This is a genomic window from Terrabacter sp. C0L_2 (genome assembly GCF_036352015.1).
Taxonomy (GTDB): Bacteria; Actinomycetota; Actinomycetes; order Actinomycetales; family Dermatophilaceae; genus Terrabacter; species Terrabacter tumescens.
The window spans coordinates 566,136-621,812 of the sequence record NZ_CP143557.1 but is presented as its reverse complement, the minus strand read 5'-3'; the positions used below and the strand labels follow the sequence as shown (position 1 = coordinate 621,812).

General features: G+C 72.6%; 58 protein-coding genes (2 of these 58 running past the window's edge). 33 read left to right on the top strand and 25 right to left on the bottom strand.

Going from position 1 to position 55,677, the window contains the following annotated elements; all coding sequences use genetic code 11:
• The 4 genes from U5C87_RS02925 to U5C87_RS02910 all read left to right on the top strand — a co-directional run.
• Positions 1-275, top strand: the 3' portion of a protein-coding gene (locus U5C87_RS02925; protein ID WP_330475147.1) for a ThuA domain-containing protein. It extends 898 nt beyond the left edge of the window; the window shows 275 of its 1,173 coding nt (coding positions 899-1,173); its start codon lies off the left edge, out of view; it ends in the stop codon at positions 273-275.
• A gap of 114 nt (positions 276-389) precedes the next feature.
• Positions 390-761: a VOC family protein gene (locus U5C87_RS02920; RefSeq protein ID WP_330475146.1), complete on the top strand. Its 372-nt coding sequence runs from the start codon at positions 390-392 to the stop codon at positions 759-761.
• 116 nt (positions 762-877) lie between these two features.
• The gene (locus U5C87_RS02915; protein ID WP_330475145.1) at positions 878-1,258 is read left to right on the top strand and encodes a YciI family protein; all 381 of its coding nucleotides are present in this window, start codon (positions 878-880) and stop codon (positions 1,256-1,258) included.
• A gap of 3 nt (positions 1,259-1,261) precedes the next feature.
• Positions 1,262-2,497: an RNA polymerase sigma factor gene (locus tag U5C87_RS02910; RefSeq protein ID WP_330475144.1), complete on the top strand. Its 1,236-nt coding sequence runs from the start codon at positions 1,262-1,264 to the stop codon at positions 2,495-2,497.
• A gap of 36 nt (positions 2,498-2,533) precedes the next feature.
• Here U5C87_RS02910 and U5C87_RS02905 read toward each other — a convergent pair whose 3' ends face one another.
• A complete protein-coding gene (locus tag U5C87_RS02905; protein WP_330475143.1) occupies positions 2,534-2,893 on the bottom strand; it encodes a hypothetical protein in 360 nt (119 codons plus the stop codon).
• A gap of 12 nt (positions 2,894-2,905) precedes the next feature.
• Positions 2,906-3,511 (bottom strand): hypothetical protein, encoded by a 606-nt coding sequence (locus U5C87_RS02900; protein ID WP_330475142.1) that lies wholly within the window; start codon positions 3,509-3,511, stop codon positions 2,906-2,908.
• A 203-nt stretch (positions 3,512-3,714) separates the two neighbouring features.
• On the opposite strand from U5C87_RS02900, the gene U5C87_RS02895 reads away from it, so the two are divergent.
• The gene (locus tag U5C87_RS02895; protein ID WP_330475141.1) at positions 3,715-4,674 is read left to right on the top strand and encodes an alpha/beta fold hydrolase; all 960 of its coding nucleotides are present in this window, start codon (positions 3,715-3,717) and stop codon (positions 4,672-4,674) included.
• A 1-nt stretch (position 4,675) separates the two neighbouring features.
• Here U5C87_RS02895 and U5C87_RS02890 read toward each other — a convergent pair whose 3' ends face one another.
• Positions 4,676-5,200, bottom strand: coding sequence for a flavodoxin family protein (locus tag U5C87_RS02890; RefSeq protein ID WP_330475140.1), 525 nt, complete (start codon positions 5,198-5,200; stop codon positions 4,676-4,678).
• A 154-nt stretch (positions 5,201-5,354) separates the two neighbouring features.
• Between U5C87_RS02890 and U5C87_RS02885 the strand changes: the two genes are divergently transcribed.
• Positions 5,355-5,975: a class I SAM-dependent methyltransferase gene (locus U5C87_RS02885; RefSeq protein ID WP_330475139.1), complete on the top strand. Its 621-nt coding sequence runs from the start codon at positions 5,355-5,357 to the stop codon at positions 5,973-5,975.
• On the opposite strand, the gene U5C87_RS02880 is transcribed toward U5C87_RS02885, so the two are convergent.
• Together U5C87_RS02880 and U5C87_RS02875 are read right to left on the bottom strand one after the other, a co-directional pair.
• The gene (locus U5C87_RS02880; RefSeq protein WP_330475138.1) at positions 5,972-6,193 is read right to left on the bottom strand and encodes a sigma factor-like helix-turn-helix DNA-binding protein; all 222 of its coding nucleotides are present in this window, start codon (positions 6,191-6,193) and stop codon (positions 5,972-5,974) included. The genes U5C87_RS02885 and U5C87_RS02880 overlap by 4 nt on opposite strands.
• A gap of 61 nt (positions 6,194-6,254) precedes the next feature.
• Entirely contained in the window at positions 6,255-7,091 is an 837-nt protein-coding gene (locus U5C87_RS02875; RefSeq protein ID WP_330475137.1) for an isocitrate lyase/PEP mutase family protein, read from the bottom strand.
• Between the two features lie 141 nt (positions 7,092-7,232).
• On the opposite strand from U5C87_RS02875, the gene U5C87_RS02870 reads away from it, so the two are divergent.
• The 4 genes from U5C87_RS02870 (at position 7,233) to U5C87_RS02855 (ending at position 8,926) form a co-directional block, all read left to right on the top strand.
• Entirely contained in the window at positions 7,233-7,631 is a 399-nt protein-coding gene (locus tag U5C87_RS02870; RefSeq protein ID WP_330475136.1) for a VOC family protein, read from the top strand.
• 33 nt (positions 7,632-7,664) lie between these two features.
• A complete protein-coding gene (locus tag U5C87_RS02865) occupies positions 7,665-8,000 on the top strand; it encodes a YnfA family protein (protein ID WP_330475135.1) in 336 nt (111 codons plus the stop codon).
• 91 nt (positions 8,001-8,091) lie between these two features.
• Complete coding sequence (locus tag U5C87_RS02860) at positions 8,092-8,352, top strand: metal-sensitive transcriptional regulator (protein WP_030201220.1); 261 nt, start codon at positions 8,092-8,094, stop codon at positions 8,350-8,352.
• Positions 8,353-8,440: 88 nt separating this feature from the next.
• Complete coding sequence (locus U5C87_RS02855) at positions 8,441-8,926, top strand: hemerythrin domain-containing protein (protein WP_330475134.1); 486 nt, start codon at positions 8,441-8,443, stop codon at positions 8,924-8,926.
• A 22-nt stretch (positions 8,927-8,948) separates the two neighbouring features.
• Here the strand turns inward: U5C87_RS02855 and U5C87_RS02850 are convergent, their stop codons facing one another.
• Genes U5C87_RS02850 through U5C87_RS02840 form a run of 3 tightly spaced genes read right to left on the bottom strand, consistent with a single transcriptional unit; the run spans position 8,949 to position 12,352 of the window.
• Complete coding sequence (locus U5C87_RS02850; protein WP_330475133.1) at positions 8,949-10,232, bottom strand: cyclopropane-fatty-acyl-phospholipid synthase family protein; 1,284 nt, start codon at positions 10,230-10,232, stop codon at positions 8,949-8,951.
• On the bottom strand, positions 10,229-11,680 hold the full coding sequence (locus U5C87_RS02845; RefSeq protein WP_330475132.1) for an FAD-binding oxidoreductase: 1,452 nt from the start codon (positions 11,678-11,680) through the stop codon (positions 10,229-10,231). The genes U5C87_RS02850 and U5C87_RS02845 overlap by 4 nt, the downstream gene beginning before the upstream one ends.
• Positions 11,681-11,716: 36 nt before the next feature.
• Positions 11,717-12,352 (bottom strand): LysE family translocator, encoded by a 636-nt coding sequence (locus tag U5C87_RS02840; protein ID WP_330475131.1) that lies wholly within the window; start codon positions 12,350-12,352, stop codon positions 11,717-11,719.
• Between the two features lie 72 nt (positions 12,353-12,424).
• On the opposite strand from U5C87_RS02840, the gene U5C87_RS02835 reads away from it, so the two are divergent.
• Entirely contained in the window at positions 12,425-12,967 is a 543-nt protein-coding gene (locus U5C87_RS02835) for a DinB family protein (RefSeq protein WP_330475130.1), read from the top strand.
• On the opposite strand, the gene U5C87_RS02830 is transcribed toward U5C87_RS02835, so the two are convergent.
• The 3 genes from U5C87_RS02830 to U5C87_RS02820 form a co-directional block, all read right to left on the bottom strand.
• Positions 12,954-14,234 (bottom strand): DUF6596 domain-containing protein, encoded by a 1,281-nt coding sequence (locus U5C87_RS02830; protein WP_330475129.1) that lies wholly within the window; start codon positions 14,232-14,234, stop codon positions 12,954-12,956. The two genes, U5C87_RS02835 and U5C87_RS02830, sit on opposite strands and share 14 nt — an antisense overlap.
• Positions 14,235-14,684, bottom strand: a complete 450-nt coding sequence (locus U5C87_RS02825) for a YciI family protein (protein WP_330475128.1) — start codon at positions 14,682-14,684, stop codon at positions 14,235-14,237.
• A gap of 119 nt (positions 14,685-14,803) precedes the next feature.
• Entirely contained in the window at positions 14,804-15,865 is a 1,062-nt protein-coding gene (locus tag U5C87_RS02820; RefSeq protein WP_330475127.1) for a GTP pyrophosphokinase, read from the bottom strand.
• Between the two features lie 95 nt (positions 15,866-15,960).
• Here U5C87_RS02820 and U5C87_RS02815 point away from each other — a divergent pair, with 95 nt between their 5' ends.
• Entirely contained in the window at positions 15,961-16,494 is a 534-nt protein-coding gene (locus tag U5C87_RS02815) for a GNAT family N-acetyltransferase (protein WP_330475126.1), read from the top strand.
• Positions 16,495-16,521: 27 nt separating this feature from the next.
• Here U5C87_RS02815 and U5C87_RS02810 read toward each other — a convergent pair whose 3' ends face one another.
• Both U5C87_RS02810 and U5C87_RS02805 read right to left on the bottom strand, forming a co-directional pair.
• Positions 16,522-18,474, bottom strand: a complete 1,953-nt coding sequence (locus U5C87_RS02810; RefSeq protein WP_330475125.1) for an amino acid transporter — start codon at positions 18,472-18,474, stop codon at positions 16,522-16,524.
• 74 nt (positions 18,475-18,548) lie between these two features.
• Complete coding sequence (locus U5C87_RS02805) at positions 18,549-19,835, bottom strand: APC family permease (protein ID WP_330475124.1); 1,287 nt, start codon at positions 19,833-19,835, stop codon at positions 18,549-18,551.
• Positions 19,836-19,915: 80 nt separating this feature from the next.
• Here U5C87_RS02805 and pdxR point away from each other — a divergent pair, with 80 nt between their 5' ends.
• Positions 19,916-21,379: a MocR-like pyridoxine biosynthesis transcription factor PdxR gene (gene pdxR / locus U5C87_RS02800; protein ID WP_330475123.1), complete on the top strand. Its 1,464-nt coding sequence runs from the start codon at positions 19,916-19,918 to the stop codon at positions 21,377-21,379.
• Here pdxR and U5C87_RS02795 read toward each other — a convergent pair.
• Positions 21,342-22,535: an MFS transporter gene (locus U5C87_RS02795; RefSeq protein ID WP_330475122.1), complete on the bottom strand. Its 1,194-nt coding sequence runs from the start codon at positions 22,533-22,535 to the stop codon at positions 21,342-21,344. The genes pdxR and U5C87_RS02795 overlap by 38 nt on opposite strands.
• A 92-nt stretch (positions 22,536-22,627) precedes the next feature.
• On the opposite strand from U5C87_RS02795, the gene U5C87_RS02790 reads away from it, so the two are divergent.
• Entirely contained in the window at positions 22,628-23,611 is a 984-nt protein-coding gene (locus tag U5C87_RS02790) for a DUF389 domain-containing protein (RefSeq protein ID WP_330475121.1), read from the top strand.
• 49 nt (positions 23,612-23,660) lie between these two features.
• On the opposite strand, the gene U5C87_RS02785 is transcribed toward U5C87_RS02790, so the two are convergent.
• From U5C87_RS02785 to U5C87_RS02775, 3 genes are all read right to left on the bottom strand, one after another.
• Positions 23,661-24,302, bottom strand: a complete 642-nt coding sequence (locus U5C87_RS02785) for a hypothetical protein (RefSeq protein ID WP_330475120.1) — start codon at positions 24,300-24,302, stop codon at positions 23,661-23,663.
• An 85-nt stretch (positions 24,303-24,387) separates the two neighbouring features.
• Entirely contained in the window at positions 24,388-25,155 is a 768-nt protein-coding gene (locus tag U5C87_RS02780; protein WP_330475119.1) for a pentapeptide repeat-containing protein, read from the bottom strand.
• On the bottom strand, positions 25,152-25,547 hold the full coding sequence (locus U5C87_RS02775) for a DUF2237 family protein (RefSeq protein ID WP_330475118.1): 396 nt from the start codon (positions 25,545-25,547) through the stop codon (positions 25,152-25,154). The genes U5C87_RS02780 and U5C87_RS02775 overlap by 4 nt, the downstream gene beginning before the upstream one ends.
• An 82-nt stretch (positions 25,548-25,629) precedes the next feature.
• On the opposite strand from U5C87_RS02775, the gene U5C87_RS02770 reads away from it, so the two are divergent.
• The 7 genes from U5C87_RS02770 to U5C87_RS02740 all read left to right on the top strand — a co-directional run bounded on the left by U5C87_RS02770 (position 25,630) and on the right by U5C87_RS02740 (position 32,803).
• Positions 25,630-26,079: a hypothetical protein gene (locus tag U5C87_RS02770; RefSeq protein ID WP_330475117.1), complete on the top strand. Its 450-nt coding sequence runs from the start codon at positions 25,630-25,632 to the stop codon at positions 26,077-26,079.
• Between the two features lie 54 nt (positions 26,080-26,133).
• Complete coding sequence (locus tag U5C87_RS02765) at positions 26,134-26,544, top strand: TIGR03618 family F420-dependent PPOX class oxidoreductase (RefSeq protein ID WP_330475116.1); 411 nt, start codon at positions 26,134-26,136, stop codon at positions 26,542-26,544.
• Positions 26,541-28,712, top strand: coding sequence for a penicillin acylase family protein (locus U5C87_RS02760; RefSeq protein ID WP_330475115.1), 2,172 nt, complete (start codon positions 26,541-26,543; stop codon positions 28,710-28,712). The genes U5C87_RS02765 and U5C87_RS02760 overlap by 4 nt, the downstream gene beginning before the upstream one ends.
• Positions 28,713-28,916: 204 nt before the next feature.
• The gene (locus U5C87_RS02755; RefSeq protein WP_330475114.1) at positions 28,917-30,254 is read left to right on the top strand and encodes a hypothetical protein; all 1,338 of its coding nucleotides are present in this window, start codon (positions 28,917-28,919) and stop codon (positions 30,252-30,254) included.
• A gap of 60 nt (positions 30,255-30,314) precedes the next feature.
• A complete protein-coding gene (locus U5C87_RS02750; RefSeq protein ID WP_330475113.1) occupies positions 30,315-30,827 on the top strand; it encodes a hypothetical protein in 513 nt (170 codons plus the stop codon).
• A gap of 72 nt (positions 30,828-30,899) precedes the next feature.
• A complete protein-coding gene (locus U5C87_RS02745; RefSeq protein WP_330475112.1) occupies positions 30,900-31,982 on the top strand; it encodes a DNA polymerase IV in 1,083 nt (360 codons plus the stop codon).
• Positions 31,983-32,029: 47 nt separating this feature from the next.
• On the top strand, positions 32,030-32,803 hold the full coding sequence (locus U5C87_RS02740; protein WP_330475111.1) for a phosphatase PAP2 family protein: 774 nt from the start codon (positions 32,030-32,032) through the stop codon (positions 32,801-32,803).
• 53 nt (positions 32,804-32,856) lie between these two features.
• On the opposite strand, the gene U5C87_RS02735 is transcribed toward U5C87_RS02740, so the two are convergent.
• A complete protein-coding gene (locus U5C87_RS02735) occupies positions 32,857-33,309 on the bottom strand; it encodes a MarR family winged helix-turn-helix transcriptional regulator (RefSeq protein ID WP_330475110.1) in 453 nt (150 codons plus the stop codon).
• Between the two features lie 144 nt (positions 33,310-33,453).
• Between U5C87_RS02735 and U5C87_RS02730 the strand changes: the two genes are divergently transcribed.
• Positions 33,454-34,719, top strand: a complete 1,266-nt coding sequence (locus tag U5C87_RS02730) for an MFS transporter (RefSeq protein ID WP_330475109.1) — start codon at positions 33,454-33,456, stop codon at positions 34,717-34,719.
• Between the two features lie 72 nt (positions 34,720-34,791).
• Here the strand turns inward: U5C87_RS02730 and U5C87_RS02725 are convergent, their stop codons facing one another.
• Positions 34,792-36,438, bottom strand: a complete 1,647-nt coding sequence (locus tag U5C87_RS02725; protein WP_330475108.1) for an FAD-binding dehydrogenase — start codon at positions 36,436-36,438, stop codon at positions 34,792-34,794.
• A 119-nt stretch (positions 36,439-36,557) separates the two neighbouring features.
• On the opposite strand from U5C87_RS02725, the gene U5C87_RS02720 reads away from it, so the two are divergent.
• Positions 36,558-37,394: an alpha/beta fold hydrolase gene (locus U5C87_RS02720; protein ID WP_330475107.1), complete on the top strand. Its 837-nt coding sequence runs from the start codon at positions 36,558-36,560 to the stop codon at positions 37,392-37,394.
• A 39-nt stretch (positions 37,395-37,433) separates the two neighbouring features.
• Here U5C87_RS02720 and U5C87_RS02715 read toward each other — a convergent pair whose 3' ends face one another.
• Positions 37,434-37,982 carry a DinB family protein gene (locus U5C87_RS02715; RefSeq protein ID WP_330475106.1) on the bottom strand — a complete coding sequence of 183 codons (549 nt, stop codon included), beginning with the start codon at positions 37,980-37,982 and terminating at the stop codon, positions 37,434-37,436.
• A 128-nt stretch (positions 37,983-38,110) separates the two neighbouring features.
• On the opposite strand from U5C87_RS02715, the gene U5C87_RS02710 reads away from it, so the two are divergent.
• The 5 genes from U5C87_RS02710 (at position 38,111) to U5C87_RS02690 (ending at position 42,402) form a co-directional block, all read left to right on the top strand.
• Positions 38,111-38,719 (top strand): ATP-dependent Clp protease proteolytic subunit, encoded by a 609-nt coding sequence (locus U5C87_RS02710; protein ID WP_030201300.1) that lies wholly within the window; start codon positions 38,111-38,113, stop codon positions 38,717-38,719.
• Complete coding sequence (locus tag U5C87_RS02705) at positions 38,716-39,330, top strand: ClpP family protease (RefSeq protein WP_330475105.1); 615 nt, start codon at positions 38,716-38,718, stop codon at positions 39,328-39,330. The genes U5C87_RS02710 and U5C87_RS02705 overlap by 4 nt, the downstream gene beginning before the upstream one ends.
• A 259-nt stretch (positions 39,331-39,589) precedes the next feature.
• Positions 39,590-40,339, top strand: a complete 750-nt coding sequence (locus U5C87_RS02700) for a D-Ala-D-Ala carboxypeptidase family metallohydrolase (RefSeq protein WP_330475104.1) — start codon at positions 39,590-39,592, stop codon at positions 40,337-40,339.
• A 2-nt stretch (positions 40,340-40,341) separates the two neighbouring features.
• The gene (locus tag U5C87_RS02695) at positions 40,342-41,436 is read left to right on the top strand and encodes a peptidoglycan recognition protein family protein (protein ID WP_330475103.1); all 1,095 of its coding nucleotides are present in this window, start codon (positions 40,342-40,344) and stop codon (positions 41,434-41,436) included.
• A gap of 12 nt (positions 41,437-41,448) precedes the next feature.
• Positions 41,449-42,402, top strand: a complete 954-nt coding sequence (locus U5C87_RS02690) for a phage tail tip lysozyme (RefSeq protein ID WP_330475102.1) — start codon at positions 41,449-41,451, stop codon at positions 42,400-42,402.
• A gap of 49 nt (positions 42,403-42,451) precedes the next feature.
• On the opposite strand, the gene U5C87_RS02685 is transcribed toward U5C87_RS02690, so the two are convergent.
• The gene (locus U5C87_RS02685; protein WP_330475101.1) at positions 42,452-42,838 is read right to left on the bottom strand and encodes a helix-turn-helix domain-containing protein; all 387 of its coding nucleotides are present in this window, start codon (positions 42,836-42,838) and stop codon (positions 42,452-42,454) included.
• A 242-nt stretch (positions 42,839-43,080) separates the two neighbouring features.
• Between U5C87_RS02685 and U5C87_RS02680 the strand changes: the two genes are divergently transcribed.
• Positions 43,081-44,121, top strand: a complete 1,041-nt coding sequence (locus U5C87_RS02680; protein ID WP_330475100.1) for an ATP-binding cassette domain-containing protein — start codon at positions 43,081-43,083, stop codon at positions 44,119-44,121.
• The gene (locus U5C87_RS02675; protein ID WP_330475099.1) at positions 44,118-44,978 is read left to right on the top strand and encodes an ABC transporter permease; all 861 of its coding nucleotides are present in this window, start codon (positions 44,118-44,120) and stop codon (positions 44,976-44,978) included. Before U5C87_RS02680 ends, U5C87_RS02675 begins: the two co-directional genes overlap by 4 nt.
• A gap of 21 nt (positions 44,979-44,999) precedes the next feature.
• On the opposite strand, the gene U5C87_RS02670 is transcribed toward U5C87_RS02675, so the two are convergent.
• Both U5C87_RS02670 and U5C87_RS02665 read right to left on the bottom strand, forming a co-directional pair.
• The gene (locus tag U5C87_RS02670) at positions 45,000-46,046 is read right to left on the bottom strand and encodes a class I mannose-6-phosphate isomerase (protein WP_330475098.1); all 1,047 of its coding nucleotides are present in this window, start codon (positions 46,044-46,046) and stop codon (positions 45,000-45,002) included.
• 39 nt (positions 46,047-46,085) lie between these two features.
• The gene (locus U5C87_RS02665) at positions 46,086-47,117 is read right to left on the bottom strand and encodes a LacI family DNA-binding transcriptional regulator (protein WP_330475097.1); all 1,032 of its coding nucleotides are present in this window, start codon (positions 47,115-47,117) and stop codon (positions 46,086-46,088) included.
• A 226-nt stretch (positions 47,118-47,343) separates the two neighbouring features.
• Between U5C87_RS02665 and U5C87_RS02660 the strand changes: the two genes are divergently transcribed.
• Positions 47,344-52,464, top strand: coding sequence for a GH92 family glycosyl hydrolase (locus U5C87_RS02660; RefSeq protein ID WP_330475096.1), 5,121 nt, complete (start codon positions 47,344-47,346; stop codon positions 52,462-52,464).
• Positions 52,465-52,559: 95 nt separating this feature from the next.
• Here U5C87_RS02660 and U5C87_RS02655 read toward each other — a convergent pair whose 3' ends face one another.
• A complete protein-coding gene (locus U5C87_RS02655) occupies positions 52,560-52,970 on the bottom strand; it encodes a DUF3224 domain-containing protein (RefSeq protein ID WP_330475095.1) in 411 nt (136 codons plus the stop codon).
• 139 nt (positions 52,971-53,109) lie between these two features.
• On the opposite strand from U5C87_RS02655, the gene U5C87_RS02650 reads away from it, so the two are divergent.
• Positions 53,110-53,952, top strand: a complete 843-nt coding sequence (locus U5C87_RS02650; protein ID WP_330475094.1) for a DUF4118 domain-containing protein — start codon at positions 53,110-53,112, stop codon at positions 53,950-53,952.
• Between the two features lie 74 nt (positions 53,953-54,026).
• Here the strand turns inward: U5C87_RS02650 and U5C87_RS02645 are convergent, their stop codons facing one another.
• Complete coding sequence (locus tag U5C87_RS02645; RefSeq protein ID WP_330475093.1) at positions 54,027-54,824, bottom strand: deoxyribonuclease IV; 798 nt, start codon at positions 54,822-54,824, stop codon at positions 54,027-54,029.
• 80 nt (positions 54,825-54,904) lie between these two features.
• Here U5C87_RS02645 and U5C87_RS02640 point away from each other — a divergent pair, with 80 nt between their 5' ends.
• Positions 54,905-55,677, top strand: partial view of an MFS transporter gene (locus U5C87_RS02640; RefSeq protein ID WP_330475092.1) — the 5' end (the start) only. 775 nt of this gene lie beyond the right edge of the window; the window shows 773 of its 1,548 coding nt (coding positions 1-773); it begins with the start codon at positions 54,905-54,907; its stop codon lies off the right edge, out of view.

Below are 55,677 nucleotides of genomic sequence, written 5' to 3'. Positions count from 1 at the left end.
GTGGCGGCGGCGACTGCGTGACGTTCTCGGAGGTCTCGGGACTGCTGGGGGCGGCCGACGACGGCTCGGTCCGGACCCGGACGCTCGTGGCCCAGGTCGAGGAGCGGCTCGCGTCCGCCGAGGCCGCGGCCGACGCCGGCGACCGCGACGCGGCGCTGCGCGCGCTGCAGACGGCGCGCGGCAAGGCCAACGGACTCGTCGACGGGCACGAGGTCTCGTCCAAGATCGCGGACCTCATCGAGTGGCAGACGGGCTTGCGCTCGGCCGGGATGTGACGGACCGCCTGTGACAACCGGGCCGGGGGGCGTGGTCGCGCCGCTGCGACCACGCCCCCGGCGCGCACCGGCGATGTCTCGACGGGCCTCTGGCCCCGGGCTAGCGTGCCGTGCATGGGACTCGTCCAGATCGCCCAGCACGCCGACGACCTCGGCCGGGCCACCGCGTTCTACCGTGACCTGCTCGGCGCCGAGCCGCTCGCGACCTACGACCCACCGGGCCTCGTCTTCTTCGACCTCGGCGGCGTCCGGCTGCTGCTCGAGCGGGGCGCGCCGAGCGCCCTGCACTACCTCGGGGTCGACGACCTCGACGCCACCGTCGAGCGGCTGCGCGCTGCCGGCGTCGAGGTGCGCAGCGAGCCGCACGTCATCTTCGGGCACGACGACGACACCCTCGGGCCGGCCGGCACCGACGAGTGGATGGCCTTCGTCGTCGACTCCGAGGGCAACCTCGTCGGGCTCGTCGAGCAGCGTCCCCGCAGCTAGCCGAAGAGACGTCGACCGGGCTGTCGATCCGGCGGGTCGGCGTTCGTGTAGACGGTGAAGGGCGCACGCAGGGTGTGCCCCGACCAGCCGGTGACCGCCGGCAGGAGGATTCCACCATGAAGACCTACCTCATCAGCCTGTTCTCGCCCGACGGCCCGCCACCCGCAGAGGTCGACCTCGGCCGCGTCATGGCCGACCTCGAGGTCGTCAACGACGAGATCCGCGCCGCCGGCAGCTGGGTGTTCGCCGGGGGCCTCGGCGACCAGGCCAGTGCGACGACGATCCGCAGGAGCGACCCCGTCGCCGACGCCGTGCTCACCGACGGGCCGTTCATCGAGGCCAAGGAGCACCTGGGCGGGCTCACCGTCGTGCGGTCCGACGACTACGACGTCGTGCTCGGCTGGGCCGAACGGATCGCCGGGGCCACCGGCCTGCCGGTCGAGGTGCGGCCCTTCGTCGACCAGGACGACCCGGGCCAGGTCCCGACCGACCACTGACCGATGACCGTCACGAGCGCGGACATCGCGCGCGTCTTCCGGGCCGAGCACGGGCGCGCGGTGTCCGTGCTCATCCGGGCGCTCGGCGACATCGACCTCGCCGAGGACGCCGTGCAGGACGCGTTCACCGTGGCCGTCGAGCGCTGGCCCCGGGACGGTATGCCGCCCAGCCCGGCCGGCTGGATCATCACGACCGCTCGCCGCCGGGCCATCGACCGCTTGCGGCGCGAGTCCACCCGGGAGGCGCGGCAGGCGGAGTCGGTGGCGCTGCACGCGGCCGACCCCGTGGAGCCCGCCGACGGCCAGGCCGAGGAGGGACCCGTGAAGGACGAACGACTGCGGCTCGTCTTCACCTGTTGCCACCCCGCGCTCTCCGGGGAGGCGCAGGTGGCACTGACGCTGCGGCTGCTTGGCGGCCTCACCACCACCGAGATCGCCCACGCCCACCTCGTGCCGGAGCCGACGATGGCGCAGCGGATCGTGCGTGCCAAGAGCAAGATCCGCACGGCCGGCATCCCCTACCGGGTGCCGCGCGACGAGGACCTCCCGGGCCGTCTGGCGTCGGTGCTCGCGGTGCTCTACCTCGTGTTCACCGAAGGTCACACGGCCTCCGTCGGTGACGACCTCGACCGCCCCGACCTCGCGGCCGAGGCGATCCGGCTCGCCCGTCAGCTCGTCGAGCTCATGCCCGACGAGCCCGAGGCCGTGGGGCTGCTGGCCCTCATGCTGCTCACCGAGGCCCGTCGCCCTGCCCGCACCGACGAGGCCGGCGACCTCGTCCTCCTCGCCGACCAGGACCGGTCGCTCTGGGACCCCGCCCTCCTCGACGAGGGGCACGCCCTCGTGCGGGCATGCCTGCGCCGCAACGCTCCCGGGCCCTACCAGCTACAGGCCGCGATCAACGCCGTGCACACCGACGCCCCCGACGCGGCGCGCACGGACTGGTCCCAGCTCGTCGCGCTCTACGACCAGCTGCTGCGCCTCGCGCCGACCGACGTCGTGCGGCTCAACCGGGCCGTCGCCGTGGCCGAGCTCGACGGGCCCGACGCGGCACTGAGCCTGCTCGACGGACTCGACCTCACGGCATACGCCCCCTTCCACGTGGTGCGGGCGGAGCTGCTCGAACGGCTGGGACGGCGGGCCGAGTCGACCACCGCGTGGGAGCGTGCAGTGCAGCTCAGCGACAACGCGACCCAGGCCCGCCACCTGCGCGCCCGCGCGGCGGCCGCCGTTGAGTGACAGCAGGATCCGGTCCCAGCGACCTGACCTCGGCGCTCAACCGAAGCGGATCGCCTTGCCACGCAAGGACTGCATGCGCTCCTGGGCGGCGCCCTCGCGCGGGGTGAGCGGTTCGCCGTTGGCGTCGTTGCCGATGAGCCACACCAGGCCCCGGTGCGATCGGTCGTCGGCCGGGGAGTGCTCGTCCCGGACGAGGGCCACGGCGTAGAGACCCGAGTCCCCGACCTCGTGCTGCGCCCACTGGGCCACCTCGAGGAGGTCCGCGTCGTGGACGTCGTAGGTCCACGTCGTCCACGAGCCCTCGGGGAGCTCACCGCCTCTGAAGAGGTAGACCCGGTAGACGGGCTCGTTGTCCTCCCACGAGCTGTCCCGCTCGTCGACCTCGTGCACGCGCACGGTGCACGCCACCTAGGCGGCAGGCAGCGGGAACACGTCGGTGATGCGGCACGCGCCGCCGCCACCGGTGATCGGCGGCGTCGAGCGACTGCCGCTGCAGATCGTGACCGGCCGGGCGCGGCCGCCCACGGGCGAGCAGTCGCAGCGGTACCGGACGTAGGTCACGCAGACCTCGCCGTTGGCGCTCGTGCCGCTGGCCGCGCCGTCGGTGTAGAGCAGGACGCGCTGGGTGCCCGCGCTGCCGGCCGTGCACCACTGGTGGTTGGACGGGGCTCCACCGCACGACGAGCACGAGCACGCGCCGCTCTTGACCGACACGGCGAAGTGGGGCTCGGGGGTCCCGTTCACGGTCACCCCGGTGATCACCGTGACGGTGTCCTCCGAACCGCCGGGGCTGCTCACGGCGATCTCGAAGACGTAGCCCTTGTAGTTGTCCGACGAGCCGCCGGGCAGCTTGCAGGCGGAGCCGGTGAAGGTCAGCGCCTCGGTGGACGCGGCGACGGCGGGGGCCGGGGCAGCGACGATCACGGCGGGCATGGCCCAGGCGGCGCCCCGCACCACGGTGCGACGGCTGGGCTCGTGCCCTTCGTGCCTCTCGCGGGCATCGCTGTGGGTCATGCGTCCTCCGAGGATTGGGGCCAGAGTGGCCAGAGTCAGGCGATGAGCGCTATGACCCTTGTGGGTGGTCTGCGCGTTTTGTAGCACCTTTCCCGGTCGCCCGAGAGGCAAACGCCGAAGGTCGAGTGGCGCGTCCGACCCCGCACCGACGGCCCGTGACGTCGCGTGAGGAGTTCCCAGGTGACCGGCGGTAACCTTCGGTCATGACGACGCTGCCGTCCACGGCGCCCCTCGACCTCGCCTCACCCTGGGGCGGTGCCAGCCGCACCATCGACCTCGACGGGCCGCTCCACTGGGTCGACTTCGGCGGTCCGGAGGCTCCCGCCGACGGTCCCGAGCCGCCGCCCGTCGTGCTCGTCCACGGCCTCGGTGGGTCGCACCTCAACTGGGTGGGCATCGCCCCGGCGCTCGCCGAACGGCGCCGGGTGGTCGCGCTCGACCTGCCCGGCTTCGGGCTCACGCCGGCGCTGGGACGCGACACGAGCGTCAACCACAACGCCGCGCTGCTGAGCCGCTTCGCGCACGCGGTCCTCGGCCGGCCGGTCGTGCTCGTCGGCAACTCGATGGGCGGCATGGTGAGCCTGCTGCTCGCCGACCGCCGCCCCGAGCAGGTCGTCGGGCTGGGGCTCGTCGACCCCGCGCTCCCCAACCCGGGCGCGCGTCCCGACCCCCAGGTCGCCGCGACCTTCGCGATGTATGCCGTCCCGCGCGTCGGCGAGATGGTGCTGACCCGCTACAACACCCGATTCAGCGACCGACAGCGCGTGCTCGGCACGGTCGCGCTGTGCTTCGCCGACCCGTCGCGCGCCGACGACGCCGTCGTCGAGGCCGGGGTCGAGCTCGCCGCCTGGCGGCGGTCGCTGCCGGACCCCGAGGGCGAGTTCCTCGGCGCGGCCCGTTCGTTGCTGCGCGTGCTGCGCGGGCGCCGCGAGTACGACCGGATCATGCGGGAGCTCAAGGCGCCCGTCCTGCTCATCCACGGCACCCGGGACCGTCTCGTGCCGATCTCGGCCGCCCGACGGGCTGCGCGGCTCAACCCCGGGTGGGCCACGGCCTACCTCGACGGGATGGGCCACACGCCTCAGCTCGAGGCGCCCGAGGACGTGCTCGGCCACCTCGAGCCCTGGCTGGACTCGCTGGACTCGTCCGGCCCGCTGGGCTGAGTCAGCCGACGCCGTGCGAGACGCGGGTGGCGAGCGTCGTGCCCCACTCCCTCGCGCGGTCGAGCTCGCCTGGCTCGAGCGGGCCGGGCGTGCCGTGCACCCAGAAGGTCTCGCCGCGCTCGGCCCGGTCGAAGCCGCGGTGCCGCAGGGCCTTGGCGGCGGCGCTCGCGGCCGAGCCCGGGAGCATCTTGACGTGGATCCTCGTGTCGAAGGTGACGACCGGCAGGCCGGTCCGAGGGGTCACGACGTCGATCCACTCGCGGATGCCGTCGCGTGGCGCGGCGGCGCCCTGCGTCGCGGCATCCTGACGCGTCTGCGGGCGGGTCATGCTGAAGGCGTGCGTGGGGCCCCCGACGAGCAGCAGGTCGACGTCGTCACCGATGACCGTGGGTGCGTCGGCGACGTGGACGAGGCGGACATCCCCGGCATCCGGCGCTCTGCCCTCGCGCAGCCCCTCGGCGATGGCCGAGGCGATCTCGTGGGTGTTGCCGAACAGGGACTCGTGGACGATGAGGACGTTCATCATGCGTACCTTTCCGCCATCCACGCTACGCCCGGCCCGGACAACGGTGGCTGGATCGTGACGCACGAGACGGACCATGGCACAGTCGAATTCAGGACAATGGGACCCGAGCCGTCGCGGAACCGCGGACGAGCAGCCGAGGACGAGGAGAGCCACCGTGGACGCGAGCGACTGGGACGAGAGGTATGCCGCGAGCGACCTCGTGTGGTCGGTCGAGCCGAACCGCTTCGTCGCCGAGATCATCGGACCGCTGACGCCGGGTCACGCCATCGACCTCGCTGCGGGCGAGGGGCGCAACGCGATCTGGATGGTCGAGCAGGGGTGGACGGTCGTGGCGGCGGACTACTCGCCCGTGGCCGTCGAGCGCATGCACTCGCTGGCGGCCGACCGGCTCGGTGACGACTCGGGCCACCTGACGGCGCTCGTCGCTGACGCGACGCAGGAGGCTCCCGGCGGCCACGCGGCCTACGACCTCGCGCTGCTCTGCTACCTCCAGCTCCCGACGGACGAGTGGCGGCAGGCGCTCCGGTCCGCGGTCGAGGCGGTGCGGCCCGGCGGCCGCGTCGTCGTCGTCGGCCACGCGGGGCGCAACCTCGCGGACGGGTGGGGCGGGCCGAGCGATCGCGCGGTGCTCTACGACCCCGAGGAGGTGCTCGAGCGCGCCGACGGGCTGCCCGTCACCGTCGAGCAGTCCGGCATCCGCGAGCGTCCTGTCGACACCGACGAGGGCCCGCGCGTCGCGCTCGACACCGTCGTGGTGCTGCGCCGGGAGGGTTAGCGCCGGCCGTACTTCTTGTGCACGGCCTGCCGGCTGACCCCGAGCTGCTCGGCGATCTCGGCCCAGGCGAGTCCCTGGAGGCGGGCCCGTCGCACGACGGCGGCCTCGGTGCGGTCCGCTGATCGCCGCAGCTCGCGCGCCGCGGCGAGGGCGGCACGCGGGTCGTCGTCGCCCGTGGCCCGAGCCAGCGTGAGCATGTCGTCGACCTCCTTGGTCACCTGCCGCACCTCTCGATGATGTCAACTCCTGTTGACACGGTATGCCGGGTGGTGGCGTTCGTCAACCGTGGTTGACGAACGGGTCGGTGGCGAAGCGTCGCTGCACCTCGGCGTAGCGCAGCGCGCCGTCGAGGAAGCCGAGCGTGCCCGACTCGAGCAGCTCGTGGCCGGCACGCTCGACGAGGGCGAGTGCCGCGCGGGCGATGCTGCCGCCCAGGCTGACCCGCGTGACACCGAGCGAGAAGAGCGTCCGGGCGTCGACGAGGTTGGACAGCCCGGCCACGATGTTGAGCGGGCCCGGGACGGCCTCGGCCAGGCGCCGGATGGTGTCCTCCTCGACGACCCCGGGCACGAAGACGCAGTCGGCGCCCGCCTCGAGGTAGCGCACCGCCCGGTCGACCGTCTCGGCGAACGGGTCGCCGCCGGCGGCCGCGAAGTACGTGTCGGTGCGGGCGTTGAGCACGAAGCCGCCCCTCGGCGCCGCGGCGCGGGCGGCGGCCAGGCGCTCGACGGCGACGTCGACCGGGAACAGCCCCTCGGGCCCCACGTCCTCGAGGTTGCACCCGACCGCACCGACCTCCGCCGCCAGCCCCACGGTGCGACCGACCTCGTCGGCGGTGTGGCCGTAGCCGGCCTCCAGATCGGCGGTGACGGGCACCCCGACGGCCGCCACGATGCGGCCGACCTGCTCGAGCATGGTGTCGCGGTCGAGGCCCTCGCCGTCCGGGATCCCGAACGACCAGGCGATGCCGGCGCTCGTCGTGGCGATCGCCGGGAAGCCGACCTGCTCGAGGATCCGGGCCGACCCCGCGTCCCAGGCGTTCGGCAGCACGAAGCCGGGCCCCGCATGCAGTGCGAGGAGCGCAGCCGCCTTGTCCGTCAACGGATCTCCGGTCATGAGTGGTCTCCGATCGCTCGCGTGCACCTCCGGACCCCGACGGCGGGCGTCGGTCCCGATGACACCATCGCACGCCGAACCGGCCGGCCGCAGCGGGTCAAAGCAGTGGCCCGCGCCGCCACGGGTCAGGAAGATGTCGGCATGACACTCGCGCTCTCGCACACGACCGTCAACGCCCTCGACGCCCATGCCCAGTCCGTCTGGTGGGCCGATCTGCTCGGCTACCACGAGGACCCGGCCGACCCCAACGAGCCCGGGCACGAGGAGTGCATGATCTTCTCGCCCGACGAGTCCCACCGGCTGCTCTTCATCGAGGTCGAGGACGCCAAGCAGGTGCGCAACCGGGTCCACCTCGACCTGCGACCCACCGACCGCCCGCGCGACGAGGAGGTCGCCCGCGTCGAGGCTCTCGGCGCCACCGTGGTGCAGGACTGCCGCACCGAGGACGGTCGTGGGTGGGTCGTCATGGGCGACCCCGAGGGCAACGAGTTCTGCATCCTGCGCAGCGACGACGAGCGGCGCGCGGCCGGCGACCTCTGAGGTCCGGGCCGGCGGCGGTGCGACGATGAGCGCGTGACCGTCACCCGCTCGATCCTGCTCTTCGTGCTCGCCGCAGTCGCCGAGATCGGCGGGGCCTGGCTCATCTGGCAGGGGGTGCGCGAGCACCGCGGCTGGCTCTGGGTCGGCGCCGGGGTCGTCGCCCTCGGGCTCTACGGCTTCGTCGCGACGCTCCAGCCCGACGCGAGCTTCGGTCGCATCCTCGCCGCCTACGGTGGCGTCTTCGTCGCCGGATCGCTCGTCTGGGGGATGGTGGCCGACGGCTTCCGGCCCGACCGCTGGGACGTCGCCGGCGCCGCCGTGTGCCTCGTCGGGGTCGCGCTCATCATGTACGCGCCGCGCTCGGGCTGAGCGGGCGCGCCCGACGTTCGTGACGGCATACGACATCGGATACGGCAGGGGGTATCATGGAGCGTTCCGGTAACGACCCCAGGAGGATGCCGTGGAGCTCGACCTCGACGAGATGCAGTCCGTCATCCGTCGCCTCAACCGCGCCCGCGGCCAGATCGGCGGCATTGTCAAGATGATCGAGGAGGGTCGCGACTGCAAGGACATCGTCACCCAGCTCGCCGCCGTCTCCAAGGCCCTCGACCGGGCCGGCTTCGCCGTCATCGCCACGGGCCTGCGTGAGTGCATCACCAACCCCGAGGGCGAGACCATGGACGTGGCCCAGATGGAGAAGCTCTTCCTCTCCCTGGCCTGAGCCGGAGTCTCTCGAGCGAGACCGGAGGGCCCCAGGTCTGGACGAACCGCCCACCCGGGGGCGACCATGGAGGGCACGGAGGTCCGCCATGAACGTCGAGCCAGAGGTCATCCAGGTCGACAGTGGGGCCGACCTCGCCCTCCACCTCGACCGGGTCCGTCGACACCGGTCGGAGCTGCGCGAATCCGTCGCCGCCGTGGACCTCGCCCTCGAGGCGCCCATCGCGCGCGGAGGGATGTGGCGCGAGCGCGTGCGCGCCGCCCTGGCCGAGCTCGCCCACGACTTCGACGACCACGTCGCGCTGACCGAGAGCCCGGGCGGCATCTACGACCGCGCCCGGCACACGGCGCCCCGGCTCTCGGGCCGCGTCGACCGCCTGCTCGGGGAGCACCGCGACCTCCGCGAGGCGATCCACGGCTACCTCGCCGTCCTCGAGCACGGCGGCACGGTGGCCGACCTCCCGGTCTTCCGCGAGGAGCTCACCGTGCTCGTGGGCCGGCTCGTGCGACACCGGCAGAAGGGTGGCGACCTCGTCTACGAGGCCTACGACGTCGACCTCGGCGGGCAGGGCTGACCTACCACCTCAGCAGCCCGCCTCAGCCGTCGGCGGGCTCGAACCGCGGTCGCAGCGCGAAGCCCGACACCCCCTCCGTGCTCGTCCGTGACGCGAGGACCTGGTGCAGCTGGATCTCGTTGCGCTCGAAGCCCAGTCGCGACCCGGCGAGGTAGAGCCCCCACACCCGGGCCGTGCCGAGGCCGGCGAGCTCGACGCAGTCGTCCCAGTGCTTCGCGAGGTTGGAGTTCCACGCCGCGCACGTGCGGGCGTAGTGCTCGCGGAGGTTCTCGTGGTGGCGCACCTCGAAGCCCTCGTCCTCCATGACGCGCACGATGTCGCCGCTGCCGGTCAGCTCGCCGTCGGGGAAGACGTAGCGGTTGATGAAGCCGCGCGGCGGCAGGCCGGCGTGCTTGTTGTCGGGCCGGGTGATGCAGTGGTTGAGCAGGCGGCCCTCGTCGCGCAGCCGCTCGCGCAGGAAGCGGAAGTAGGCCGGGTAGTTGCCGACGCCGATGTGTTCCGTCAGCCCGATCGAGCTGATCGCGTCGAAGCCGCGCTCGGTGACGTCGCGGTAGTCGCCGTGCCGCACCTCGGCGCGGTCGCCGATCCCGTCGGCCTCGATCGCGGCCTGGGCCCACGAGGCCTGCTCGCGCGAGAGCGTGACGCCGAGGGCCGTGACGCCGTAGTGCTTGACGGCGTGACGCACCATGCCGCCCCACCCGCAGCCGACGTCGAGCAGCCGCATGCCGGGCCGGAGCCCGAGCTTCTTCGCGACCAGGTCGTACTTGTAGGCCTGCGCCTCCTCGAGCGAGGCCTCGTCGGTCGGGAAGCAGGCGCACGTGTAGGTCATCGACGGGCCGAGGACGAGCTCGTAGAAGGCGTTGGACACGTCGTAGTGGTGGCTGATCGCGGCGGCGTCACGGGCCTTGCCGTGGCGCAGGCCCTGGGCCATCCGTCGCAGCTGTCCCGGTGTCTCCTCGGGCGGCAGCGCCGGCGGGTGCGGCGGGTGGTGGGCCAGGAAGCGGGCCAGCTCAACGGCGTCGTGACCGGTGGGCCGGTGCGGCGTCAGTCCGTCGCCGATGACGCGCAGCACCTCGTAGGGGTCGGCCTCGTCGATCCCGTCGATGACGAGGTCGCCGAGCAGGTAGGCGCGGGCCAGCCCGAGGTCCCCGGGCGCCGTGAGGATGTGGTTGAGCGCGTCGGGGTTGGTCAGGCGCAGCACGAGCCCGTCGGGGCTCCCGCCCTCCGAGCCGTCCCACGCGACGATCCGCACCGGGGCGTCGGAGCCGAACACGCGGTCGAATGCCTGTCCTACGGTCAATGTCATCGAGCCTGCACCGCCTTCTCGTAGAGCGTCGGGAACCGTCCCCTCGGGTCGTACCTGTGTTTGACGGGGCCGTATGCCGTGCCGCCGTAGAGCGCGGCGAAGGTGGCCTCGTCGTAGTACGCGTCGGAGTAGAGCGACTTGTGGCCGCCGAGCCGGGTCACCTCGGCCTCGATGCGGCGGTTGACGTCGCCGTCGCGCGCACCGTGCTCGATGGCGACGGTCGACCAGAACCCGACGTTGACGTAGCGCTCGTCGCGCCGCATCGGGTAGAGCGGCCACGGCGTCTCGTCATGCGGTGCGCCGGGGGTCGGGCGCAGCTGGATCGGGCACAGCCAGACCGGCTCGATGGGGACCTCGCGCAGGAACCAGTCGACGAACTCGGCCGTGCGGTCGAGGGGGATCTCGACGTCCTGGACGACGCGCTCGCGCTCGGGCAGGCCTCGGAGCCGGTCGATCCGGCTCATGACCCGGTGCCGGTTCTCGAAGGCGACGATCTTCCAGTAGACGTCGCTGCGCAGCAGGTGGCTGGGCCACAGGCGGCGCACCGTCGGGTTCTGCGCGCCGAACGCGCGGCTGCACCAGAACCAGTCGGTGTCCCAGCGCCACAGGTAGTCGTGGGCCGTCAGCACGTCGGTGCGGCGCTGCTGGATCGAGCGGTAGAAGACGTGCTCGCCGGTGTAGTCGCTAGGCCGCGCCTGTCCCTCGAGGTGGTCGCTCCAGCGGCCGAGGCTGAGGTAGGCCTCGGTCGGACCGAAGACGACGCCGTCGACGAAGTCGACGCGGTCGCCGTCCCAGGAGAGGGAGCCCATGATCGCGCCGACGGCGTCGGCGAGGGCCGTGACGGAGTCGAAGCGCACGTGGCGCAGCGCGACGTAGGGCCGGGCCGGCTCGAGCTCGATGACGAGGTCGAGCGCGTAGCCGAGCGAGCCGTAGGAGTTGGGGAAGGTCCGGAAGAGGTCGGCGTGCTCACCGTCGGGGGTCGCCGTCACGACGGACCCGTCACCGGTGAGGATGCGCATCTGGAGCACCGACTCGTGCGGCAGCCCGTTGCGGAACGACGACGCCTCGATGCCGAGCCCGGTCACGGCGCCGCCGATCGTGATGGTCCGCAGCTGCGGCACGACGAGGGGGACGTAGCCGTGCGGCAGCAGCTCGTCGACGAGCTGCTCGTACGTGGTCAGCCCTCCGACGAGCGCCGTCGCCGGGCGGCCGTCGAGGCTGGGCCGCACCTCGACGACGCCGCGGAACGCCGAGAGGTCGAGTCCGGGGGAGTCGTGGGCGGTCCGGTCGCGGAAGAGGTTGGAGGTGCGCTTGGCCAGGCGGACGGGCTGGTCGGGCGGCAGGGCGGCATACGCCGTCCTCACCTGCTCGAGCGCACGCTCGTGGTCGCGGACCCGCTGGTGGGCGTCGGGTCGATCCGCAGGAGACATGACCTGAGGGGTTGCCACCTTCGCAGTCAAACAGATCTCCCTGAGAAGTGGGGACTACTCGCTCGCGAGCATCGCGGCGCCGAGACCGACCATCATGACGCCGCCCGTCGCGCCGAGCTTGTCGAGACGGGCGGGCTTGCGCGCGAACCACTCCCGGGCCCGCGCGGCGAGCAGCGCCCACATGCTGTCGCTGCAGACCGCCATGGCGCCGAAGACCGAGCCGAGCACCGCCATCTGCACGCCGACGTGCCCGGCGGCGGGGTTGGTGAACTGCGGGAGGAAGGCGACGAAGAAGATGATCGTCTTGGGGTTGGTCAGGCCCACGACGGTGCCGATGCGCAGGGCGTGGCCGCGCTTGGCCGACACCTGCGCCTCCTGCTTCTCCAGGGCCTCGCGCCCCTCGCGCCGGTGGCGGATCGCCTGGATGCCGAGCCAGATGACGTAGGCGGCGCCCGCGACCTTGATGACGGTGTAGGCGGTGACGCTCGCGGCGACGACGGCGCCGAGGCCGACGGCGACGAGCAGCGCCTGGGCCGTGACGCCGATGGCGTTGCCGACGACGGACAGCAGCGCCTCGCGGCGCCCGACGGTCAGCGCGCGCCCGATGGTGAAGAGCAGGCTCGGGCCCGGGACCTGGATGAAGAGGATCGACGCGACGAGGAACGCGACCCATTGGCTCGATGACGGCACCGGACCAGTGTGCTCGCGTCGGGCAGATATCGGCAGGCGGTTTTCGAGGCTCGGACACTAGCGTCGGTCGCCATGACGACCTCACCGCAGACCGCACGCACCGACCCGCCCCTGACGGCCGACGAGGCCACGACCCTCGTCGCCTTCCTCGACTACCACCGCGACACCCTGCGGATGAAGACCGAGGGCCTCACCGCCGAGCAGCTCGCCCAGCCGCTCCCGCCCTCGACGCTCACCCTGGGAGCCCTGCTCAAGCACGTGGCCCTCAACGAGGCGAGCTGGTTCGGCGAGGTGCTGCACGGCCGTCCGATGCCCGAGCCGTGGGCCGGCGCCGACTGGGACGCGGACCGCGACTGGGAGATGACCTCGGCGCGCGACGACAGCCCCGAGGAGCTGCGCCGGCTCATGGACACCTCGGTCGAGCAGGCCCGGCGCGACATCGACGCGGCGCTCGCCGAGGGTGGGCTCGACTTCCTCTCGGTGAAGCTGAGCCGCAAGGAGGACCAGCAGTTCTCGCTGCGCTGGATCCTGCTGCACATGATCGAGGAGTACGCCCGGCACAACGGCCACGCAGACTTCCTGCGCGAGGCCGTCGACGGCGTCACGGGGGAGTGAGACCCGCCCGTCGCAGGCAGAAGCGCCGCAGCGGTTCGGCGGCCATCACCTCGGCGAGGTCGCGGTAGCGCGCGGCGGCCTGCTCCCGCCGTCCCGTGCGCCACTCGAGGTCGGCGAGCGCGAGGCTCGCGTCACGGCTGGCGTATGCCGGAGCGTCCCTCTCGAGCAGCGCGAGCTCGCGCTCCACGTCGTCCAGGGCATCCGAACCCGCGATAAGGAGGAACTGGGCCGTGGCGACGAGCCCCGCGACGCGGACCGACGGTGAGGGCCAGCGGTCCTCGAGCGCCCCGTAGAGCGCGACGATGCGGGGCCAGTCGGTGCGCTCGAACGAGCCTGCGCTGGAGTGCAGCCCGGCGATCGCGGCCTCGATGGCGAAGCGGCCGTCACCCCGGGCCGCGAGGGTCGCGTCGTCGAGGCCGGCCCGGATGAGGTCACGGTCCCACCGGGACCGGTCCACCTCGTCGAGGGCGAGGCCGGTGCCGGTGTCGTCGACGCGTCCGGGACGTCGGGCCAGGCCGAGGCGGATGACGGCGCGCAGGCCCCGCACCTCGGTGTCGTCGGGGTGGGCCGCCACGAGGGCATCGGCGATGGACAGCGCTTGGCGTCCGGTGTCGGCCAGGGCATCGGCGGGCTCGAGCACGGTGCGGTGCGCGACCGTGAACATGCCTGCCACACAGGCGATCACGACAGGCAGGCGGCGCTCGCGCTCGACGGCCTCGGGCACGTGGAACGATCCGCGCGCCTCGGCCAGCGCACGCTTCGCGCGGGTGAGCCGAGCCGCGGCGGCCGTCTCCTGTACGCCGAGGTGGCCGGCGATCTCGGGGATCGTCAGGCCGCACACGACACGCAGGGTCAGGACCATGCGGGACGCGGGCGAGATGGCCTCGTCGCACGCGACGAAGAGCAGGGCGAGGCGGTCGTCGAGCCCGTCGAGCCCGTCGAGTCCGTCGGGCCCGTGCGAGGGCAGGTCGGTGTCCATGGCGGCGTGCTCCGCCTCGGGGCGGGTGAGCGCACCGGCGATGTCCGGGGCCAGCCGACGCTCGACGCTGCGCCGGCGGGCGTCGTCGAGCCAGGCGCGCTTGGCCACCGAGGTGCACCACGCGGCATACGACTCGATTGCACGCCCGCCGGAGCGCTCGTGGGAGGCGGCCCGCGCGACGGCCTCGGCGGCATACTCCTCCGCGTCGTCGAGGCTCCCGGTGAAGGAGGCGAGGGCGCGCACGATGCGCGGCCACGCCTCCTCGAACTCACCCGTCCCGAGCGGCACTCACATTCCTGTCGGGAAGACCTTGCGCCACTCGATGTGGCCGCCCGTCGGCACGAGCGCGGCGACCCGGCGGGCCGTGTCCTCGTCGTCGGTCTCGACGAGGTAGAAGCCGGTGATGACCTCGGAGGTGTCGGTGAACGGCCCGTCGGTGTAGACGGCGTCCTCGACGAGCCGGCCCTTGGCGCCCGGCGTGACCGTGCCGCCGTGCCGCGAGCTCTGCAGGGCGGCGCCCCCGACGACGCGGGCGCCGAGGTCCACGACGGCCTGCTGGAAGGCCTTGTGCTCGGGGAACGAGGCGTCCATGTCGGCGTTGATGTCGGGGTTCGTGTCGGCGGCGGCCCCGGGTGCGGCGGGGTCGCGCCCCTCCGGGCTCGCGTCGGTGCGGCCTCCGAGGTAGGCGTCGGAGTCCCAGTCGCCCTCGTGGATCAGGTAGACGTACGTGTCGGCCATGGCCGGCTCCTTCTCGTTCGGGTGCGCAGCCGTGCGAGCTGCGCAGGTGGCGACCCTCGCCACATCATCCTGACGAACTCGGCCGTCCCGGATCGACACGATCGCGGAAGTTTCTCCGGTCAGCTCGAGGCGAGGCGCTCGAGGCGGGCCTCGAGCGAGGCACGCCGGTGGGCGTTGCCCTCGAGGTCGAGGTAGCGCGTGCCGAAGGTCGCGAGCAGGGCGTCGTCGAGGCGGCGGACCGCTCCGGGAGGGTACTTGTAGCCCATCCGCTCGATGAGGTCCGCGCTGTCGACCGGCTCGATGACCTCGGCGAGGGCCTCGACCGAGGTGATGCCGAGCTCGAGCAGCAGCCCCGAGACCCACGTGTAGTGGTCGGTGCGGGCCCAGCCGGCGCCGGCGTACTTCGAGGCCAGGAACTTGGCGAGGTCCGGCGAGCTGATCCGCTGGTCCTGCTCGTCCGGGCCGGGGGCCGCAGCAGGCAGGGCCATCTGGAGCCGGTCGCGGATCGCCGAGAACTCCCGGTCGGCGAGCTCGATGAGTCCGGCGGCGAGGGTGAAGCGGCGGTCGAGCTCGTGCGCGTGCTCCTCGGGGACGGTGCCCTTGTAGCGGATGTCGTGCTCGAACTCGGCCCACGCGTGCTGCAGCACCGTGCGGATCTGCACGGAGGCGCTGCGCCGGCGCAGCGACTCGTAGGCCGGCGGCACGGTGCGGCTCGCGTCGACCGAGACGAGCTGGTGGCGGCTCGCGTAGCCGAAGCGCCCCGCGCGCGCCGTCTCGAGGCCCATGTCGCGGTCGTCGAGGACGGCGAGCTCCTCGGACAGCAGCTCGGCGACTGCCGCGACGTCGTCGTGGACGTAGGTGATGACGCGGACGCCGATCTGGTCGGTGATGTCGGTCAGCGGGTCGGGGTAGAGCAGCCCGCGGCTGTCGCGTCGCTCCGCCTTGGACGCGAACGAGGCGACGGACTTCGTGCGCCCGCTGACGCTGAGGTAGTTGATGCCGGCGTCGTCGAGCAGGCCGGTCACCATGTCGACGAACAGCGCCGTCGCGGCCTCGACCTCCGGTCGCACCGCGGCATAGGCCGCCGCGGCCTCGCTGGTCTCGGTGGGCTGGGTGCTCGCCCCTGCGTCGTCCCCTGCGTCGTGCCGTGCGTCGTCCCCTGCGTGATCCCTGTCGGACATGCGGCCATCCTGCCGTGCCGCGAGCACGGGCGGCGACCGGTGGTCACACCGGAATCGCGTGGACGCGGTGCGCGGCGGGGTGCGAGCGTGGCGCCATGCACCTCGAGACCGCTCGCGTCACCATCCGCCCCTGGACCCACGACGAGGCCGACCGCCTCCTCGACATCCAGAGCCGCCTCGAGGTCGTGAAGTGGCTCGGCGACGGCGAGCCGGTCCTCATGAAGGACCTCGACGAGGCGCACGCCCGCATCGACCGCTACACCGAGCGCAGCGAGGCCCCGCCGCTCGGCTTCTGGGCCGTGGAGGTCCGCGAGACGGGCGTCGTCGCCGGCTCGGTCATCCTGCTGACGCTCCCGAACGCCGACGACGGCGAGGTCGAGGTCGGCTGGCACCTGCATCCCGACTCGTGGGGTCATGGCTACGCCACCGAGGCCGCGACCGCCGTCATCCAGCACGGCTTCGACGCTGGCCTGCCCGAGGTCTACGCCATCACCCACACGACGAACGAGCGGTCCCAGGCCGTGTGCCGCCGTCTCGGCCTCGACGACCTCGGCGTCATGGAGAAGTGGTACGAGGAGGAGTCCCGCGTCTACCGCACCACCCCGGAGCGTTGGGCCGACCGAGCGTAGGTATGCCGTGTGGCCGGGCGGGTGCCCTCAGCCGCCGACGTGCACCTGCGGTCGCCGGTCGGCGTCCGGCTCGGCCCGCCGGATGATCTCGTGCGTCAGCGGCGGGATGTCGCCCTCGCCGGCGAGCAGGAAGCGCAGGACGTTCTGCCCCGGCGCCTTCTCGCTCCATTCGAAGTAGATGTGCGGCGGCTTGCTCACCCGGTCGCGCACGTCGAGCAGGACTGCGGCGAGGACGTTCGGCACCGAGGGCCCGGTCGCGCGCAGGATGTAGTGGCCGCCGACGACGGCCGAGCCCACGTGCACGGTCGTGGCGAAGTCGCTCGCGTCGCTGATCTCGACCTCGAGGAAGATCGCGCCCTGGCGGGCGTTGAGGTGGTTGTGCATCCGGACGTCGAGGGACTTCGCGCGGTACTCGTCGCGGTCGCCGGCGTTGATCTTGTTGGCGATGAAGCGCAGCGGCTGCGGGCCGAGCGCCGCGTCGTCGAGGATCGCCTGCGCGCTGTCGTCGTAGACGACCCGCTGCACGCGCAGCTCGGTCGAGCGGACGATGCGCGACCAGACGCTGATGACGACGATGAGCGCGATGAAGACCAGCGCGATGACGAGGCCCTCGGGACGCTGCTCGATGGTGATGGTGATCGTGTAGACGAAGATCGCGCTGACGACTGCGAAGAAGGCAGCCGCTGCCCGGTGACCCCGCCGCAGCTCGGTGAGGAAGACCGCGATCGCGGCTGAGGTCATGAGCGCGAGCACGCCCGTGGCATACGCCCCCGCCTGCTCGTCGACGTTGGCGCGGAAGGCCAGGGTGACCACGGCGGCGATGAATGACAGCACGAGCACGAGCGGTCGCGTCGAGCGCGCCCAGTCCGGCGCCATCCCGTAGCGGGGGAGGTAGCGCGGCACGATGTTGAGCAGGCCGGCCATGGCCGAGGCGCCGGCGAACCAGAGGATGCCGATCGTCGAGATGTCGTAGACCGTGCCGAAGCCCTCGCCGAGCAGGTCGTGCGCGAGGTAGGCCAGGGCGCGGCCGTTGGCCTCGCCGCCCGGCTGGAACGCCGCGGCCGGGATGAGCAGGGTCGTGACGAGCGAGGAGCCGATGAGCAGCACGCTCATGACGAGCGCGGCCGTCGTGAGCAGCTTGCGGGCGTTGCGGATGCGGCCCTCTGGCTTCTCGGCCGTGTCGGTCGGGTCGCCCTTGACGAGGGGCATGACGACGACGCCGGTCTCGAAGCCGGACAGACCGAGGGCCAGGGCGGGGAAGACGAGCAGGGACGCCCCGATGATCCCGAACGGCGCCGAGTGCGCCGAGGTCATGGCCGTGATCCAGTCGCTGAACGCCGTCGGGTGGTCGCCGATCTCGAGGATGCCGCGCACGAGCACGACCGAGCTGAGCCCCAGGTAGGCGACGACGAGGACGACCGCGATGCCGATGGCCTCCTTGAAGCCCTTGAGGAAGATGCCTGCGAGCAGCACGAGCAGGGTCAGCGTGACGCCGACCTGGTGGCCCGTCAGGGACGACTTGAGGTAGGGGTTCTCGATGAGGTGGGCGCTCGCGTCGGCGGCCGAGAGGGTGATGGTGATGACGAAGCCGGTGGCCACGAAGCCGATGAGGCACAGGACGAGGATCTTGCTCGGCCAGTAGGACAGCAGGCGCTCGAGCATCGACAGGCTGCCGTCGCCGTGCGGGCTCTCGGCCGCGACGCGGCGGTACATCGGCAGCGCGCCGAAGAGGGTGATGAGCACGAGGACGAGGGTGGCGACCGGCGACAGCGCTCCGGCGGCGAGGGCGGCGATGCCGGGCTGGTAGCCGAGCGTGGAGAAGTAGTCCACGCCCGTCAGGCACATGACGCGCCACCAGGGCTGCACGTGCTGCTGCGCCCTGGCCTCGCTCTCGCGCTCGTAGTAGCCGCCCGGGTCGGCCTCCTCGGCGTCGAGGAACCACCGCTTGAGGGGTGTGCGCTCCGCGCGCTGTGTCGTCACGGCGGCGAAGTCTAGGGCTGCACGCTGGGACCGCCGACCTACCTCCGCGCCTGCCCCCGCACTTACCTCCGTGCCTACCTCCGTGCCACTCGTACGCGCGACTGGTAGGCGAGGGAGAGCAGCGCCACGCCGACCGCCCACAGCGCGTGCACGCCGTTGACGACGAGGAGCGCGGCGACCGACCCGAAGGCCACCACCGCCGTCCACCAGCCGAGGGTGCCCCGGGGCAGCAGCCGCAGGGCCGAGGCCGTGCCGAGCACGTAGACGAGCGTGAAGCAGCCGGTCGCGAGCAGCATGAGCGGGGTGAGTCCGAGGTCGAGCACGACCGCGGCCCCGAGCGAGAGCAGCGAGGAGACGGTGACGAGCACGATGCTGCGGCGCGGCACCTGGCCCGCCTCGCCGCCCCGGGCCAGCCACCCGGGCAGGGCGCCGTCGCGCGCCAGGGCCGCACCGAGCCGTGAGGCCCCCGCGAAGTACGCGTTCATCGCGCCGACCGTCAGCAGCACCGCCACGACGGCCGTCACGACCCGGGCCTGCGGGCCGAGGGCGATGGCCATGAGGTCGGACAGGGGCGCCTGGCTGCTGCCGGCCGCGGGGCCGAGCACGAGCACGCTCGTCGTGGCCAGCCCGAGGTAGAGCACGCCGACGACCACGACCGCGATGCCGGTCGCGCGCGGCACGTCGCGGCGCGGGTCCCGGTAGTCGCCGGCGAGCGAGGCGACGGCCTCCCAGCCGGCGAACCCCCACACGAGCACGGCGGCGGCGGTGCCGACGGCGGCCCACCCGTGCGGGGCGAAGGGCGTCAGCGACGCGGTGCTCCCGTGCGGGAGGGCGACGGCCATGGTGGCGGTCATGAGCGCGGCCAGCACGCTGGCGAGGACGAGCTGCACACGCCCGGAGAAGCGGAGTCCGGCGAGGTTCATCGCTCCGGTCCCGATCACGAGTGCCGCCGCGACCACGACGCTCGTGGTGCGCCCGCCGCCGACGACGTCCGCGACGTAGCCGCCCGCCATCATCGACGCCGGCGGCGCGCCGACCGGGATCGCGAAGTAGAAGCACCAGCCGACCGCCCCCGCGGCGCGGTCGCCGAAGGCGCGTCGGACGTAGGTGGAGACCCCGCCGCCGTCGGGGTGGCGCGCCCCGAGCGCGGCGAAGGTGCTCGCGAGCGGCACCGAGAGGAGCACGAGCGCGGCCCACGCGACGAGCGAGGCCGGCCCGGCGACGGCCGCCGCGAGCGCGGGCAGGGTGATGACCCCGGTGCCGAGCACCGCCCCGACCGACAGCGCCGCGCCCTGGGCGACGCTGAGCGAGCCGTGGGTCGCGGTGGACGGGGTCGTCGTCAGGGCTGCGGGCGTCGCCATGGCCCCAGACTCCCGTCCGAGTGGACCGGTCGGAAGTGCCACATCTTGTCAGGTCGTTTGGGCCACTCGAGACTGTGGGGGTGGACCTCCACGTCACCCTCACCGGCAGCGGCGACCTCACCGCCCAGATCTACGCGCAGGTGCGGGCCGCCGTCCTCGACGGCCGCCTCGCCGGTGGCGACCGCGTGCCCGCCTCGCGTGACCTCGCGGCGAGCCTCGGCGTCTCGCGCGGCACGGTGACCGCCGCCTACGACCGGCTGCTCGCCGAGGAGCTGCTCGAGAGCCGTCGCGGCTCCGGCACCTTCGTCGCGAGCGGCTGCGTCCCGCCCGTCCAGATCCCGCGCCGGGCCCGCGCCGGCGCCGTCACGCCCACGTCGCTGTGGGCGGCGCCGATCGCGACGGCCCCGGACCCGTCCGGCGTCACCTTCGACTTCTCGGTCGGGGTCCCGGACGCCTCGCTCTTCCCGCTCGCGACGTGGCGCCGCCTCGTCAGCGCCACCCTGCGCCGGGGCCGCCTGTCGGCCGGCACCTACGACGGGCCCGGTACGGGTGCGGTCGGGAGTCCCCTCGAGGCCGAGATCGCGAGGTATGCCGGCCTGTCGCGGTCCGTCGTCGCCTCGGGCGCCGACGTGGTGGCGACCGCAGGCGCGCAGCAGGCACTCGACCTCGTCGCACGGGTGCTCGTCGAACCGGGTTACGTCGTCGCCGTCGAGGACCCGGGCTACAGGGCCGCGGTCCGGCTCCTCACCACCCACCGCGCCGTCGTCCGCGGGGTGCCCGTCGACGGCGAGGGGATCGTCGTCGACGCACTGCCCGACGACGCGCGCCTGGTCCACGTCACGCCGTCGCACCAGCACCCCACCGGTGTGGCGATGTCGCGGACCCGGCGGATCGCCCTGCTGGAGTGGGCGGTCCGACGGGGCGCCGTCATCGTCGAGGACGACTACGACAGCGAGTTCCGCTTCGCCGACCGACCGCTCGAGCCGTTGCAGAGCCTCGACCGGGACGGCCGCGTCGTCTACATCGGGTCGTTCTCGAAGTCGCTGCTGCCGGCGCTGCGGGTCGGCTACGCCATTGCGCCCGCCACGCTGACGGCCGCCCTGCGCGAGGCCAAGCGGGTCACCGTGTGGGACGGCGACGCCGTGACGCAGGGGGCCCTGGCGGCCTTCCTCGCCGAGGGCCACCACGCCGCGCACGTCCGGCGCGCGACGAAGGTCTACCGCGCCCGGCGCGAGGCGCTGCTGCAGGGTCTCACCGGCGAGGAAGGCCTCGGCGACCGGCTCGACGTCATCCCGTCCGCGGCCGGGCTGCACGTGTGCGCGCTGCTCCGCGACCCGGACCTGGACGACGTCACCGTCGCCGAGCAGGCTCTCGCCGCAGGGGTGTTCGTCGAGCCGCTGTCGGTCCGGCACCTCGAGCAGCCGGCCCGCCACGGGCTCGTCTTCGGCGTCGGCGGCATACCCCTCGAGCGCATCGCCCCAGCGCTCACCGCGCTGCGGGGAGTCCTCAGTGCGAGCCCGCCGGGACGCCTCGGCGGCGGATGATCGCGAACTGGGCCGCCAGCGGGATGATCCCGAGGATGAGGACCATCGGCACGGCGAAGCCGAGCCGGAGGTTGTCCGAGCCGACCGCACCGGTCAGCACGGCGCCGAGCAGTGCGCCGACGTAGTTGAACTGGTTGAAGCGGGCGACGACCTGGTCGACCTTGTCGATGCGCTCGCCCGCCGTGTCGGCGTCCTCGCCCCCGGCGATGGCGCCCGCGGCCGAGAAGCTGAGCGGCGCGATCGTCGCGACCGCGCCACCGAGGACGGTGAAGCCGACGACGGCCACGACCCACGACGGGGCGAAGACGATCACCGCGAGCGACAGGGCGGCGACGACCCCGCTGATCCGGAGCAGCCACACGGCGCCGTGCCGGTCGACGAGGCGGTCGCCGACAGCACGGGCCAGCAGCGTCGCGACGAGGTAGGGGAGCGTGGCGAGCGCGGTGAGGCCGCTCGGCGCGTCGAGCGTGCCGCCGAGGTAGACCGGTCCCCACGTCGTCGCGGCCGTGTCGACCATGTAGAAGAGCACCATCGCGATGCCGAGCAGCGCGATCCTGCGCCACGGCACGTCGACAGTGGCGTCCGACTCGGCCAGGCGGTCGCGGCGGACGAACGGCGCGGCCAGCGCGGCGAGGGGCAGGACGAGCAGCGGCAGCAGGGCAGGACCGAGCTCGACGCTCGACGTCGCCAGCGTGACGAGCGTGCCGAGGATGCCGCCGGCGGTCCAGAACGCGTGGAAGGACGGCAGGATCGGCCGCCGGTAGAGGTGCTCGACCGTCACCGCCTGCATGTTCGACGACGCGTCGACGAGCCCGAGCGCGAGACCGTACGCCGCCAGGCCGACGACGAAGACGCCGAAGGCGGGCGCGACGAGCAGCACCGCGAAGCCCACGGCCGCGACGACGAGCCCGACGCGTACGACCACGGCGCTCGACGAGCGGGCCGCCACGACCTCGGCGACGACCGAGCCGACGCCCGCGAGCAGCACGACCATGAGGAGCAGCCCGCTGACGGCGAGCTCGTCGAGCGACCACTTCTCCTGCACCTGCGGCAGGCGCGTCGTCAGCGAGATGAAGAGCAGGCCCTGGACGAAGAAGGCGGTGCCGGCGGCGAGCCGCGACCGCAGCAGGGAGGAGGACTCGGCCCGAACTGTCACGGTGGGTCACACTGTCGGTCGCCGATCCCGGCGTCAAGGGACACGGGCTGTGAAGGGGCGCGGGGCCGGACCGGGGCGGCAGACTGTCGGCCATGCTGAGACTGACGGTCACGATCCCCGGCGAGCTGACCGAGCAGGTCACGAAGGTGCTCGCCGACTCGACCGCGGTGAGCACGCTGTCGGTCCTGCGCGGTGCGGCGGTGCGCCCCGTCGGCGACGTCATCCACGCCGACGTCGCCCGCGAGGGAGCCAACGTCCTCGTCGACCGGCTCCGCGAGCTCGGCGTGCACGAGGGCGGCACGCTCCAGATCGAGCCGGTCACGACGTGGATCTCACGTGCCGGCTTCGAGGCGGACGAGGAGACGCCGGGCAGCAGCGGCGACGCCGTCGTCTGGGCGCAGGTGGCCCAGCGGTCCTACGACGACAGCGAGCTCAACTGGACCTACCTGTCGTTCATGTCCCTCGCGACCCTCATCGCCGGCGTCGCCATCGTGCTCGACTCGCAGATCCTCGTCATCGGCGCCATGGTGCTCGGGCCGGAGTTCGGGGCCATCGCGGCGCTCGGCGTCGCGCTCGTGCGGCGGCGCACCCTGCTGCTGGCCGTCGCCGCCCGGGCGCTCGTCGTCGGGTTCGTCGTCGCCATCCTCGTCACGTGCCTCGCGGGTCTGGTCGGGCGCGGCCTGGGCTGGGTGAGGCTCGAGGACATCACGGGTGACCGTCCTGCGACGGGCTTCATCTACTCGCCCGACAAGTGGTCGTTCATCGTCGCCGTCCTCGCGGCCGCGGCGGGGGTGCTGTCGCTGACGTCGGCCAAGCTCGGCGGCCTGAGCGGCGTCTTCATCTCCGTCACGACGATCCCCGCCGCCGGCAACGTCGCGCTGGGGCTCGCCTTCGGCGCGTGGGACGAGGTGCGCGGCAGCGGGCTCCAGCTCGTCGTCAACATCGTCGGGATGGCGCTCGCGGGCTGGCTGACGCTCGCGCTGCAGGAGGCCGTGTGGTCGCGGGTGCCCGCGCCGCGGTCGCACTCGCGCCTCAGCCGGCGCATCCACGCCGATCCGCCCCCGCCTCCCCGCTGAGGTCGCGCGGGGTCCGGGGCTGCCGCTCGGTGTCAGCGGATGCCCGGTGTCAGCGGGTGGTCGTCGTCGGTCTCGGCACCGGCGGGGTCGGCAGCGCGAAGGTCGTCTTCAACGCGCCGTTGACGAGGGTCAGCAGGACGCCGGTCTCCTGGCGGATGACGGCGTAGCGGCTCTGCGCCACGGGCGAGTTCGCCTGGGCCTCGTCCGATGCCGCGGCGGCGAACAGCCCGAGCGAGCCGAGCCGTCCGTAGTAGCTCGGGGCGTCGAGCCCCGGCGGTGGTCCGTTGGCCCCGAGCCGCGCGAGGTGCTGGGAGAGCAGGTCGAGCTGGAGCGCGGCGGCGTTGCCGGACAACGACATCCGGTCGAGCAGCCGCACGTCGGAGACGAGGTTCGTGTAGTCGGCGAGGGCGACGGGACGGTTGAAGACCGTGCTCGACGTGAGGCTCGGACGCGGCAGCGCGGTCACCGTGACCGTCGGGGTCGCCGTGACGGTGGCCGTCGTCACGAGCGTCGTCGTGGCCGTGACGGTCTGGGTCTCGACCTCCGTGACGGTCACGGTCTGGGTCGGCACCGGCGTGCCGGTGCCTCCGGGGACCTGGCTCAGCTCGATGGCGGGCTTGCCCGACGAGCACGCCCCGAGCGCGGCGGCAGCCGACAGCGCGAGTGCGGCTGCAGCTCTGGCGCGGTGCACGGACGGCTCCGATGCTCGACGTGGACGGTGCGTCGATTGTCATCGCTGGAGGGCCGCAGCGGGAGGGAATGCGCCAATCGTCTGGTCACGTGCGCGCGGCGGCGAGCTGCGGCCTCGTCAGGAAGAGCGCCCCGTCGAGCCGCGCGCCGCGCAGGTCGGCGTCCCGGAGGTCGGCGCCGAGCAGGTCGGCCCACCGGAGGTCGGCGTCCCGGAGGTCGGCCGCGATGAGCAGCGAGCCGCGCAGGTCCGCGGCCCGAAGGTCTCGTCCCCGCAGGTCGGCGCCCACGAGGTCGGCGCCCGGCCGCACCCGGCGGGGCGGCTTCGGTATGCCGTGTCGCCGCCGTTGCCGGTCGCGCTCGGTCGCGCTGACGGTCCGGAGCAGGCCTCCGACGCGGGAGCGCGCGGCGACGAGGTCGACGGCGAGCACCTCGTCCGGAGACCCGGCCGTCGCCGCCGTGACGTCCTCGGCCGCGGCCGCGAGCTCGGCGCGCGTCGCCTCGTCCGTCGCGAGCGCGAGGGCGTCGCGCAGGTGGGCTAGCATCTCGTGCAACTGGCGCATGACGGGCAGGACGGCATACATCCTCGACGCGGTGCCGGGCGCGTGGCGCCAGGACACCCCGCCGAAGGTGACCTGCGAGACCTGCTGCCCGGCACCGAAGCAGTCGAAGGTGACGCAGCCGCGCCAGCCGCCGTCGACGAGGCGGTCGTGGATGCCGCACCGGTGGTCGGCGAGCAGGTTGCGGCACGGCTCGCCGGCCGGCTTGTCGACGGGGAAGTCCGCCGACCGCGCGAACGGGAGGGCGACGCAGCACAGGCCGAAGCACCGGGAGCAGTCGGCCTCGAGGCGACTCACAGCAGCGAGCTCGGGTCGTCGGGGACGTCGGCGGCGTACGAACGGAGCAGCTGCAGCGGCACGACCTCGAGGGCGCGCTCGTGCGTCGCCGCGAGGAAGACGGGCGCGGCGGCGCCGTCCTGGTGGGCCTCGAGCCAACGGCTCGCGACGACGCACCACCGGTCGCCCGGGGTCAGCCCCGGGAAGCGCCACTCCGGGCGCGGCGTCACGAGGTCGTTGCCGACGCTGCGCTGGTGCTCGAGGAACTCGGTGGTCACCACGACGCAGATGGTGTGGCTGCCGCGGTCCTCGGGCCCGGTCGTGCAGTAGCCGTCGCGGTAGAAGCCGGTCACCGGGTCGGTGCCGCACGCCTCGAGCTCGGTGCCGAGCACGTTCCGTTCCCGCGCTGCCATGTCCCAAACCTAGTGCTCGACCGGGCCGCGAAGGCTCGCTCGACCAGCCGTGCGTCGGCAGGCGGATGGCTAGGCTGGCGTCATGCTGGGGATGAAGGAGTACGAGCAGGACTACATCGATGCCTGCCGCTCGCGCATCGAGTCCCAGGTCGCGGTCTTCCACGAGGTCGCCCAGGCCGCGCGCGACCACGGCGACGCCGACGTCTCCGGCCTCGAGGGCGCCCTCGAGTCGCTCGAGTACGAGTACTTCAACAACATGCTCATCGTCCTCGACGGCTACTTCGTCGACCGGCTCCGGGGCGTCGAGGGCAAGGACGGCAACGCCCTCAACGAGGTCCGCGTGCTCGTCCGGTCGCTCATGGAGAACGGCGGCACGGTCATGGCCGACCCGACGATCGGGCTCGACCCGGCCCGCAGCGTCCTCCGGCTCGAGGTGGGCGCTCCCGTCACGCTGACGCTGCAGCAGTACCGCCGGATCTCCGACGCCTTCCTGCGCGAGATCGAGAGCAGGTTCTCCCGCGCGGAGGACTGACACCTGCACCACCACCGAACACCCGAGAAGCCCTGAGGTCGAAGGAGATCCGCAGTGCCCCGCGCGCCGATGCCCGCCCATGTGGTGGAGTTCCTGACCCACCCGAACCACGCCACGATCAGCTGCCTGCGCCCCGACGGCTCGCCCGTCTCGGTGCCGACGTGGTACCTCGTCGAGGACGGCCAGGTCGTCGTCAACATGGACGCGGGACGCAAGCGCCTCGAGTGGCTCCGGGCCGACCCGCGCGTCAGCCTCAGCGCCATGGACCCGGTCGACTGGATCACCCACGTCAGCCTCCAGGGGCGTGTCGTCGAGATCGCCCCGGACGTCGACCTCGTCGACATCGACCGCATCGCCACGCACTACACGGGCCGGCCCTACCGCGTGCGGGACCGTCCGCGCGTGACGGCCCGCATCGACGTCGACCGGTGGCACGGCTGGGGCCGGCTGCAGGACGCCAGGTGAGCTCGGAGGTGTGGCGCGACGCCGTCGGCGTGCCGCACCTGCGCGCCGACGACGTCATGGAGCTCGCCCGGCTCCAGGGCCGCATCACCGCCCTCGACCGGGGCTGGCAGGTCGAGCACCACCGCTGGCGCATGGAGGGCCGCACCGCCGAGTACGTCGGACCCGACGGGCTCACCTGGGACCGGTTCGCCCGCCAGGTGCGTCTCGAGCCGACCGTGCAGCGCTGCTTCGAGCGGCTCGACCGCGAGACGCGGACGTGGCTCACGGCATACGTCGACGGGGTCAACGACACCCTGGCCGAAGGGCTCGCCGGCACTCCCGAGGTCGCCCGGCTCGACCTCGGGGCGTATGCCGCGTCGCCGCGCCCGTGGGAGCCGTGGACGCCGCTCGGCATCTTCTGGGGGATCCACCTGCTCTTCGGGACCTTCCCGGCGAAACTGTTCAACGCGCACGTCGCCGAGCGCCTCGGAGCCCCGGCGCTCGAGCTCCTGAACGCCGAAGGGGTCGAGCGCGCGGCCGCCTCGGGCAGCAACGCCTGGGTCGTCGGGGGAGCGCGCACCGCGAGCGGGCTGCCGCTCGTCGCCGGCGACCCGCACCGCACGATCGAGCTGCCCGGCTGCTACCAGCAGTTGGGTCTGGCGTGCCCCGAGTTCGACGTCGTCGGCTTCACCTTCCCCGGCGTGCCCGGGGTGCAGCACTTCGCGCACACCGGCACCGTCGCGTGGGGCATCACCAACGCGATGGCCGACTACCAGGACCTCACCGTCGAGTCGCTCGGCCACGTCGGCCACGCGGAGGACGGCTCGCCGCTGCTCAAGGCGAGGGGCGTCGACGGGTGGGAGCCCGTGCGGTCCTCGACGGAGACGGTGCGGGTGCGCGGCGGTGACGACGTGACGGTGCCCGTCGTCGTGACTGCGCGCGGTCCCGTCGTCACCGGGCTCGAGGCCGAGATCGAGCGCCTCGTCGCCGAGGCGGAGGCGCCCCCGCAGTGGACCGACGAGAGCGTGCAGCCGCGTCGCGCGCACCCGACGGCCCACAGCCTGCGCACGCCGACGCACGTCGAGGAGGACCTCGGCTTCGGCGCGCTCCTGCCGCTCCTGCGCTCGCGCACCGTCGCCGACGTCGAGGAGGCGCTCTCGCGGTGGGTCGAGCCGGTCAACAGCGTCCTCGTCGCCGACGTCTCGGGGCGCATGCGCCACATCGTCGTCGGCCGGGTGCCGGAGCGTGACGAGATCGGCGCGGTCCTCCCGGTCGACGCCTGGGACACCCGGCACGAGTGGCACGGCTACCGGCGTGGACCGGCACGTGACGTCGACGACGTCATGGTCAGCGCGAACGACCGGGACAGCGGGGGCGGGCTGGGCGTCGAGTACGCAACGCCGTTCCGCGCCGACCGCATCCGGTCGCTCATCGGGTCGCTCACCGATCCGGGCCGTTCGCTCACGGTCGACGACTGTGCTGCCATCCACGTCGACACCCTCAACGGGCAGGCCGACCTCATGCGCGAGCTCGTCGAGGCGGCGGACGTGACGGGACCCGCGGCCGAGGTCCGGTCGCAGCTGCTCGCGTGGGACGGGCACAGCGACGCGGGCAGCACCGGTGCCGCGCTCTTCGCCGCGTGGCGGACCGCGCTCGTGCGGTGGTTCTCCGAGCACCCGCGTCTCGCGGTGCTGCACGAGCCGAGCGGCCACTCACGCCTGTTCACCGCGTGGACCGACGTCACGACGCAGATCGGGGCGGGCTGGCACTCGATGGCGCTGCTCGGCCCGCGGCACGGCATCGACGTGCACGAGGGCGTATGCGTGGCGCTCGATCGCGTTGCCGCACAGGCGGACTCGCTCACCCCGTGGGGTGAGCGCCACTGGCTCGACCCCGTCCACGCGCTGTCCGTGTCGGGTCGTGCGCCGGGCGTGCCTCGTGACCCGGTGAGCGGCGACAAGGGCTGTGTGCACGCCGCCGCGAGCGCGCCCGGCGTCACCGACCACTGCTACGGCGGGGCGGCAGCCCGCTACGTCTGGGACCTCGCCGACCGCGACGCCAGCCGGTGGGTGGTGCCGTTCGGTGCGAGCGGCGACGCCCGGGACCCGCACTTCGCCGACCAGACCCCCGCCTGGCTCGAGGGGTCGCTGCACCCGGTGCGGTGTCAGGGAGCGGACGGCACGAGGTAGCCGTCCGCGTCGAGCGTCACCGGCGTCGGTTCGCCGAGCTACGGCGTGGAGGACGTCCGTCACCCCGCCGAAGCGGTCTGGAACACGAATTTTGCCCTTCTTTTACTATTTACGGTACAAAACGTGACTTTGACCCCTACTGTCTCCCTGTAGCGGCACCACCTCGGCCCGGTGCCTCGCGTGATCGCAGGAGTAGTGAGTCTGGTGACGACGAGCATGACGCCCACGCACGGCGACCCGCGCACCCCGTCTCCACGTGCTGCGCGCGACGCCGACGCCGAGCGCTGGCTGCCGGACCCGTCCTGGCCCGTGCCCCCGCGCGGCTGGCAGCTGTGGGCGGCCGCCGGCTCGGCCTCGGGCCCCGGGCGCGCGCGACGTGAGATCGCGGGCGACTCCAGCGTGCACTCGGGCACCTCGATGCACCACACTGACGACGTGTTGTCCGAAATGCCCAGATTGGCCGCAATCGAGGATGCCTCTTTCACGCTGCCGACGCGCCCCAGCGCCCTCGTCGACGAGGCCTGGCCGACCGAGGGGCGGGTCGACCTCCTCGCTGACCGCCGGGCCCCCCGCCGTCTGCCCGAGGGGACCATCGGGGGCTTCGCGGCGCTCGCCGCGCTCCTGCTCATCAGCGTCCTGGTGGGAGGCCCCATCGGCGGCCTCGTCGTCCTCGGCGTCTCCACCCTGCTCGCCGCGAGCGCGGCCCTCGTGCGCGGTGGCCTCTCGCTCACCCGGGTCGGCGGCCAGCGCGGCGCCGGCCTGCTCCTCGGCGCGGCCGTCATGGCCCTGATCGCCGGCTCGGTCGCCGCCCACGACCGGCCCGGCGGCCCTCGCGGTGTCGAGGCCGCGCTCGTGCCGGTCAGCACGCTCAGCTCCACCAGCTCGGCCGCCACGAGCGGTCAGCCCGGCTCGGACTCCGACACCGAGACGGCCTATGCCGCCGTCCCCCCGTCCGTGGCCACAACGCGCCCGTCCCAGGCGTCGTCGACCGCGCGCGCCGACGACGCGACGAAGGGCGGTGCCCCCGCGGCGCCGACGACTGTGGCTCCCGCCGGACCTGTCACCGCGGCGACCCCCGCGGTGCCGGTCAAGGCTGCCGTGCCCGGCGGCGCGGGCACGCCCGCGACCCCTGCGGTCCCGGCCACTCCGGCGAAGCCCGGCATCAAGGCCAGCTCCTCCGTCGCGCTCCCGGGCCTCACGCTCGGTGGGATCCTCACCCTCTCGCCCGACGCGCTGAGCCCGAGGCCAGCCCCGACGCAGACCACGGCCCCGACGGCGCCGAAGCCTCCCAAGGCCCCGAAGACGCCGAAGGCTCCCAAGACCACCAAGGCGACCAAGGCGACCTCGTCCGTGAAGGCGTCGAAGGCGACGAAGGCCACGAAGGCCACGACGACGGCCAAGGGCGCGAAGGCCACGAAGGCCACGAAAGCCACGACCGCCACGACGACGGCCAAGGGCGCGAAGGCTTCGAAGGCGTCGAAGGCCGCCACGGCGTCCGCGATCGCGGCTGCGCGGTCCGTCCTGGCGTCGGCGCTGGGCTGAGACCTGCCGCGTCGGTCGCGGCTGCTCTCGGTCGCTGGGGACCTGTGCCACAGTGACCCCGTGGGTAAAACTATGACGCGGGCCACGATGATCTGGTTCGTCGGAGCGGCGATCGTGGGGGTCGTCGCCGGAGGCCTGCATCTGCTCCGTTCCGCCATCGGCGGCTCGCACACGGGACTGCCGCTCGCGGTCGCCGCCTTCGCCCTGACCGCTCTCGCGGCCCTCATGCTCTTCCACGGCGTCATGCTCGCCGCCCGCGAGCAGGACGCCGCGGCCGCACGCTCCTCCCGGGCCGCGAACCCGCGCGAGCGCGTCGACCCGTACGCCCGTCCCGACGAGGACGACTACGCCGTCGACGACTACGCCGACGAGGACGACCAGCGCTGGGCGCCGGCCGCCCGGCCGGCCCAGCAGCGCGACGAGCCCCTCGACCGGTCCGGCGATGGGTTCGGCGGCGGGTCCCACGACAGACCTCATGACCAGGGCCCGGACGTCTACACCTTCCGCGGCGGCAAGCCGGTCGTCGAGCGGGGCGCCCGTCCCGCGCGGCGGGACCGGCCCTCGAGAGGCTGACGTCGCGCTGACGTCGCGCTCACGTCGGGCTGAGATCGGGCCGACGTCGCACCTGCCGGGCACAATGACGGGATGAGCGCCGGCCGCACCGCGTGGGTGCTGCACGTCGACCTCGACCAGTTCATCGCTGCCGTCGAGGTGCTGCGCCGTCCCGAGCTGGCGGGCCTGCCCGTCATCGTCGGCGGTCGTGGTGACCCGACCGAGCGCGCGGTCGTCTCCACGGCGAGCTACGAGGCCCGGCAGTTCGGCGTCGGGTCCGGCATGCCGTTGCGCATCGCCGCCCGCAAGGTGCCCGACGCGGTGATCCTGCCCGTCGACGCGCCCGCCTACACGGAGGCGTCCGAGCGGGTCATGGAGGCGTTGCGGGGGCTCGGGGTCGTCGTCGAGGTGCTCGGCTGGGACGAGGCCTTCCTCGGGGTCGAGACCGACGACCCCGAGGCCTTCGCCGAGCGGGCGCGGGCCGCCGTGCTCGACGCGACCGAGCTGCACAGCTCGGTCGGCATCGGCGACAACAAGGTCCGCGCCAAGATCGCAACGGGCTTCGGCAAGCCGCGCGGCGTCTTCCGCCTGACCCGCGACAACTGGTTCGAGGTCATGGGCTCCCGGCCCACCATCGACCTCTGGGGCGTCGGGTCCAAGGTGTCCAAGCGCCTGGCCGCGCACGGGATCACCACGGTGCGCGAGCTGGCCGATGCCGACGAGGCTGTCCTCGTGGGCGAGTTCGGTCCGCGGATGGGCGTCTGGTACTCCCAGCTCGGCCGTGGCATCGGCTCCGCCGTGGTCGACGACTCGCCCTGGGTCGCGCGCGGGCACAGCCGTGAGACCACCTACCAGCGCAACCTCACGACGCCCGACGAGGTGCGCGAGGCCGTGCGCGAGCTCGCCTCGCAGGTGTTCGACGACACCGTCAAGGAGGGGCGTCCGGTCTTCCGGGTCACCCTCAAGGTGCGTTACGCGCCGTTCTTCACGGCGACGAAGGCGCGCAAGCTGCCCGCGCCGACGAACGAGCGGGCCGCCGTCGTCGAGGCCGCCGTCGCCCTCGCCGAGTCGCTCGACGCCGAGCGCGAGGTCCGGCTGCTCGGCGTCCGCGCCGAGATGGTGATGCCCGAGGAGGGCGACCCCGTCGAGCGCACGCCGGTGCGCGGCCGGCTCTGAAGGGTCCGGCACGAGGGCTCTCATCTTCGTGACCTACGGTCGTGCGCATGTCCTCTCGAGATGACGGTGCGGTGGACGTCCGGCGACGCTTCGGCGGCGGTCCGGTGACGGGCGCCCTGTCGGTGGTCGTGGTCGTCGCGGTCGTCGTCGTCCTGCTCTTCCTCGTGCGTGACGCTGCCTACAGGGCGACCGCCTCAGGCGCCGTGGCGCTGCCCTCCGTCGTCGGTGGGCTCCTCGAGGTCATCGGTGAGCTGGGGCTCGTCGTCCTAGCCGGGGTGGCCGTCCTGCTCACCTGGCGTGCGCGTTCGCAGGGCCTCGAGCACCTCGCCGTCGCCGCCGTGGCCGCGGTCTCGACCGTCGCGGCCTACGTGCTCAGCGAGGTCGTCAAGGGTTTCGTGCGTGAGGAGCGGCCGTGCCGCACGCTGTCGGTGCACACCGTCGCGGCGTGCCCGGCGTCCGGGGACTGGTCCTGGCCCAGCAACCACGCGACGATCGCGGGCTCCCTCGCGACGGCGATCGTCGTGCTGGCCCCGGTGTGGTGGCGCCTGGCCGTCCCGCTCGCCCTCGCCGTCGGCGCGTCCCGGGTGCTGACCGGCGCGCACTACTGGCACGACGTCGTCGCCGGCCTCGCCGTCGGGGTGCTCGTCGTGTGGTTCGGCACGTGGGCCCTGGCCCCGACCGCGCACCGTCTGCTCCAGCGGTCGGTCGCGTCCGGGTCGCCGCGGTGGCGTCGTGCCGTCGGGCAGGGCTACGAGCCGAGGTATGCCGCCACCGACCTGCCCGACGAGGGCGCGGACGGCGAGACGGCCGACCCGAGCTGACCGAGCCGAGCTGACCGAGCCGAGCTGACCGACGGGCCGGCCGGGCGGGCCGCTCAGACCCGAGCCGGCTGGGCCTGGTGGAGGAAGCCGACGAGGGGGGCGAGCTCGGGCACGTCGCCGGCGCTCTGGAGCGACTCCTCGAGCACCTCGTCGTGGGTGGGGGCGGCCTCGCGGTAGAGCGCCCAGCCACGCTCGGTGAGCTCGGTGTAGATGCCCCGGCGGTCGTCGGCGCACAGCACCCGGGTCAGCAGGCCGCGGTCCTCGAGGCGGTTGACCAGTCGCGTCGTCGCCGACGACGAGAGGGCGGCGGCGCGGGCGAGCTGGCTCATCCGCATGTGCCAACCGTCCTGGCGCGAGAGGGCGTCGAGCACGGTGAACTCGACGACGGAGAGCTCGTGGCGACGCACGAGCTCTCGCTCGAGCGCGCTCTCGATGTGTCCGTGCAGGGCGGCCAGGGTGCGCCATCCGGAGGCGCGCACCTCGACGGCGGAGTCAGCGATTCCCATGCACACCATCATAACGCGCGTTTGCAATATGCCGCGTGTGCAACTAACGTCGCTCGACGTCACTTAGTTGCACACGCGGCATACCGGCGAAAGCAGAGAGGCTCGGACCGGCGCCCACCTCCTCAACGGAAGGACTCGGAACCCATGCCACTCGGTCTCATCGCCCTCGCTCTCGGGGGCTTCGGCATCGGCCTCACGGAGTTCGTCATCGCCGGTCTCATCAGCACGGTCGCCAGCGACATGGGGGTCTCCATCCCCGTCGCGGGCTACCTCATCAGCGGCTACGCGCTCGCCGTCGTCGTCGGCGCGCTGGGCCTCACGCCGGTGCTCGGCGCCTGGCGCCCCAAGCGCGCGCTGCTCGCCCTCATGGTCCTCTTCATCGTCGGCAACACCCTGTCGGCCGTCGCCACCGGCTACGGCATGCTCCTCGCCGGCCGGGTCGTCGCGGCGCTCGCGCACGGCGCGTTCTTCGGCATCGGCTCGGTGCTGGCAGCCTCGCTCGTGCCGGCCGACCGCAAAGCCGGCGCCATCTCGATCATGTTCGGTGGGCTCACGCTCGCCAACGTCCTCGGCGTCCCGCTCGGGACATTCGTCGGCCAGCAATGGGGCTGGCGGGCGACCTTCGCCGTCATCGCCGTCGTCGGGGTCGTCGCCGCGGCCGGCATCGCTGCGCTCGTCCCGGACGCCACCGCCGAGACGCAGTCCGGTGGGTCGGCGCAGTCGCCGCAGTCGGCGGGACGGGCCGCCGGCCTGCGCGCCGAGCTCGCGGCCTTCCGCAACCGCCAGGTCTGGTTCTCGCTCGCGATGACCGTCCTCGTCTTCGGCGGCATGTTCGGCGCCTTCATGTACGTCGAGCCGCTCCTGACCCGCGTCACCGGCTTCGACGAGTCTGCGGTGCCGTGGATGCTCGTCCTCTTCGGTGTCGGCCTCTTCGTCGGCAACCTGCTCGGCGGTCGCTGGGCCGACCGCGCCCTGGCCCGCACGCTCGTCGTGCTGACGCTCGCGCTCGCCGTCTCGCTCGTCGCCTTCGCGCTGCTCTCCGGCAGCCAGGTCGGCTCGGCGGCCATGCTGCTGGCCATGGGCTTCTTCGGCTTCGCCACCGTGCCCGGCCTGCAGATGCGGGTGCTCGGCCACGCTGCCGGAGCGCCGACGATGGCCTCCTCGGCCAACATCGCGGCCTTCAACGTCGGCAACTTCCTCGGCGTCTGGATCTCGGGTCTGGCCATCAGCGCCGGCCTCGGCTGGACCTCGCCGCTGTGGGTCGGCGCGGGCTTCGCGTCGCTGGGACTCGTCGTGCTCCTCGCCGCCACGGCAGCCGAGCGCCGCACGGCACCGGAGCCGACGGAGGCCGCCGGCGCTGAGCACGCCGAGCACCCGGAGCGGCTGGTCGCCCCCAGCCCCGTCGCCTGACACCGGTTCGAGGTGGTTCGAGGTGATCCCGGCAGGCACGCGCCTGCCGGGATCACCTCGAACCACGGGGGGTCAGAGGGCCGCGGCGACCGAGCGTCCGGCCGTGCGGCCGCTGAAGAGGCAGCCACCGAGGAAGGTGCCCTCGAGCGAGTTGTAGCCGTGCATGCCACCGCCGCCGAAGCCGCTCACCTCGCCCGCGGCATACACCCCGGGCAGGGGGTCGCCACCTGGCCGCAGGACCCGCCCGGCGAGGTCGGTCTCGAGCCCGCCGAGGGTCTTGCGGGTCAGGATGTTGAGCCGGACGGCGATGAGCGGGCCGGCCTTGGGGTCGAGCAGCTTGTGCGGGCTCGCCACGCGGATCAGCTTGTCCCCGCGGTAGTTCCGGGCCCCCCGGATCGCCGTGACCTGGGCGTCCTTGCTGAAGTCGTTGTCCATCTCGTTGTCACGCGCGACGACGGTGCGCCGCAGCGACTCGACGTCGATGAGGTCGTCGCCGGTGAGTGCGTTCATGCCACGGACGAGCTCGTCCAGCGTGTCGGCCACGACGAAGTCCTCGCCGTGGGTCTTGAACGCCTCGACGGGCCCCGGCGCTCCCTTGCGGGCTCGGCCGAGCACCTGCTTGACGTCCTTGCCGGTGAGGTCGGGGTTCTGCTCGGAGCCCGAGAGGGCGAACTCCTTCTCGATGATGCGCTGGGTCAGCACGAACCACGAGTAGTCGTGGCCGCTGCGCATGATGTGGCCGAGCGTGCCGAGGGTGTCGAAGCCCGGGAAGTACGGCGCCGGGAACCGGCGGCCGCGCGCGTCGAGCCACAGCGACGAGGGCCCCGGCAGGATGCGGATGCCGTGGTTGTCCCACACGGGGTCCCAGTTGCGCAGGCCCTCGGTGTAGTGCCACATCCGGTCGGGGTTGATGACGTGGCCCCCGGCCGCCTGCGTGATGCCGAGCATGCGGCCGTCGACGTGGGCAGGCACGCCGGCCACCATGCGCGCCGGCGGAGTCCCGAGCCGCTCGGGCCAGGCCCGGCGCACGAGGTCGTGGTCACCGCCGATGCCGCCGCTCGTGACGACGACGGCCTGCGCGGTGATCTCGAAGTCGCCGACCTCCTCACGGCTGCTCGGCCGGCCGCGGTCGACGCCGTCGGGCGCGAGGAGGCGACCGCGTACGCCCGTGGTCGCCCCCGCAGTCACGACGAGCTCGTCGACGCGGTGTCGGAAGGCGAGGGTGACGCGGCCGCTCGCCTCGGCGGCGCGCACGCGCCGCTCGAACGGCTCGACGATGCCCGGGCCCGTGCCCCACGTGATGTGGAAGCGCGGCACGGAGTTGCCGTGGCCGTCAGCACGGCCGTCGCCCCGCTCGGCCCACCCGACGACGGGGAAGAGGCGGTGGCCCTGCTCGTGCAGCCACGCGCGCTTCTCGCCGGCCGCGAAGTGCAGGTAGGCCTCGGCCCACTTGCGCGGCCAGAAGTCCTCGTCGCGGTCGAACTGCGCCGAGCCCATCCAGTCCTGCGTCGCGAGCTCGAGGCTGTCCTTGATCCCCATCCGCCGCTGCTCGGGGCTGTCGACGAGGAAGAGGCCGCCGAAGCTCCAGAAGGCCTGGCCGCCCAGGGACTGCTCGCCCTCCTGGTCGACGAGCACCACCCGCTTCCCGCGGTCGGCCAGCTCTGCGGTGGCGACGAGCCCGGCAAGGCCAGCACCCACGACGACGACGTCGGCTTCCATGGGTCAGAGCATGCCACCCGACGCCGGCCCCGCGGCAGGCCGTTGGGCCACCGGGCGGGTCGGGTACGGCCAGAGGGTCCTCGCGAAGGATGAGGGCCACCAACCGGAAGGAGACGTCCATGACCGACGTCACCGCAGACCAGGGCCTGGTCCACGACGTCAAGATCCACGTCGAGGACTCGGACGGCGACGGCCGAACCGTCGTGCTCATCCACGGCTGGCCGCTGTCCGGCGCCTCGTGGAGTGACCAGGTGCCCGCCCTGTCCGAGGCCGGCTACCGCGCCATCACCTACGACCGCCGCGGCTTCGGCGAGAGCGACAAGCCCCACGGCGGCTACGAGTACGACACCCTCGCCGACGACCTCGCGAGCCTGCTCGAGGCGCTCGACCTGCGTGACGTCACGCTCGTCGGCTTCTCGATGGGCGGCGGGGAGGTCGCGCGCTACATCGCGCGGCACGGCGAGAGCCGCGTCCACAGCGTCGTCTTCGCGGCCGCGGTGCCGCCCTACCTGCTCAGGACCGACGACAACCCCGACGGGCCCCTCACCGACGACGCCGCGAAGGAGATGGAGGAGGGGGCCAAGGGTGACCGCGACGCCTTCTTCGACCAGTTCACGACCCAGTTCTTCTCCGCCGCCGGCGAGCTCAAGGTCACCGAGGAGCAGCGCCAGCAGGCCATCGAGCTGTGCCGGCAGTCGGACCAGAGGGCGCTGCTCGGCTGCATGGAGGCCTTCGGCACGACGGACTTCCGCGACGACCTGACGAAGGTCACCGTGCCGGCGCTCGTCATCCACGGCGACTCCGACGCGACCGTCCCCTTCGAGGGCTCCGGCCGCCGCACGCACGCGGCGCTCGCCCAGAGCGAGCTCGTCGTCATCGAGGGCGGTCCGCACGGCATCAACACGAGCCACGCGGACGAGTTCAACCGGGCCCTGCTGGACTTCCTCAGGAAGTGACCCGCGCCCTCCAGCTCCACCGCCCGACGGCGCCCCGGCTCACTGGCCGGTGGCGCCGTCGACGCACTCGCGCAGCAGGTCCGCGTGTCCGCAGTGCCGGGCGTACTCCTCGATCATGTGGACGAGCACCTCGCGCAGGTTGATGCGCGTGTGCGGGTCGAGGCCCCCGAGGTCGAGCGACTCAGCCGCGTCGACGAAGGCCTCGGCGTAGGCGACCTCCTCGCGCCAGCGCGCCCAGGCCTCCTCGACGACGGCGCCGTCGCCGACCGCTCCGTTGAAGTCGGCGTCGCGGTCGTCCGGGGTGCGGTAGAGCCGGGGGACGTCCTCGCCCGCCATGGTCCGGCGGAACCAGTTGCGCTCGACCGCGGCCATGTGTCGCACGAGCCCGAGGAGCGAGAGCGTCGACGGCGGGACGGAGCGGGTCGCCAGCTGCTCGGCGGTGAGCCCCGAGCACTTCAGCTCGAGGGTCAGACGGTAGCTGCGGAGGTAGTCGAGCAGGGTGGCGCGCTCGTCGCCGAGCACCGCCTCCTGCGATCGTGGGTCGTCCTCGGGGTCGACCCACAAGTCGGGGTGCTTCTGTCCGGCCATGCGTGCCATGGTGGTGCAGCCTCGGCCCGCGCGCCACGCGATATCGGCCGGACGGCATACGCTGTCGGCGAATCTGCCGGTGGCAGAGCAGGATTCCCGTGCACGGGACGCGCGCGCATGCTGGGTGGATGACCGACTCACCCATGCCAGCCGCGCTCGACGACCAGCTGTCGATGCAGCTGCTCCACCAGCGGATCATCGTCCTCGGGGCCGAGGTCGACGACCCGATCGCCAACCGGATCACCGCCCAGCTGCTCCTGCTCTCGGCGCGAGACCCGCGGTCCGACATCAGCCTCTACGTCAACAGCCCCGGCGGCTCCGTCACCGCCGGCCTCGCCATCTACGACACGATGCGCGTCATCCCCAACGACGTGTCCACTCTCGCAGTGGGATTCGCGGCCTCGATGGGCCAGTTCCTGCTCGGAGCCGGCACACCCGGGAAGCGCTTCGCCCTGCCCAACGCGCGGATCATGATGCACCAGCCGTCCGCCGGCATCCAGGGCACCGCGGCCGACGTCGAGGTCCAGGCGGCCAACCTCAAGGCCGTCAAGCGCCGCGTCAACGAGCTGCAGGCCGAGCACACCGGCCAGACCGTCGAGCAGATCACCCACGACAGCGAGCGCGACCGCTGGTTCAGCGCCGAGGAGGCCGCGGCATACGGCATCGTCGACCACGTCGTCAGCTCGCTGACCGACGTGCGTCCCGTCGGTGTCGAGCGCAAGGTGGGACTGCGGTGAACGCGAGCTACACGATCCCCTACGTCATCGAGCGAACACCCGCCGGGGAGCGCAGCTTCGACATCTACAGCCGGCTGCTCCAGGAGCGGATCATCTTCGTGGGCACCGAGATCGACGACGGCGTCGCCAACGTCGTCATGGCTCAGCTGCTCCACCTGGCTGATGTCGCGCCCGACCGCGAGGTCTCGCTCTACGTCAACAGCCCGGGCGGGTCGTTCACGGCGCTCATGGCGATGTACGACACGATGCAGTTCGTCCCGGCGCCGGTCGCGACCTACTGCCTCGGACAGGCGGCGTCCGCGGCCGCCGTGCTCCTCGCCGCGGGGGAGTCGGGTCGCCGCTTCGCGCTGCGGCACTCGCGCGTGCTGCTGCACCAGCCGTCCGCCGGAGGGCAGGGCACCGTGAGCGACCTCGCGCTCCAGGCGGACGAGCTGCTGCGCGTCCGCTCGCAGGTCGAGGAGGTGCTGAGCCACCACACCGGACGCTCGGTCGAGCAGCTGCGGCGCGACACCGACCGCGACAAGGTGCTGACCGCGCAGCAGGCCGTCGAGTTCGGTCTCGTCGACCACGTCATCGAGCGCGCGACGGAGGCGCAGCTCGCGCCGGGCTGAGTAGAGTTGTCGGCGAACCCGCGCCCCGGGCTTGTTCGACCGGCCCTGTCGGCGCGGATCAGCCGGGTGACGCCTCGCGGCGTCCCGGGGAGGGGGTGGCGGTGGCGCAGGGAGGCGTCATCGCCACCGTTCTGCGTGCGCGCGATGCCGCCACCCGGGAGCACCCGGGGAGTTCTCCCCATGCGCTCGGCGCGCGATATCCGGACACATCGGACACTCTCGGTCTGTAGGCACAGACAGCTCACGAGAGGAAACCCGCATGCGCAGGAACCGACTCACCCACGCGTTCGCCGCCGTCGCCCTCGTCCTCGGAGGCCTCGGCGTCGCGACCGCCACCGTCACGGCGACGGCCCCGACCGCTCACGCCGACGAGTGCTACTCGTGGGGTCGCACCCTCGGCTCCGGCGCCTCCGGTGCCGACGTCACCCAGCTCCAGATCCGCGTCGCCGGCTGGGTGCCGCGCGGCCAGGTGATGGGCATCGACGGCTCCTACGGGCCGCAGACCCAGACGGCCGTCGCGAACTTCCAGCGCGCGTACGGCCTCACCGCCGACGGGGTGGCCGGCCCCGCGACCTTCTCGAAGATCTACGAGCTGCAGGACCCCGACTGCTCACCTGCCCACTTCACCTACGCCGAGGCGAGCTACAACTGCGGGCGCGGCTTCACGGGCGGCGCGACCGAGAAGGAGAACATGAAGCGGGCGCTGTGGCGTGCCGAGGCGCTGCGCCACCAGCTCGGCGACCACCCGCTCAAGGTCACGTCCGGCTACCGCGACTCGACGTGCAACGCCTCGGTCGGCGGCGCGAGCAACAGCGTGCACCTGACCGGCGGCGCGCTCGACCTCGTCCCCGGCGACAGCGCCACCTCGATCTGCAGCATCGCCAAGCAGGCCCGCTACGCCGGCTTCGGCGGCATCTTCGGCCCCGGCTACCCGGCCCACGACGACCACGCGCACGTCGACATCCGCTCGAGCATCGCCTGGGACGCCGACGCGTGCGCCGGCTGGTGACCGTGAACCCCTCGCCCGGGCTCGCCCGTCGCTCCCTCCTCGTCGGCGCCCTCGGCGTCGGCGCGGCGGGAGCGCTCGGGGTGGCCAAGGCGGCTCCCTCCAACGCTGCGGTCACCGCGGTCGCCCGCCCGACGATCGCGTCGTGCGCCACGTGGGGAGCCCAGCCCGCGACGGGCACGGTCAGCCTGACCGGGCCACCGCAGAAGATCCTCGTCCACCACACGGCATCGGCCAACACGACCGACTACTCGCAGGCGGCGGCATACGCCCTCGCCCGCAACATCCAGCAGTGGCACTTCGCCCGCGGCTGGATCGACTCGGGGCAGCAGTTCACGATCAGCCGTGGCGGCTACACGATGGAGGGCCGCCACCGGTCGATCGAGGGCCTCGGCTCCGGCTCGAGCACCGTCTTCCCGCTCGGCGCACACTGCACCGGCCAGAACTCGACGTCGATCGGCATCGAGAACGAGGGCACCTACATGACCACGCTGCCCACCACGGCGCAGTGGAACGCGCTCGTCACGCTCTGCGCCTACCTGTGCCAGACCTACGGCCTCGGACCCGAGGACATCTACGGACACCGCGACTTCCTCGACACCGACTGCCCGGGAGACGCCTTGTACGCCAAGCTCCCCCAGTTGCGCTCGGACGTGGCGACCCGGCTCGGCACGAGCAACCCGACGCCCGCGCCGACGCGCACCTGGCCGACGCTCCAGCAGGGAAGCAGCGGCTTCCGCGTCACCGCGGCGCAGTACCTGCTGCGGCACTCGGGTCGCACCCTGACGGTCGACGGCGCCTTCGGCTCGGGCACCAAGTCCGTGGTCGTCTCCTTCCAGCAGTCCAAGGGCCTGACTGCCGACGGCATCATCGGGAGCGCCACGTGGGAGTCGCCGCTCGCGGTGACGTGCAGCCAGGGCCAGACCTCCGACGCCGTGCGCGGCGTCCAGACCGCCCTCACCGCGCAGGGGTATGCCGTCACGGTCGACGGCGTGTTCGGCTCGGGCGCCGCCTCGGCCGTGAAGTCCTTCCAGACCGCCCATGCCCTCGACGCCGATGCGGTCGTGGGTCCCAACACGTGGAGCAGGCTGCTCGCGTAGATCGGAGGAACCATGAGGACCAGCACCACCCGTCGAGGTCTGTCAGTCCTCCTCGCCGCCGCAGCGATCGCCGTTCTCGGCGTCGTCGCGGCGCCGAGCGCCCTGGCCGCCTCGAACGACGAGATCGCCTTCGACTACTTCGTCGGCAAGGGACTGACCGAGCGCCAGTCCGCCGGCATCGTCGGCAACCTCATCCAGGAGTCGGGCAGCCCCATCAACCCGTACGCCGACCAGCCCAGCGGTCCCGGCATGGGCATCGCGCAGTGGAGCGAGGGCGGCCGCTGGGACACCGACTCCCGCGACAACATGGTCTGGTACGCCGGGCTCTCGGGCCGCAGCCGCTACGCCCTGGCTGCCCAGCTCGACTTCACGTGGTACGAGCTGTCGACCTTCTCCGGCTACGGCCTCGCGGACCTCAAGGCGTCGACGTCGGTCAGCACCGCGACGACCGTCTTCATGCAGAAGTTCGAGCGGTGCGGCACGTGCGCGACGACCCAGCGCATCGCGTACGCCAACGACGTGCTCGCCAAGTACGGCACCGGCGGCACGGGCGGCAGCACGACGGAGACGAGCCTGCCGGTGCTGCGCAGCGGCAGCAGCGGCGCTGCGGTGCGCACCCTGCAGTACCTGCTTCGGGCCTCGGGGCGCAGCGTGACCGTCGACGGGTCCTTCGGTCCCGCAACGGATTCCGCGGTGCGCAGCTACCAGTCGGCCCACGGCCTGACCGTTGACGGGGTCGTCGGCAACAACACGTGGTATTCGATCCTGCCGGCGCTGCGCGAGGGCAGCACCGGGGAGGCGGTCAAGGGCCTGCAGCGCGAGCTCGTCGACGCCGGCTACTCGCTCACCGTCGACGGGTCCTTCGGCCCGGCGACCGACTCGGCCGTTCGGTCCTACCAGTCGAAGGTGGGTCTCGTCGTCGACGGTGTCGTCGGCAACAACACGTGGGGCAGCCTCGTCGACTGACGAGGCGCTCGACACCGACACCGGCCGACAGCGACGGGGTCGGCGCCGCTCACGCGACGAGCAGCACCGGTCCCGTCGTCGCGTCGGCGGGTGCCGCGGCGCCCGACCCGATGCTCGAGCCGACGCGCGAGGTCAGGTCGAGCACGCGGCCGGCGGCCGCGGGCGTGTCGGAGGTGAGCTCGCGGTGGGCGGCGCCGACGAGGCCGGTGATGCTCGACCCGAGCGCGACGCAGACCGCCTCGAGCACCTCGGAGGAGGGCTCCTTGAGTCCGCGCTCGACCTCGGAGAGGTAGGCGACCGAGATGCCGGCGCGGGCAGCGACCTCGGCGAGCGTGCGCCCCTGTCGGGTGCGCAGGCCGCGGAGCAACCGGCCGTAGACCTCGCGCAGCAGCGGGGTGCGGGCGCCGGGGCGCGGGCGCGGGGCGAGCTGGGTCATGGCCGTCTCCGATCTGGGTGCGTTCGTCCAGCGTCGCACGCGAGGGCGCGGATGGTGCCCCGAGAGGTCACCGATGGCGTACGCCGTGGGCGAACTCGTGGGGCGGTCCAGCCGTCCGGAGATGGTTGAGGAGAAAAATGTTGACGGCGTGCACTTCGTCGCCGACCCTTGTCGGTGGTGGCGCCTACCGTCGGGCGCACCCGCACGTCACGACTCACGCACGATCCTCCGGGGGAGCCCACATGACCATCACCACCGACGCGCGCGCCGTGCGCGAACGGTTCACCGGCCCGGCCATCGAGGCCGAGCACCTCGTCAAGCGCTTCGGCGACATGACCGCCGTCGATGACGTCAGCTTCTCCGTGCCGCAGGGCACGGTCCTCGGTCTGCTCGGCCCCAACGGCGCCGGCAAGACCACCACGGTCCGCATGATGACGACCCTCACCGTCCCGACGAGCGGCACCGCCCGCGTCGCCGGGCACGACGCGGTCCGCGACCCCGAGGCCGTGCGGCGCAGCATGGGCCTGACCGGTCAGGCGGCCACGGTCGACGAGATGCTGACCGGCCGCGAGAACCTCCGGCTCATCGGGTCGCTCTACGGCCTGCCCAGGGCCGAGGTCCGCCGTCTGTCCTCCGAGCTGCTCGAGCGGTTCTCGCTCGCCGAGTCCGGCGACAAGGTCGCCAAGGAGTACAGCGGCGGCATGCGGCGCCGGCTCGACCTCGCCGTCAGCCTCATCGCCGCACCTCCCGTCCTGTTCCTCGACGAGCCGACCACGGGCCTCGACCCGCGCAGCCGCGTCGAGCTCTGGGAGGTCCTGCGCGGACTCGTCCGCGACGGCACGACCCTGCTGCTGACGACGCAGTACCTCGAGGAGGCCGACCAGCTCGCCGACCGCATCGTCGTCATCGACCACGGCCGGGTCATCGCCGAGGGCACGGCGCTCGAGCTCAAGGACCAGTCGGGCCAGGCCGCCATCGTGCTCACCGTGTCGCACGCCGACCAGCTCGAGGAGGCGCGGGCGCTGCTGGCCTCGCACGTCAGCGAGGTGCACGTCGACGAGTCGGCCCGCCAGCTCACGGCTCCTGCCGACGGGCTGTCCGACATGACCCGCGTCGCAGCCGTGTTCGACCGCTCCGAGATCGTGCTCGACGACCTCGGGCTCAAGCGCCCCAGCCTCGACGACGTCTTCCTCAGCCTGACCGGGCACCGCGCCGAGCAGGACACCGGCGGGTCGACCGACGCGCCCGCCAAGCAGACCACCCAGAAGGGGGAGTCGCGATGAGCCAGCCCACCGCCGACACGGCCACGCGCAGCACCACGGTCGCGGCCCCGGCCGTCGACCTCCGGCCGCCGGGCCTCGCCCGCCAGGTGCAGATGATGGTCTGGCGCAACCTCAAGCACACGCGGCGCCAGCCCGAGATGCTCACCGACGTCACCATCCAGCCGGTCATGTTCGTCGTGCTCTTCGCCTTCGTCTTCGGCGGCTCGATCCAGACCGACAGCAGCTCCTACCGCGAGTGGCTGCTGCCCGGGATCATGGCCCAGACGATGGCGTTCGCGTCGTTCATCGTGGCCAACGGCCTCAACATGGACCTCGAGAAGGGCATCATCGACCGGTTCCGGTCGCTGCCGATCTCGCGCGGATCGGTCCTCATCGGGCGCAGCGTCTACGGCATCATCCACTCGAGCATCGGCATCTTCGTCATGTCGGTCACTGGGCTGGTCATCGGCTGGCGCATCCGCAACGGCTTCGTCGACGGCGTGCTCGCCTTTTTGCTGCTGCTCCTCTTCGGCTTCGCGATGATCTGGGTCGGCATCCTCGTCGGCTCGGCCATGCGCTCGCCCGAGGCCGTCAACGGGCTGATGTTCACGACGATCTTCCCCGTCACGTTCCTCGCCAACACCTTCGCCCCGACCGAGGCGATGGCCCCGGTGCTGCGCACGATCGCGGAGTGGAACCCCATCAGCTCGCTCGTCCAGGCGATGCGCGAGCTGTGGGGCAACGTGCCGCCGGCGCCGGCCGACGCGGCCCTGCCGCTGCAGCACCCGGTTGTGACGAGCATCGCCTGGTCGGTGCTCATCACCGCGGTCATCGCACCGCTCGCGGTGCGCGCCTACGTCCGCCGCACGACCGACTGACCCGCGGGAGATTCGGCCCGTTCAGACCGACGGCATGCAGCGGATGACCGTGAGCTCGCCCTCGACCCGGACCTCGCCGGCGCCGTGGGGCACGAGCAGCACGTCGCCCCGCGCCACCTCGGTGGTGCGGGGCTCGTCGCTGCCGGTCGTCAGGTGCCCCTGACCCTCGACCGCGACGACGACGGCGAACGCCGCAGCCCCTGTGGCCGGCGACCCGACTGCCCCGCTCAGCACCTCGGCGCGGAAGAACTCCGCCGCCCGCTCGGGCAGGGCGTGGCCCGAGCCGGACACGTCGGTCCAGCGCCGGCGCAGGGCGACCAGTCCCTCGGCGGTCAGGGGACCGCGGTCGACGCTCTCGAGGGCGCGGGGGACCGTGAGCCCGAGGAAGGCGTGCGCCTCCTCCAGGCCGAAGCGGCGGTGCTCGAGCATGACCGACAGGTCGGTCGGCTCCTGCAGCTCGAGGACGAACACCCCCTCACCGATGGCGTGGGGCTGACCGCCGGGGACGAGCAGGGCGTCGCCGGGTGACACCTCGATGCGGTTGAGCGCCTCGAGGAGACGGTCGTCCTGGGCCTCGACGAGCTCGGCCAGCTCGTCGGCCGGGAGCTCGTCGCGGAAACCCAGCCAGACGCAGGCGCCGGGCTCGGCATCGAGGACGATCCACGCCTCGGTCTTGCCGTGGTCGCAGTCGAGGTGGGCAGCCGCGAAGGCGCGGTCGGGGTGCGAGTGGACCGGCAGGCGCTCGCCCGCGTCGAGCAGCTTGGTCAGCAGGCCGGGCTCGACGCCGTGCGCGGCGACGTGGTCCGGGCCGAGCCAGTGGTCCGGGTCGGCGGCCAGGGCGTCGACGAGCGTCGTGCCGTCGTCGAGGACCGTGACGCCGCCGCCGCCCTCGGCGAAGAGCCGGGTGGTCGAGGCCAGCCAGTCCTCCGGGCGGTGGTCGTCGAAGTCCGCCGGGATGTCGAGCCCGCGGAAGGCGAGGATCCGCGTGCCGCCGCGGTAGAAGCGGTGCGGCGTGTTGATCGGCAGGCGGCTCGGGCGGGTCAGGTCGGACACGGTGGTCTCGGACACGGGGTGGTGCTCCTTGGGTGGGGGCTCGGGGACGGTCGACTAGCGGTTCAGGGCGGCACGTCGCAGGCCCGAGGCGCGCACGATGAGCCGGGTCGGCATGACGACGGTCTGCGCCGGCGACTCGTCGCCGAGCAGGCGGGCGAAGAGCTGTTGGGCGGCCTTCTGTCCCATGGCCGCCGGGTCCTGGTGCACGACGGTGACCGGTGGGTCGATGAGCGCCGCGAGCTCGAAGTCGTCGAAGCCGACGAGCGAGAGCGGCAGTCGCTGCTCGCGCAGCGCGAGCAGCACGGCGAGGGTGATCCGGTTGTTGCCGGTGATGACGGCGGTGATGGGCTCCGGCCCCCGGGACCACGGGACGAGGGTCTCCTGCACCGAGCCGGAGCTGTGCGGGCCCATCGAGACGCGGGGGCTGCCCGGGAGGCCGAGCCCCTCGTGGGTCGCGACGAACGCGTCGCGCCGCTGGCGGGCCGTCCAGAAGGCGGGGTCGTCGCCGAAGAAGGCGATGTTGCGGTGGCCGTGGGCCACGAGGTGCTCGACGGCGCTGCGGATGCCGCCGTGGTTGTCGCTGAGGATCGTGTCGCGCGGCGTGCCGCGGACCGGCCGGTCCATGTAGACGATCGGGGTGTGGCTCGCCTCGAGGACGGCGTCCGACGACGCGCTCTCGTCGGCGGGCACCACGACGATGCCGTCGACCCGGCGGTTGACGAGCGCCTCGATGACGGCGCGCTCCCGCGACGGCGAGCCCTCTGCGGAGGCCGTGATGAGCTGGTGCTGACGGATGCGGGCCTCGCGCTCGACAGCCGCCCCGACCTGTGAGTAGAAGGGGTTGGCGAGGTCCTCGACGACGAGCGCGATGGTGAAGGTGCGGCCCTGTCGCATGAGGCGGGCGCCGTCGTGGCGCCGGAAGCCGAGTCGCTCGATGACGGCGCGCACGCGCTCGGCCGTGTCGGGGCGCACGCCCGGCTCGTGGTTGACCACGCGCGAGACGGTCTTGACGGAGACGTGGGCCTCGGCGGCCACGTCGGCCATGGTCGGGCGGACCACTGTCCGGTGGTCAGACAACGCTGTCATGCCCGCAGTCTGACCACTGCGCGCTCCGGTTGGCAACGCGAGAGGGGTCCCAGCCCGACCGGGACGCCCTGTTCTGTCCGATCCGATGTCCTGACCGGACAGGATCGGTTCGGGGTGTTGACGCCCTTTGTCCCGTGCGGCAAGTCTCGCCGGGTCGGAGGCGGCTCGGGGTCGTCGGCGCCGACCTCACATTCAGCACGGCTCAACGACGAGCACGGAGGAACTCATGCCCAAGAGATCCGGGATCCACAGAGGCGTCATAGCCCTGGCAGTCCTGGCCACGTCGACCGCGGGCGCGGTCGCCGGTCCCGCCCAGGCGGACGCCCTCGGCAGCTCTGCCACGGCGCCGCTCTCAGCCCCTGCCGCCGCCGACGGCGCGGGTGACTTCTCGACCTCGTTCGAGGCCGGTCAGCCGCAGCCGGAGCTGTCCACCGTCGAGGTGGGTGGCAGCGGCCCGCGCCAGCAGAACGTCTCCGGCACCGCGAGCGCCGACGGCAGCCTCCTCGGCTCGGTCGTCGGCGTCACCGCGAGCGCGGAGAACACGCCCGGTGAGGTGGCGGCCAACCTCGCCGACGCCAACCCGGACAGCAAGTGGCTCGCCTTCGCCTCGAGCGCGTGGGTGCGCTACCAGCTCGGCACCCCCGCCAAGGCGGTGCGCTACTCGCTGACGTCGGCCAACGACTCGCCCGAGCGCGACCCCAAGGACTTCACCCTCCAGGGCTCGACCGACGGCACGACGTGGACCGACCTCGACCGCCGGACCGGCATCGACTTCTCGGGCCGCTTCGCCAAGCGCACCTTCGACGTCACGACGCCGGGGACGTACGCGTACTACCGGCTCAACGTGACCGCGGTCCACTCCGGGGGCATCGTCCAGCTCGCCGACTGGGACCTCTCGGACGGCAGCACCGGGTCCGGCCCGGCCACGCCGATGCGGACGGTCGTCGGCTCCGGCCCGATCTCCGGCTTCAACATCAAGCCGCTCGTCGGCTGGACCGGCGTCAAGGCGCTGCGCTACTCCGGAGGCCACACCGCCGACGGCCGCGGCTACGCCTGGAACCGGCTCTTCGACGTCGACCTGCCGGTCACCGCGCAGACCCGCCTCAGCTACAAGATCTTCCCCGACATGATCGCCGGGGACCTGAAGTACCCGTCGACGTATGCCGCGCTCGACGTCCGCTTCACCGACGGCACCTACCTGTCCGACCTCGGCGCCGACGACCAGCACGGTGTCGCCGCGAGCCCGAGCGGCCAGGGCAAGGGCAAGATCCTCTACGCCAACCAGTGGAACGCCGTCTCGCTCGACGTCGGCAAGGTCGCCGCCGGCAAGACGATCGACCGCGTCCTCGTCGGCTACGACAACACCGGCGGCGCGACGAAGGACACCCGCTTCGGCGGCTGGATCGACGACGTCTCGGTGCAGGCGAACCCCGCGGTCATCGACGGCGCCGACCTCACCAACTACGTCGACGTGCGGCGCGGCACCAACGCGTCGGGCGGCTTCTCGCGTGGCAACAACCTGCCGATCAGCGCGGTGCCCAACGGCTTCACCTTCTTCACGCCGGTGACCAACGCCAACTCGCAGTCGTGGGAGTACTACTACCAGTCGGCGAACAATGCGGCGAACCTCCCTGTGCTGCAAGGACTTGCCGTCTCGCACGAGCCGAGCCCGTGGATGGGTGACCGCAACCAGATGTCGGTCATGCCGTCCGTGGCGGCCGGCACGCCGACGGGAAGCGCGTCCGGTCGCGGCCTCGCCTTCGACCACGCGACCGAGGTGGCCCACCCCGACTACTACAAGGTGGCCCTCGCCGGCGGCCTCACCGCCGAGACGGCCCCGGCCGACCACGGCGGCGTCTACCGGTTCACCTTCCCGGCCTCGGCCGCCAAGGGGCACCTCGTCGTCGACACCATCGACGACAACGGCACCTTCACCGTCGACGCGGCCACCGGCACGATGACCGGCTGGGTCGACAACGGCAGCGGGCTGTCCGCCGGACGCAGCCGGATGTTCGTCTACGGCACGTTCGACCGTGCGGCCACGGCCGTCGGTACCGCTCCGAACGGCCACGCGGGCACCCGCTACGCGACGTTCGACACGAGCACCGACAAGCAGGTCACGCTCAAGCTCTCGACGTCGTTCATCTCGCTCGACCAGGCGAAGAAGAACCACGCCCTCGAGCTGGCGAGCCGCAACTTCGACGCGGTGCGCGCCGCGGCCAAGCAGGCCTGGAACGCCCGCCTCGGCGTCGTCAGCGTCAAGGGCGCCAACGACTCCGAGCGCACGACGCTCTACTCCAACCTCTACCGCCTCAACCTCTACCCGAACAGCCAGTTCGAGAACACCGGCACCGCTGCGGCTCCGCGCTACCAGTACGCGAGCCCCGTTGCGGCCAAGTCGGGTTCGGCCACCGCGACGACGACGAACGCCGCCGTCAAGGACGGCAAGATCTACGTCAACAACGGCTTCTGGGACACCTACCGCACGGTGTGGCCGGCCTACAGCTTGCTCTACCCGGAGGTGGCGTCCGAGATCGCCGACGGCTTCGTGCAGCAGTACCGCGACGGCGGCTGGGTCGCCCGGTGGAGCTCGCCCGGCTACGCCGACCTCATGACGGGCACTAGCTCCGACGTGGCGTTCGCCGACGCGTACGCGAAGGGCGTCAAGCTGCCCGACCCGCTCGCGGCATATGACGCGGCCGTGAAGAACGCGACGGTGCTCCCGACGTCGAGCGCCGTGGGGCGCAAGGGTCTCGACACCTCCACGTTCCTCGGGTACACGAGCACCAACACCGGTGAGAGCGTGTCGTGGGGTCTCGAGGGGCTCGTCAACGACTTCGGCATCGGGACCATGGCGGCCAAGCTCGCCAAGGACCCGGCCACGCCGGAGGCGCGACGCGCCCAGCTCACCGAGGAGTCGAAGTACTTCCTCGAGCGGGCGACGCACTACGGCAACCTCTTCAACCCGAAGGTCGGCTTCTTCCAGGGCCGCGCCCCCTACGGCACGTTCCCGACGAGCTTCGACCCCGAGGACTGGGGCGGCGACTACACCGAGACCAACGCCTGGAACTTCGCCTTCCACGCCCCGTTCGACGGCAACGGCCTCGCCAACCTCTACGGCGGCCGCGACGCGCTCGCGAAGAAGCTCGACACGTTCTTCGCGACGCCCGAGACGGCGACCAAGCCCGGCGGCTACGGCGGCGTCATCCACGAGATGCTCGAGGCACGTGACGTCCGCATGGGGCAGCTCGGCCAGAGCAACCAGGTGAGCCACCACATCGCGTACATGTACGACTGGACCGGCCAGCAGTGGAAGACGGCCGAGAAGGTCCGCGAGATCATGCGCCGGCTCTACGTCGGTGGCGAGATCGGTCAGGGCTACCCGGGTGACGAGGACAACGGCGAGATGTCGGCGTGGTACGTCCTGTCCTCGCTCGGCATCTACCCGCTCCAGGTCGGATCGGCCAACTGGGCCGTCGGCTCGCCGAAGTTCGAGCAGGTCACGGTCAAGCGCACGCAGGGCGACCTCGTCGTCAACGCGCCGGGCAACTCCGAGACGAACATCTACGTGCAGGGCCTGAGCGTCAACGGCTCCAAGCACAAGAGCGTCTCGATCAGCCAGGACGAGCTGACCGGCCCGACCACGGTCGACTTCGCGATGGGTGCCAAGCCCTCGGACTTCGGCTCCCGCGCCCAGGACGCCCCGCCGTCGCTGACGCAGGGCACCGAGGCGCCGAAGCCGCTCAAGGACGCGACCGGCCCCGGCCGCGGCACCGCGACGGCGACCGACCTCGCGTCGGGCGACGACGCCAAGGCGCTCTTCGACAACACGTCGCGCACCTCGGTGGCCTTCACGTCGGCCACGCCGTCGGTGACCTTCGCCCTCTCGGGCGTCGGTCAGCGGGCCACCTGGTACACCGTCACCTCGGGCCCGAAGGCCGGCGACCCGTCGGCATGGCGCCTCGAGGGCAGCAAGGACGACGGCAAGACGTGGCAGACGCTCGACACGCGGACGGCCCAGACCTTCCCGTGGCGGGTGCAGACGCGCCCGTTCGAGATCGCGCACACGGGCACGTTCACGACCTACCGCCTCGTGGTCACGGCCACGGCCGGTGGCGCGGCGCCCAACCTGTCCGAGCTCGAGCTGCTCACCGATGGCTCCAAGGCGCAGAACACCGGCATCAAGGTCTCGGCGGCCGAGCCGTTCGAGGTCGCCGAGGACACGGCCTGGACGGGCACCGTCGCGACCTTCTCCGGTGGCGTCGGCCAGGGCCAGGACCCGTCGGCCACGGCCAGGGCGACGATCGCCTGGGGCGACGGCACGACGTCGGCCGGCACCATCACGGCGGGTGACCTCGGGTCGTTCACGATCCGCGGGAGCCACACGTGGGCCGAGCCGGGGCCGTACCAGCCCAAGGTGACCGTCACGACGGCCAACGACAGCGGGTCGGCGCTCACCGACGCCACGGTGCACCAGGCGTCCAAACCTGCGTATGCCGCGGGGTTCGACTCCGTGTGCTTCGGCAACGTGGGTGACTCGGTCCCGTGCGACGGGGACCGCGCGGGCCTGTCCCGTGAGGCGCTCGTCGCCGCGGGCGGCATCCCGGGCAAGCTGCTGACCGTGCCGGGCACCGACCTGCGCTACTCGATGCCGGGCATCCCGGTCGGGGACAAGGACAACGCCACCGGTGCGGGGCAGACCCTCCCGGTGACCCTGGCCCCCGGGGCGACGAAGCTGTCGCTCATCGGCACGGCGACCCAGAAGAACCAGGACACCACCGCCACCGTCAACTTCACCGACGGCTCGAGCACGAGCTACAAGGTGCAGTACGGCGACTGGTGCGGCTCGCCGCAGTTCGGCAACACCGTCGCCATCCAGATGGCCTACCGCCTCAACGGCACGGGCACCGACGGCTGCCAGGTGAAGCTCTTCGCCACGGCGCCGCTCACCGTGCCGACCGGCAAGACGGTCGAGTCGGTGACGCTGCCGACGCAGACCGGTGACCCGAAGACGGCCGGGCGGATCCACGTCTTCGCCGTCGCCGACAACGGCTCGGCCCTCGAGGTCGCGGCCGGCGCCGACACCACGGCCAAGGCCGGTGCCGACACCGACGTCACGCTGGGCACGGCGAAGGGCGGCGTCCCGGCGTCGACCGGCTACACGGCCCGCGTCCAGTGGGGCGACGGCACCGTGACGGAGGACGCCACCGTCACGACCGCGTCGGACGGCACGGCGACCGTCAAGGGCGGCCACGCCTGGGCTGCCGCCGGCACGTACACGGTGCGCGTGCTCGTGTCCGACTCCCGGTCCGACGTGCTCGCCTCGCTGAAGGTCACCGTCGGGTAGCCGGGAAACCGGTGCCGGGGACACGCCCCCCTGCGCACCACCGATGACGGGCCACGGACCGGGTTGCGACACCCGGTCCGTGGCCCTCGTCCGTGTCAGCCGAGGTTGTCGAGGTTGTGGTCGAAGTCCATCCGGTGCGTGCTGTCTTCGTCGATGCGCAGGCGCACGGTGCCCTCGATGCCGACGAGCTCGTCGGTGCCGCTGCCCGGCACGATGAGGCCGTACTCGTGGGCCCGGTCCGTGCCGCTCGTCGACGCGGCGTGCACGAAGTTGAAGGCGCCGCGGCGCCCGTCGACGGTGCCCTCGAAGGACTCCATCGCGACGTACGTGCCGACGCCGGAGCCCTGGTCGAAGGCCGACGTGAACTGGGTGACGCTGCGACCGGCCACGTCGCCGGCATACGTCTTGCGCATGCGCAGGTGCCCCGTCGGCAGCGCCGTCGTGACGTCGGGGACGTAGTCGGTGACGTCGAAGTCGGACGTGGTGAAGGTCGAGGTGCTGAGCATGGGCCCGAACCTAGCGACGCCGGTCAGCCCCGGCTAGAACGTTCCCGACCTCGCGGTCGTCGTCAGGACGGCGTCAAGATCGCATCAGGATGGGTCCGACGCGCGGACGGCGCGCCCCCGGCGGGTGTTGCGTGGAGTCATGACCACCGACTGGCTCACCACCCACCGCAGGGCGACACGGTGGGGCGCCCTGCTCCTGCCGATCGTCGTGGGTGCGGTCCTCGGTCTCCTGCGCGACGCGCTCGACCCGAGCACCGCCGCGATGGTGCTCGTGCTCCCGGTGGTGGCCGCGGCCGCCACCGGCGACCGGTTCGCGGGAGTCATCGCCGCCCTCGCCGCCGCCGGCAGCTTCGACTTCTTCCTCACCGAGCCGTACTACTCGCTCTCGATCCACCGGCAGGCCGACCTGGAGCTCGCGGTCGCGCTCGTCGTGGTGGGGCTCGCCGTCACCGAGATCGCCCTGTGGGGGCGGCGCCAGCAGGCGACGGCGCAGCGGCGGGAGGGCTACATCTCGGGCCTCATCCACCTGCTCGACCTTCCGCCCGACACGACCGAGCAAGCCCGCGCCACCGCGATCGCGACCGCCATCACGACGGTGCTCGGCGCCGACCGGTGCGAGTGGGACCCGGGCCACCCGCGCTGGAACGACGCCGTCGTCGACGCGGACGGCCAGGTGAGGGCCGGAGGACGGCGCCTGCCCGTCGAGCGGGTCGGGCTGCCGACCGACGGCTACGCAGCCGTCGTCGTGCGTCGTGGCGAGGAGGTGCTCGGCCACTTCCGGGTGACAACCTCCACGCACGTCGTGCGCCCGACCGCGGAGCAGCTGCGCGTCGCGGTGCTCCTGGCCGACCGGATGGCCGACCGCACCCTGCATGCAGAAACGCCGCGGCCCGCCACCGAGGAGGGGATGGCGGGACGCGGCGTACGTGAGCGGGCGCGGCGGAACGGCATCGTCGACGACCCGACCGCAACCCCTGAGTAACCTAGGTGCCCGCGGGGGCCTGTTGGGTAAAGAGTGGGTCAGGAAATCCTGAGACCCGGCTGGGAACGACGGAATCAGTCGACCTGGGCCCTCAGCCATGCGATGTCGGCGGTCTGCCCCTCGAGTCCGCCGGGTGTTTCGCACACGACGGGCGCCCCTGCGGCACGGATCACACCGGCGACCGCGTCGCCGGCGATGTGCCCCGAGCCGAAGTTCGTGTGCCGGTCGGCGCCCGAGTCGAACTCGTCGCGCGAGTCGTTGGCGTGCACGAGGTCGATGCGGCCGGTGATGGCGCGCACCTCGTCGACGACGGTGCCGAGGTCGTTGCCGCCGGCGTGGGCGTGGCAGGTGTCGAGGCAGAAGCCCACCTGGTCGCTGCCCGCTGCCGTGCCGATGGCGTCCCAGAGCCGGGCGATGGCCTCGAGCCGGCGGGCCATGGCGTTGTCGCCGCCGGCGGTGTTCTCGATGAGGAGCGGCACGGGCAGGTCGAGCCCGTCGATGCACTTGCGCCAGTTGTCGAAGCCCTTGGCCGCGTCCTCGTCGACGCCGAGGTGGCCGCCGTGGACGATGACGCCCTTGGCGCCGATCTCGGCGGCGGCGGTCAGGTGCTGCTGGAGCAGCTTGCGGCCGGGGATGCGGATGCGGTTGTTGAGGCTCGCGACGTTGATCGGGTAGGGCGCGTGGACGTAGAGGTCGATGCCCGCGGCCTCGGCGTCGGCCCTGAGCGCGGCCGCGCCACCGGCATACCGGATGACCGGGCCCTTGTAGCTCTGCGGGTCGCCGAGGAAGAGCTGGGAGAGCGAGGCGCCCCGCGCCTTCGCCTCGGCGATGGGGTCCTCCTGGTCGACGTGCGCACCGATGTGTAGAGCCATGTGGTCAGCGTATGCCGCGTGGGCGACACCGATTCTGCGTGGCCGTGTCGAGGTGGGCCCGTCCCGGTCGACGTGTGGGCATGACGACACCCATCGAGACCCGGTCCGCAGGCACCTCTGCCTCCACCTCGACCGCCCCCGGACTGCCGAGCCGGCGCCGGTGGCTCGCGCTCGCGGTGCTGGCCCTGACGGCGCTGCTGCTGTCGCTCGACGTCAGCGTGCTCTACCTGGCGCTGCCCGAGCTCTCCGCCGACCTCGGCGCGAGCACGACGCAGCAGCTGTGGATGCTCGACATCTACTCCTTCGTCCTGGCCGGGTTCCTCGTGACGATGGGCGCGGTCGGCGACCGCATCGGCCGCAAGCGGCTGCTCCTCATCGGCGCGGTGGGCTTCGGTCTCGCGAGCGCCGCAGCGGCCTACGCGAGCAGCCCCGGCCAGCTCATCGTCTGGCGGGCCGTGCTCGGCATCGCCGGGGCCACCCTGATGCCGTCGACGATGGGCCTCATCCGCACGATCTTCACCGACGAGAAGCAGATGATGGCGGCGATCGGGGTCTGGTACTCGTGCTTCATGGGCGGCATGGCCGTCGGCCCGCTCGTGGGCGGCCTCCTGCTCCAGCACTTCTGGTGGGGGTCCGCGTTCCTGCTCGGGGTGCCCTTCATGGTGCTGCTCGTCGTCGTCGGCCGCCGGGTGCTGCCGGAGTCGGAGCGGCAGGCCGGGGCGCGGGTCGACGTCCTCAGCTCGGTCCTGTCGCTCGCCACGATCCTGCCGGTCATCTACGGCTTCAAGGAGATCGCGCGCGGCGGGAGCACCTCGACGGCCCTGCTGACGATGACGGCCGGCACCGTCCTGGG

Coding starts and splice junctions, on each gene's coding strand:
- U5C87_RS02720 (WP_330475107.1), top strand. CDS start 36,558: ATGACCGACGTCACCGCAGACCAGGGCCTGGTCCACGACGTCAAGATC.
- U5C87_RS02730 (WP_330475109.1), top strand. CDS start 33,454: ATGCCACTCGGTCTCATCGCCCTCGCTCTCGGGGGCTTCGGCATCGGC.
- U5C87_RS02805 (WP_330475124.1), bottom strand. CDS start 19,835: ATGGCGACGCCCGCAGCCCTGACGACGACCCCGTCCACCGCGACCCAC.
- U5C87_RS02665 (WP_330475097.1), bottom strand. CDS start 47,117: ATGACAGCGTTGTCTGACCACCGGACAGTGGTCCGCCCGACCATGGCC.
- U5C87_RS02910 (WP_330475144.1), top strand. CDS start 1,262: ATGACCGTCACGAGCGCGGACATCGCGCGCGTCTTCCGGGCCGAGCAC.
- U5C87_RS02875 (WP_330475137.1), bottom strand. CDS start 7,091: ATGACCGGAGATCCGTTGACGGACAAGGCGGCTGCGCTCCTCGCACTG.
- U5C87_RS02825 (WP_330475128.1), bottom strand. CDS start 14,684: ATGGCCGACACGTACGTCTACCTGATCCACGAGGGCGACTGGGACTCC.
- U5C87_RS02680 (WP_330475100.1), top strand. CDS start 43,081: ATGACCATCACCACCGACGCGCGCGCCGTGCGCGAACGGTTCACCGGC.
- U5C87_RS02675 (WP_330475099.1), top strand. CDS start 44,118: ATGAGCCAGCCCACCGCCGACACGGCCACGCGCAGCACCACGGTCGCG.
- U5C87_RS02700 (WP_330475104.1), top strand. CDS start 39,590: ATGCGCAGGAACCGACTCACCCACGCGTTCGCCGCCGTCGCCCTCGTC.
- U5C87_RS02775 (WP_330475118.1), bottom strand. CDS start 25,547: ATGGCAGCGCGGGAACGGAACGTGCTCGGCACCGAGCTCGAGGCGTGC.
- U5C87_RS02900 (WP_330475142.1), bottom strand. CDS start 3,511: ATGACCCACAGCGATGCCCGCGAGAGGCACGAAGGGCACGAGCCCAGC.
- U5C87_RS02690 (WP_330475102.1), top strand. CDS start 41,449: ATGAGGACCAGCACCACCCGTCGAGGTCTGTCAGTCCTCCTCGCCGCC.
- U5C87_RS02855 (WP_330475134.1), top strand. CDS start 8,441: ATGAACGTCGAGCCAGAGGTCATCCAGGTCGACAGTGGGGCCGACCTC.
- U5C87_RS02735 (WP_330475110.1), bottom strand. CDS start 33,309: ATGGGAATCGCTGACTCCGCCGTCGAGGTGCGCGCCTCCGGATGGCGC.
- U5C87_RS02725 (WP_330475108.1), bottom strand. CDS start 36,438: ATGGAAGCCGACGTCGTCGTCGTGGGTGCTGGCCTTGCCGGGCTCGTC.
- U5C87_RS02685 (WP_330475101.1), bottom strand. CDS start 42,838: ATGACCCAGCTCGCCCCGCGCCCGCGCCCCGGCGCCCGCACCCCGCTG.
- U5C87_RS02920 (WP_330475146.1), top strand. CDS start 390: ATGGGACTCGTCCAGATCGCCCAGCACGCCGACGACCTCGGCCGGGCC.
- U5C87_RS02915 (WP_330475145.1), top strand. CDS start 878: ATGAAGACCTACCTCATCAGCCTGTTCTCGCCCGACGGCCCGCCACCC.
- U5C87_RS02715 (WP_330475106.1), bottom strand. CDS start 37,982: ATGGCCGGACAGAAGCACCCCGACTTGTGGGTCGACCCCGAGGACGAC.
- U5C87_RS02815 (WP_330475126.1), top strand. CDS start 15,961: ATGCACCTCGAGACCGCTCGCGTCACCATCCGCCCCTGGACCCACGAC.
- U5C87_RS02710 (WP_030201300.1), top strand. CDS start 38,111: ATGACCGACTCACCCATGCCAGCCGCGCTCGACGACCAGCTGTCGATG.
- U5C87_RS02890 (WP_330475140.1), bottom strand. CDS start 5,200: ATGATGAACGTCCTCATCGTCCACGAGTCCCTGTTCGGCAACACCCAC.
- U5C87_RS02660 (WP_330475096.1), top strand. CDS start 47,344: ATGCCCAAGAGATCCGGGATCCACAGAGGCGTCATAGCCCTGGCAGTC.
- U5C87_RS02850 (WP_330475133.1), bottom strand. CDS start 10,232: ATGACATTGACCGTAGGACAGGCATTCGACCGCGTGTTCGGCTCCGAC.
- U5C87_RS02655 (WP_330475095.1), bottom strand. CDS start 52,970: ATGCTCAGCACCTCGACCTTCACCACGTCCGACTTCGACGTCACCGAC.
- U5C87_RS02820 (WP_330475127.1), bottom strand. CDS start 15,865: ATGTCCGACAGGGATCACGCAGGGGACGACGCACGGCACGACGCAGGG.
- U5C87_RS02645 (WP_330475093.1), bottom strand. CDS start 54,824: ATGGCTCTACACATCGGTGCGCACGTCGACCAGGAGGACCCCATCGCC.
- U5C87_RS02650 (WP_330475094.1), top strand. CDS start 53,110: ATGACCACCGACTGGCTCACCACCCACCGCAGGGCGACACGGTGGGGC.
- U5C87_RS02895 (WP_330475141.1), top strand. CDS start 3,715: ATGACGACGCTGCCGTCCACGGCGCCCCTCGACCTCGCCTCACCCTGG.
- U5C87_RS02740 (WP_330475111.1), top strand. CDS start 32,030: ATGTCCTCTCGAGATGACGGTGCGGTGGACGTCCGGCGACGCTTCGGC.
- U5C87_RS02870 (WP_330475136.1), top strand. CDS start 7,233: ATGACACTCGCGCTCTCGCACACGACCGTCAACGCCCTCGACGCCCAT.
- U5C87_RS02770 (WP_330475117.1), top strand. CDS start 25,630: ATGCTGGGGATGAAGGAGTACGAGCAGGACTACATCGATGCCTGCCGC.
- U5C87_RS02745 (WP_330475112.1), top strand. CDS start 30,900: ATGAGCGCCGGCCGCACCGCGTGGGTGCTGCACGTCGACCTCGACCAG.
- U5C87_RS02835 (WP_330475130.1), top strand. CDS start 12,425: ATGACGACCTCACCGCAGACCGCACGCACCGACCCGCCCCTGACGGCC.
- U5C87_RS02790 (WP_330475121.1), top strand. CDS start 22,628: ATGCTGAGACTGACGGTCACGATCCCCGGCGAGCTGACCGAGCAGGTC.